This window comes from Kitasatospora sp. NPDC041917 (assembly GCF_055589745.1).
The window spans coordinates 158,568-208,841 of record NZ_JBVJBI010000014.1 but is presented as its reverse complement, the minus strand read 5'-3'; the positions used below and the strand labels follow the sequence as shown (position 1 = coordinate 208,841).

Annotated in this window: 45 protein-coding genes and 1 tRNA gene; 25 read left to right on the top strand and 21 right to left on the bottom strand. The window is 74.2% G+C overall.

All coding sequences use genetic code 11. The annotated features are described in order from the left end of the window. Nucleotides 1-114: 114 nt before the first annotated feature. Entirely contained in the window at nt 115-1,611 is a 1,497-nt protein-coding gene (locus ACZ6EM_RS19845; protein ID WP_401051675.1) for a PP2C family protein-serine/threonine phosphatase, read from the bottom strand. Nucleotides 1,612-1,845: 234 nt separating this feature from the next. On the opposite strand from ACZ6EM_RS19845, the gene ACZ6EM_RS19840 reads away from it, so the two are divergent. Further along, on the top strand, nt 1,846-2,409 hold the full coding sequence (locus tag ACZ6EM_RS19840; RefSeq protein ID WP_452180760.1) for an O-acetyl-ADP-ribose deacetylase: 564 nt from the start codon (nt 1,846-1,848) through the stop codon (nt 2,407-2,409). A gap of 223 nt (nt 2,410-2,632) precedes the next feature. Here ACZ6EM_RS19840 and ACZ6EM_RS19835 read toward each other — a convergent pair whose 3' ends face one another. Continuing rightward, nucleotides 2,633-3,466: a methyltransferase domain-containing protein gene (locus ACZ6EM_RS19835; protein WP_465772858.1), complete on the bottom strand. Its 834-nt coding sequence runs from the start codon at nt 3,464-3,466 to the stop codon at nt 2,633-2,635. Nucleotides 3,467-3,683: 217 nt separating this feature from the next. Between ACZ6EM_RS19835 and mshA the strand changes: the two genes are divergently transcribed. Both mshA and ACZ6EM_RS19825 read left to right on the top strand, forming a co-directional pair. Continuing rightward, the gene (mshA, locus tag ACZ6EM_RS19830; RefSeq protein WP_401047331.1) at nt 3,684-5,054 is read left to right on the top strand and encodes a D-inositol-3-phosphate glycosyltransferase; all 1,371 of its coding nucleotides are present in this window, start codon (nt 3,684-3,686) and stop codon (nt 5,052-5,054) included. Between the two features lie 131 nt (nt 5,055-5,185). Further along, nucleotides 5,186-5,722 carry a type III secretion system chaperone family protein gene (locus ACZ6EM_RS19825; protein WP_401047316.1) on the top strand — a complete coding sequence of 179 codons (537 nt, stop codon included), beginning with the start codon at nt 5,186-5,188 and terminating at the stop codon, nt 5,720-5,722. 23 nt (nt 5,723-5,745) lie between these two features. Here the strand turns inward: ACZ6EM_RS19825 and ACZ6EM_RS19820 are convergent, their stop codons facing one another. Continuing rightward, nucleotides 5,746-7,035, bottom strand: coding sequence for an MDR family MFS transporter (locus ACZ6EM_RS19820; protein ID WP_401047319.1), 1,290 nt, complete (start codon nt 7,033-7,035; stop codon nt 5,746-5,748). A 149-nt stretch (nt 7,036-7,184) separates the two neighbouring features. Here ACZ6EM_RS19820 and ACZ6EM_RS19815 point away from each other — a divergent pair, with 149 nt between their 5' ends. Both ACZ6EM_RS19815 and ACZ6EM_RS19810 read left to right on the top strand, forming a co-directional pair. After that, nucleotides 7,185-7,943 carry a phosphoglyceromutase gene (locus ACZ6EM_RS19815; protein ID WP_359913728.1) on the top strand — a complete coding sequence of 253 codons (759 nt, stop codon included), beginning with the start codon at nt 7,185-7,187 and terminating at the stop codon, nt 7,941-7,943. A gap of 290 nt (nt 7,944-8,233) precedes the next feature. Beyond that, on the top strand, nt 8,234-8,830 hold the full coding sequence (locus tag ACZ6EM_RS19810) for a lytic polysaccharide monooxygenase auxiliary activity family 9 protein (RefSeq protein WP_359913730.1): 597 nt from the start codon (nt 8,234-8,236) through the stop codon (nt 8,828-8,830). A 123-nt stretch (nt 8,831-8,953) separates the two neighbouring features. On the opposite strand, the gene ACZ6EM_RS19805 is transcribed toward ACZ6EM_RS19810, so the two are convergent. Then, a complete protein-coding gene (locus ACZ6EM_RS19805) occupies nt 8,954-9,133 on the bottom strand; it encodes a hypothetical protein (RefSeq protein ID WP_452180762.1) in 180 nt (59 codons plus the stop codon). A 170-nt stretch (nt 9,134-9,303) separates the two neighbouring features. After that, entirely contained in the window at nt 9,304-9,993 is a 690-nt protein-coding gene (gene phoU / locus ACZ6EM_RS19800) for a phosphate signaling complex protein PhoU (protein WP_359830323.1), read from the bottom strand. Between the two features lie 306 nt (nt 9,994-10,299). Between phoU and ACZ6EM_RS19795 the strand changes: the two genes are divergently transcribed. Then, entirely contained in the window at nt 10,300-11,727 is a 1,428-nt protein-coding gene (locus tag ACZ6EM_RS19795; RefSeq protein ID WP_465772857.1) for a sensor histidine kinase, read from the top strand. A 2-nt stretch (nt 11,728-11,729) separates the two neighbouring features. Beyond that, entirely contained in the window at nt 11,730-12,425 is a 696-nt protein-coding gene (gene phoP / locus ACZ6EM_RS19790; protein WP_031069385.1) for a two-component system response regulator PhoP, read from the top strand. Nucleotides 12,426-12,527: 102 nt separating this feature from the next. Here phoP and ACZ6EM_RS19785 read toward each other — a convergent pair whose 3' ends face one another. Then, nucleotides 12,528-13,181 carry a DUF461 domain-containing protein gene (locus ACZ6EM_RS19785; RefSeq protein ID WP_465772856.1) on the bottom strand — a complete coding sequence of 218 codons (654 nt, stop codon included), beginning with the start codon at nt 13,179-13,181 and terminating at the stop codon, nt 12,528-12,530. Nucleotides 13,182-13,609: 428 nt separating this feature from the next. Between ACZ6EM_RS19785 and ACZ6EM_RS19780 the strand changes: the two genes are divergently transcribed. The 7 genes from ACZ6EM_RS19780 (at nt 13,610) to ACZ6EM_RS19750 (ending at nt 20,699) form a co-directional block, all read left to right on the top strand. After that, entirely contained in the window at nt 13,610-14,092 is a 483-nt protein-coding gene (locus ACZ6EM_RS19780) for a CarD family transcriptional regulator (protein WP_014136563.1), read from the top strand. 297 nt (nt 14,093-14,389) lie between these two features. After that, the gene (gene ispD / locus ACZ6EM_RS19775) at nt 14,390-15,145 is read left to right on the top strand and encodes a 2-C-methyl-D-erythritol 4-phosphate cytidylyltransferase (protein WP_465772860.1); all 756 of its coding nucleotides are present in this window, start codon (nt 14,390-14,392) and stop codon (nt 15,143-15,145) included. After that, complete coding sequence (ispF, locus tag ACZ6EM_RS19770; RefSeq protein ID WP_380551255.1) at nt 15,135-15,638, top strand: 2-C-methyl-D-erythritol 2,4-cyclodiphosphate synthase; 504 nt, start codon at nt 15,135-15,137, stop codon at nt 15,636-15,638. Before ispD ends, ispF begins: the two co-directional genes overlap by 11 nt. Nucleotides 15,639-15,779: 141 nt before the next feature. Further along, the gene (locus ACZ6EM_RS19765) at nt 15,780-16,175 is read left to right on the top strand and encodes a PPOX class F420-dependent oxidoreductase (protein WP_359913744.1); all 396 of its coding nucleotides are present in this window, start codon (nt 15,780-15,782) and stop codon (nt 16,173-16,175) included. A 94-nt stretch (nt 16,176-16,269) separates the two neighbouring features. Further along, nucleotides 16,270-17,664, top strand: a complete 1,395-nt coding sequence (cysS, locus tag ACZ6EM_RS19760; RefSeq protein ID WP_401053711.1) for a cysteine--tRNA ligase — start codon at nt 16,270-16,272, stop codon at nt 17,662-17,664. Nucleotides 17,665-17,800: 136 nt separating this feature from the next. Continuing rightward, nucleotides 17,801-18,793, top strand: coding sequence for a 23S rRNA (guanosine(2251)-2'-O)-methyltransferase RlmB (gene rlmB, locus ACZ6EM_RS19755; RefSeq protein ID WP_380551249.1), 993 nt, complete (start codon nt 17,801-17,803; stop codon nt 18,791-18,793). Nucleotides 18,794-19,031: 238 nt separating this feature from the next. Further along, nucleotides 19,032-20,699: a DoxX family membrane protein gene (locus tag ACZ6EM_RS19750; protein ID WP_452180903.1), complete on the top strand. Its 1,668-nt coding sequence runs from the start codon at nt 19,032-19,034 to the stop codon at nt 20,697-20,699. Nucleotides 20,700-20,858: 159 nt separating this feature from the next. On the opposite strand, the gene ACZ6EM_RS19745 is transcribed toward ACZ6EM_RS19750, so the two are convergent. The 3 genes from ACZ6EM_RS19745 to ACZ6EM_RS19735 all read right to left on the bottom strand — a co-directional run bounded on the left by ACZ6EM_RS19745 (nt 20,859) and on the right by ACZ6EM_RS19735 (nt 23,507). After that, nucleotides 20,859-21,659 carry a nucleotidyltransferase family protein gene (locus ACZ6EM_RS19745; RefSeq protein ID WP_380551243.1) on the bottom strand — a complete coding sequence of 267 codons (801 nt, stop codon included), beginning with the start codon at nt 21,657-21,659 and terminating at the stop codon, nt 20,859-20,861. Between the two features lie 137 nt (nt 21,660-21,796). Beyond that, on the bottom strand, nt 21,797-22,252 hold the full coding sequence (locus ACZ6EM_RS19740) for a hypothetical protein (RefSeq protein WP_401055421.1): 456 nt from the start codon (nt 22,250-22,252) through the stop codon (nt 21,797-21,799). Between the two features lie 163 nt (nt 22,253-22,415). Next, on the bottom strand, nt 22,416-23,507 hold the full coding sequence (locus tag ACZ6EM_RS19735) for an ABC transporter ATP-binding protein (RefSeq protein WP_359915308.1): 1,092 nt from the start codon (nt 23,505-23,507) through the stop codon (nt 22,416-22,418). A 284-nt stretch (nt 23,508-23,791) separates the two neighbouring features. On the opposite strand from ACZ6EM_RS19735, the gene ACZ6EM_RS19730 reads away from it, so the two are divergent. After that, nucleotides 23,792-23,865, top strand: a tRNA-Thr gene (locus ACZ6EM_RS19730). Between the two features lie 63 nt (nt 23,866-23,928). Here ACZ6EM_RS19730 and ACZ6EM_RS19725 read toward each other — a convergent pair. From ACZ6EM_RS19725 to ACZ6EM_RS19700, 6 genes are all read right to left on the bottom strand, one after another. Continuing rightward, nucleotides 23,929-25,134 carry a sensor histidine kinase gene (locus tag ACZ6EM_RS19725; RefSeq protein WP_452180926.1) on the bottom strand — a complete coding sequence of 402 codons (1,206 nt, stop codon included), beginning with the start codon at nt 25,132-25,134 and terminating at the stop codon, nt 23,929-23,931. After that, the gene (locus ACZ6EM_RS19720; protein WP_465772855.1) at nt 25,131-25,934 is read right to left on the bottom strand and encodes a response regulator; all 804 of its coding nucleotides are present in this window, start codon (nt 25,932-25,934) and stop codon (nt 25,131-25,133) included. Before ACZ6EM_RS19720 ends, ACZ6EM_RS19725 begins: the two co-directional genes overlap by 4 nt. Next, nucleotides 25,931-26,788 (bottom strand): hypothetical protein, encoded by an 858-nt coding sequence (locus ACZ6EM_RS19715; protein ID WP_452180928.1) that lies wholly within the window; start codon nt 26,786-26,788, stop codon nt 25,931-25,933. Before ACZ6EM_RS19715 ends, ACZ6EM_RS19720 begins: the two co-directional genes overlap by 4 nt. Nucleotides 26,789-27,016: 228 nt before the next feature. Then, nucleotides 27,017-27,754 (bottom strand): class F sortase, encoded by a 738-nt coding sequence (locus ACZ6EM_RS19710; RefSeq protein WP_401051954.1) that lies wholly within the window; start codon nt 27,752-27,754, stop codon nt 27,017-27,019. A gap of 82 nt (nt 27,755-27,836) precedes the next feature. Beyond that, nucleotides 27,837-28,280, bottom strand: a complete 444-nt coding sequence (locus tag ACZ6EM_RS19705) for a sortase-dependent protein (protein WP_359915299.1) — start codon at nt 28,278-28,280, stop codon at nt 27,837-27,839. A 403-nt stretch (nt 28,281-28,683) separates the two neighbouring features. Next, nucleotides 28,684-29,493 carry a hypothetical protein gene (locus ACZ6EM_RS19700; RefSeq protein ID WP_465772854.1) on the bottom strand — a complete coding sequence of 270 codons (810 nt, stop codon included), beginning with the start codon at nt 29,491-29,493 and terminating at the stop codon, nt 28,684-28,686. Nucleotides 29,494-29,695: 202 nt separating this feature from the next. On the opposite strand from ACZ6EM_RS19700, the gene ACZ6EM_RS19695 reads away from it, so the two are divergent. The 3 genes from ACZ6EM_RS19695 to ACZ6EM_RS19685 all read left to right on the top strand — a co-directional run bounded on the left by ACZ6EM_RS19695 (nt 29,696) and on the right by ACZ6EM_RS19685 (nt 32,139). Continuing rightward, nucleotides 29,696-30,985 (top strand): MFS transporter, encoded by a 1,290-nt coding sequence (locus ACZ6EM_RS19695; protein WP_401051948.1) that lies wholly within the window; start codon nt 29,696-29,698, stop codon nt 30,983-30,985. Nucleotides 30,986-31,153: 168 nt separating this feature from the next. Then, on the top strand, nt 31,154-31,387 hold the full coding sequence (locus ACZ6EM_RS19690) for a hypothetical protein (protein ID WP_401051945.1): 234 nt from the start codon (nt 31,154-31,156) through the stop codon (nt 31,385-31,387). Nucleotides 31,388-31,590: 203 nt separating this feature from the next. Further along, on the top strand, nt 31,591-32,139 hold the full coding sequence (locus tag ACZ6EM_RS19685) for a methylated-DNA--[protein]-cysteine S-methyltransferase (RefSeq protein WP_380353551.1): 549 nt from the start codon (nt 31,591-31,593) through the stop codon (nt 32,137-32,139). Between the two features lie 126 nt (nt 32,140-32,265). On the opposite strand, the gene ACZ6EM_RS19680 is transcribed toward ACZ6EM_RS19685, so the two are convergent. Continuing rightward, entirely contained in the window at nt 32,266-33,348 is a 1,083-nt protein-coding gene (locus tag ACZ6EM_RS19680) for an ATP-grasp domain-containing protein (protein WP_465772853.1), read from the bottom strand. 330 nt (nt 33,349-33,678) lie between these two features. Between ACZ6EM_RS19680 and ACZ6EM_RS19675 the strand changes: the two genes are divergently transcribed. Together ACZ6EM_RS19675 and ACZ6EM_RS19670 are read left to right on the top strand one after the other, a co-directional pair. Beyond that, a complete protein-coding gene (locus ACZ6EM_RS19675) occupies nt 33,679-35,097 on the top strand; it encodes a family 2B encapsulin nanocompartment shell protein (protein ID WP_401050454.1) in 1,419 nt (472 codons plus the stop codon). Nucleotides 35,098-35,328: 231 nt separating this feature from the next. Continuing rightward, a complete protein-coding gene (locus ACZ6EM_RS19670; RefSeq protein ID WP_401050457.1) occupies nt 35,329-36,378 on the top strand; it encodes a family 2 encapsulin nanocompartment cargo protein polyprenyl transferase in 1,050 nt (349 codons plus the stop codon). Between the two features lie 222 nt (nt 36,379-36,600). Here ACZ6EM_RS19670 and ACZ6EM_RS19665 read toward each other — a convergent pair whose 3' ends face one another. Further along, nucleotides 36,601-37,641 carry an NAD-dependent epimerase/dehydratase family protein gene (locus ACZ6EM_RS19665; protein WP_401050459.1) on the bottom strand — a complete coding sequence of 347 codons (1,041 nt, stop codon included), beginning with the start codon at nt 37,639-37,641 and terminating at the stop codon, nt 36,601-36,603. Nucleotides 37,642-38,001: 360 nt separating this feature from the next. On the opposite strand from ACZ6EM_RS19665, the gene ACZ6EM_RS19660 reads away from it, so the two are divergent. Further along, nucleotides 38,002-39,336 (top strand): DUF1254 domain-containing protein, encoded by a 1,335-nt coding sequence (locus ACZ6EM_RS19660; RefSeq protein WP_452178825.1) that lies wholly within the window; start codon nt 38,002-38,004, stop codon nt 39,334-39,336. 438 nt (nt 39,337-39,774) lie between these two features. Here the strand turns inward: ACZ6EM_RS19660 and ACZ6EM_RS19655 are convergent, their stop codons facing one another. Next, a complete protein-coding gene (locus ACZ6EM_RS19655; RefSeq protein WP_465772852.1) occupies nt 39,775-41,583 on the bottom strand; it encodes a BACON domain-containing protein in 1,809 nt (602 codons plus the stop codon). A 343-nt stretch (nt 41,584-41,926) separates the two neighbouring features. On the opposite strand from ACZ6EM_RS19655, the gene radA reads away from it, so the two are divergent. Beyond that, the gene (radA, locus tag ACZ6EM_RS19650) at nt 41,927-43,450 is read left to right on the top strand and encodes a DNA repair protein RadA (protein ID WP_401045247.1); all 1,524 of its coding nucleotides are present in this window, start codon (nt 41,927-41,929) and stop codon (nt 43,448-43,450) included. Between the two features lie 200 nt (nt 43,451-43,650). Further along, nucleotides 43,651-44,709 carry a DNA integrity scanning diadenylate cyclase DisA gene (gene disA, locus ACZ6EM_RS19645; RefSeq protein WP_188306273.1) on the top strand — a complete coding sequence of 353 codons (1,059 nt, stop codon included), beginning with the start codon at nt 43,651-43,653 and terminating at the stop codon, nt 44,707-44,709. A 222-nt stretch (nt 44,710-44,931) separates the two neighbouring features. On the opposite strand, the gene ACZ6EM_RS19640 is transcribed toward disA, so the two are convergent. Next, nucleotides 44,932-45,786, bottom strand: coding sequence for a hypothetical protein (locus ACZ6EM_RS19640; RefSeq protein WP_401045244.1), 855 nt, complete (start codon nt 45,784-45,786; stop codon nt 44,932-44,934). 193 nt (nt 45,787-45,979) lie between these two features. Between ACZ6EM_RS19640 and ACZ6EM_RS19635 the strand changes: the two genes are divergently transcribed. Beyond that, nucleotides 45,980-46,915: an HhH-GPD family protein gene (locus ACZ6EM_RS19635; protein ID WP_401045241.1), complete on the top strand. Its 936-nt coding sequence runs from the start codon at nt 45,980-45,982 to the stop codon at nt 46,913-46,915. A gap of 65 nt (nt 46,916-46,980) precedes the next feature. Here the strand turns inward: ACZ6EM_RS19635 and ACZ6EM_RS19630 are convergent, their stop codons facing one another. Then, a complete protein-coding gene (locus ACZ6EM_RS19630; protein ID WP_465772851.1) occupies nt 46,981-48,576 on the bottom strand; it encodes an MDR family MFS transporter in 1,596 nt (531 codons plus the stop codon). Nucleotides 48,577-48,796: 220 nt separating this feature from the next. On the opposite strand from ACZ6EM_RS19630, the gene ACZ6EM_RS19625 reads away from it, so the two are divergent. Continuing rightward, a complete protein-coding gene (locus ACZ6EM_RS19625) occupies nt 48,797-49,429 on the top strand; it encodes a TetR/AcrR family transcriptional regulator (protein ID WP_380542235.1) in 633 nt (210 codons plus the stop codon). A gap of 15 nt (nt 49,430-49,444) precedes the next feature. Here the strand turns inward: ACZ6EM_RS19625 and ACZ6EM_RS19620 are convergent. Continuing rightward, on the bottom strand, nt 49,445-50,274 hold an 830-nt coding region (locus ACZ6EM_RS19620; protein WP_465772850.1), incomplete at its 5' end, for a M23 family metallopeptidase.

Sequence of the window (50,274 nt, the reverse complement as noted above, 5' to 3'; positions counted from 1 at the left end):
GGAAAAACGCTTGTCCGGGCTGGTTGGGGGGGGGGGGGGGGGGGAAAGGGGGGGGGGGGGGGGGGGCCCCCCCCCCCCCCCCCCCCCCCCCGCGCCCGTCACATGCCCGGCCCGTCAGCCGAGGATCAGCTGCACCGGGTTGCGCTCCAGCAGCAGTACCGCGACGTCGTCGGTCAGCGCCCCGCCGTTCAGCTCCTCGACCTCGGCGATGGCGCTGTCGACCAGCCGCCCCCGGGTCAGCCCGGCGGCCTGGTGGTCGCCGACCAGGTCGGCGAGCCCGTCCTGGCCCAGGCGGCGGGACCCGGCCCCGACCCGGCCCTCGATCAGCCCGTCGGTGTAGAGCAACAGCCGCCAGCCGGCCCGCAGTTCGACCTCGTGGGCGGGCCAGGCGGCCTGCCCGTCGTGGCACGGCAGCAGGCCGAGCGCGGGCCCGGCGAGGTCGGAGGGCAGCGAGATCGGCTCGTGGTCCCGGCCGAGCAGCAGCGGCGCCGGGTGCCCGGCGAGGTAGAGCCGGGCCCGCTCGCCGGCGCCGAGCGAGCCGAGGTCGCTGCCGCTGCCGCCGGGCTCGATGACCAGCATGCAGAGCGTCGCGAAGATCTCGTCGCTGCGCCGCTCGTGCTCCAGCACGTGCTGGAGGGTGGTGAGCAGGGTCTCGCCGGTGAGGCCGGCGAAGACCAGGGTGCGCCACGCTATCCGGAGCGCGACGCCGAGCGCGGCCTCGTCCGGGCCGTGGCCGCAGACGTCGCCGATCACGACGTGGACGGTGCCGTCGTCGGTGCGCACGGCGTCGTAGAAGTCGCCGCCGAGCAGCGCGCGGCGGCGGCCGGGGCGGTAGCGCCGGGTGAAGGAGAGCCCGGCGCCGTCGAGCAGCGGGGTGGGCAGCAGGTGGCGCTGGAGGCGGGCGTTCTCCTGGCCGCGCAACTCGGCCTCGACCAGGCGGCGCTGGGACTCGTCGGCGCGCTTGCGCTCGACGGCGTAGCGCAGGGCACGGGCGAGCAGCGGGCCGTCGGTCTCGTGCTTGAGCAGGAAGTCCTGGGCGCCGGCCGCGACGGCGGCCGCGCCGAGTTCGGCCCCCGCGGCGTCGGTGAGCACCACGACCGGGGTGTGCGGGGCCCGGCGGAGCAGTTCGTGCAGGCCCTCCAGCCCGTCCGAGGGGTCGGACGGGTGCGGCAGGTCGGCGGGCGAGGCGAGGTCGAGCAGCACGCAGCCGAACTCGGGGGTGCGGGAGCGCCCGCGCCGGGCCCAGGGTGCGGGCGGGGCGAGCAGTTCGGTGGCCTGGTCCAGGCCGCGGGCCCAGTGGATCTCGATCGAGGTGCCGCTGTCGGCCACCGCGGCCTTGATCAGCTGGGCGTCCGAGGCGTCGTCCTCGATGACCAGCAGTCGCAGCGGTGTGCCGTCGGCGGGCCCGTCCGCCGCGGCGGGGCCGGCCGGGTCGGGGATGTGGGACGGGTGGGAGGCGTGCGCGGCCCGTGAGCGGGGGTGAGGTATCGGGGAAGTCGCCGTGGCCGGTCCGGTCGTGGCACGGCCGCGGGCATGGCCGACGCGGGCGCCGTCGTGGGCGCCCGGCAGGTCCGCGGCACCAGGTGCCCGCCCGTCTCCCGTTGCGGGCATCGGTGGTTCCTCCCTTTCCCCGACTGCGTAACGGCCGGCGTCCGTCCGCAGTGCCCGCCTGGCACCGCGCGTCGGGGAACTTCTCGCGACCATAACGTGATCTCCGGGGATTTCTCCGGCCGACCGGCGCCGTTGTGGTTATTGCCACGCCGGTGGCGGTGCGGTGACTGGACTCGGACGTCGAATCGGTTCCGTCCCGGCGGATGCCGGGCGGTCCGGAAGAGGGAGCGGGCGATGGTGGAGCGGATCACCCTGGTGGAGGGTGACATCACGGAACAGCCGGTGGACGCGGTGGTGAACGCCGCCAACTCGTCCTTGCTGGGCGGTGGCGGGGTGGACGGCGCGATCCACCGCAAGGGCGGGCCGCAGATCCTGGAGGAGTGCCGCCGGCTGCGCGCCTCGCACTGGGGCAGGGGGCTGCCCACCGGACGGGCGGTGGCGACGGCGGCCGGACGGCTGCCGGCCCGGTGGGTGGTGCACACCGTCGGGCCGGTCTACCGGGCGGAGGAGTACGAGGAGCGGGCGGAGCTGCTGGCCTCCTGCTATCGCGAGTCGCTGCGCACCGCGGTGGCGCTCGGCGCGCGCACGGTGGCCTTCCCGGCCGTGTCGGCCGGGATCTACGGCTGGCCGCCGGCGGACGCGGCCCGGATCGCGCTCGGCACCGTCGCGGAGGTGCTGGGCGGCGGTGACGTGGAGGCGGGTGCGGAGCTGGCGGAGGTGCGGTTCGTGCTGTTCGGGTCGGAGATGTACGGGGTGTTCGAACGGGCTCGGCGGGAGCTGCCCGAGCGGGGCGCCTGACGGCCGGGTGGGGCGTGGTGTCGCCGCTCGGCCGGGTCCATGGTGGCGTGTCGAGGCGTCAACACGCCAGAGATATTCGATAACTCGTTCGAGTGAATGCATCGGGTCGGTCACCAGCTCCGGCGCTCGCTGGCATGTGCGCGCCCCCGAACCCGGCAGCACCGCGCCGGCCCGCCGGCCCGCCGCTACGGCGCCGCCCGCCGCCGCGGCGCCGACCCCGCCGCTACGGCGCGAGTGCCGACCAGGGCAGCGTGACCTCGCCCTGCCGCCACCGTCCGCGCGCGTCCACCAGCGGCCAGCCGCCCGCCAGCGCCGTGCAGGCCGCCACCCAGCGCTGCCGCGCCCCGAACGCCCCGTACGGCGCGGACGCCGCCCAGGCCCGGTCGAAGTCGGTCAGGAAGGCGTGCACCGGCCGCCCGGGCACGTTGTGGTGGATCAGCGCCTTCGGCAGCCGCTCGGCCAGGTCGGAGGGCTGGCCGAGGCCGCCCAGCCGGGCCGCGAAGGTCACTGTCCGGGGCCCCTCCGGACCGAGCGCGACCCAGACGTGCCGCCGCCCGATCTCGTCGCAGGTGCCCTCGACCAGCAGCCCGTCCGGGGCGAGCCGCGCGCACAGCCGCTCCCACACCCCGGCGACCGCCGACTCGTCGTACTGCCGCAGCACGTTGGCGGCCCGGATCAGCTGGGCCGGCGCGCCGCCGTCCAGCGGCACCTCGAAGCCCCCGCGCCGGAAGGTGAGCAGCGGCGGCTCGGCGTACGGCAGCGCGGCGGCGACCCGCTCCGGCTCGATCTCGATCCCGACCACCCGGACGTCCGCCCGCACCGTGCGCAGCCGCCCGGCCAGCTCGACGGCGGTCCACGGCGCCGCGCCGTAGCCGAGGTCCACCGCGACCGGCGGGCGCTCGGCGGCGCGCAGCGCGCGGCCGAGGGTGTGGGCGATCCAGCGGTCCATCCGGCGCAGCCGGTTGGTGTTGGTGGTGCCCCGGGTGACCGTCCCCACCGGTCGCCCGGTCCGTCCGCGGGCGGGCGCGGCGGGAACGGGTTCGAAGGAGGCAGCCATGCCCAGAAGGGTAGTCGGGCCGTCGGTGGCACCGCGCTGACCTGGGGCGATGGCGACCGCCCCGGCCGGTGGGCCGGGGCGGGAATGCCGAGCGCGGTCCGTGTGGTTGGCAGACTGGTGGTGATGTGTGCCCGGGACGGGGCAGCGCACACCGGACAACGGGCGGCCCGGTACGGACCGCCTCGACGGGCAGCACAGAGGAGGCTTCAGCCAGGTGATCCAGCACCCCGTCCGTTCGGTCCGCCGTGCCCAGTCGGCCGCCCCCGCGCGCGCCCGGCTCCAGTCGCTCGTCCCCGGCCGCCGCCGTCCGCGCCGGATCGCCATGCTGAGCGTCCACACCTCGCCGCTGCACCAGCCCGGCACCGGGGACGCCGGCGGGATGAACGTCTACATCGTCGAGCTGGCCAAGCGCCTGGCCGACCTCAACATCGAGGTCGAGGTGTTCACCCGGTCGATCTGCTCGGACGACGCGCCGACGGTCGAGCTGGCCCCGGGCGTGCTGGTCCGCCACGTCACCGCCGGGCCGTACGAGGGCCTGATCAAGGAGGACCTGCCGGCCCAGCTGTGCGCCTTCACCCACGGGGTGCTGCGGACGGAGGCGGGCCACCGCCCCGGCCACTACGACCTGGTGCACTCGCACTACTGGCTCTCCGGGCAGGTCGGCTGGCTGGCCGCGCAGCGCTGGGGGGTGCCGCTGGTGCACACCATGCACACCATGGCGAAGGTCAAGAACGCCGCGCTGGCCGCGGGCGACACGCCCGAGCCCGCGGCCCGGGTGATCGGGGAGACCCAGGTGGTGGAGGCGGCCGACCGGCTGATCGCCAACACCACCGAGGAGGCCGCCGAGCTGGCGCTGCACTACGCCGCCCGGCCGGACCAGCTGGCCGTCGTCCACCCCGGGGTCAACCTGGACGTCTTCCGTCCCGGCGGGCCGCGGACGCCCGCCGCCGCACGGGCCCGGCTGGGCCTGCCGCAGGACGCCGCGGTGCTGCTGTTCGCGGGCCGGATCCAGCCGCTGAAGGCCCCGGACGTGCTGCTGCGGGCGGTCGCCGCGCTGCTGGCCCGGCGCCCGGAGCTGCGCGAGCGCCTGGTGGTGCCGGTGGTCGGCGGGCCGTCCGGCACCGGGCTGGCCCGGCCGGAGAGCCTGCACAAGCTCGCCGCCCAGCTGGGCATCTCCGACGTGGTGCGGTTCCACCCGCCGGTCGGCCAGGAGCTGCTCGCCGACTGGTACCGGGCGGCGACGGCCCTGGTGATGCCCTCGTACAGCGAGTCCTTCGGGCTGGTCGCGCTGGAGGCGCAGGCCTGCGGGACCCCGGTGGTGGCGGCCGCGGTCGGCGGGCTGCCGGTCGCGGTGCGGGACGGCGAGACCGGCACCCTGGTGCAGGGCCACGACCCGCTGGACTGGTCGTACGCGCTGGAGCCGTACATCACCGACCGGGGTCTGGTGGCGCGGCGCGGTGCGGCGGCGGCCCGGCACGCGGCCGGCTTCGGCTGGGACACCGCGGCGGCGACCACCGCCGAGGTGTACGCGGGCAGCATGGCCCGGCCGGCCGGCCGGCTGGCCGCGGCCCGTCGCCGACTGGCCTGAGTACGGGACGGCCCGGCCCTCGGCCGGCCCGTCGCCGACCGGCCCGGGGCGGCCCGGCGGAACGTCGCGCGGCCCGCGCGCCGACCGGCCGGGGCTGCGCCCGCCCGGTACCGGCGAGTAACGTCACCCCCATGGCAATCCGCACCAAGGACGAGGCCCTGACCCTCCTGCGCACCGCCCTGGACGACGCCGGGGTGGCCTGGGAACCGGCCGCCACCGACCCGTACACGCTGGTGGCGGCCCTCCCGGGCACCCGGAAGCTGAGCACCACCTGCGCCCTGCGGGTCGGCGACCACACCCTGTCGGTGAACGCCTTCGTGATCCGCCGTCCGGACGAGAACCACGAGGCCGTCTACCGCTGGCTGCTGGAGCGCAACACCCGGTTGTACGGCGTCGGTTACGCGGTCGACGCGCTCGGCGACGTCTACCTGGCCGGCCGGCTGCCGCTGGAGGCGCTCACCCCGCAGGTCGTGGACCGGCTGCTCGGGACGGTGCTGGAGAACGCGGACGAGCCGTTCAACACCCTCCTGGAGCTGGGCTTCGCCACGGCGATCCGCCGGGAGTGGGAGTGGCGGACCAAGCGCGGGGAGTCCACCCGCAACCTGGCCGCCTTCGCCCACCTGGCCGCCCCGGAGGAGCCGCCGGCGGACGCCCCGGACGCGGACTGACCCGTGCGGACCGACCCGTTCGGTCAGGCGCCCGCCGGGGTCTTCCCGGCGGGTTCCGCCGCGGGCGCCGGGACCATGACGACGGTCCCGCCGGGCCGAATGCCCTGCGCGGCGCCGGTCCGCTTGCCCAGCAGCAGGTAGCCGGCCGCGGCGACCGTGCCGCAGACTCCGCACGCACCCCACAGCGCCCCGCCGCCGGCCCGCTCCAGCAGCACCCCGCCGACGGCCGGGCCGAGGAACGAGGCGAGCGACCAGGCGAGCGAGTAGACGCCCTGGTAGCGCCCGCGGGCATGGGTCGGCGACAGTTCGGCGATCAGGCCCATGAGGGTCGGCGTGTAGAGGATCTCCCCGACCGTCCAGACCGCCACCGTGCCGGCGTAGAACCACGCGGACGACCCGGCCAGGGCCGTCAGCCCGAATCCCCAGCCGATGAACAGCGAGGCCGCCGCCAGCATGGCCGACCGGCTGCGGCTCTCGACCCACCGGGTGAGCGGGATCTGCAGCAGGACGATCAGCAGCCCGTTCAGGCCGATGACCAGGCCGTACTCGGTGGACGTGATCCCCCGGCGGCCCATGTCCACCGCGAGGGTGGTGGCGCCCTGCTGCAGCACCAGGGCGAGCAGCAGGGTGAGGCCGACCACGGCCATGAAGCGGCGGTCGCGGAACACGGTGCCGAGGCCGACCGCCGGTTCGTCGGCCTTCGCCGTCCGGACGTCGGGCTTCGTCTCCGGGATCCTGACGAAGATCACCACCGCGCAGAGCGCCGTGGAGAGCGCGTCCAGCAGGAAGAGCGTGAGGTAGCCGTGGCTGGCGATCAGGCCGGCGACGGCCGAGGAGAGGCCGAAGCCCAGGTTGATCGCCCAGAAGTTCAGTGAGTAGGCGCGGACCCGGTCGGCGACCGGGACGATGTCCGCGATGATCGCCGAGATGGCCGGCCGGGTGGCGTTGTTGCAGAAGCCCACCAGGAAGGCCACCACCGCGATCGCCACCTGACCGTCCGTGAAGCCGAGCACGGCGGTGAACAGTGCGGTGCCGAGCTGGGCGGCGAGCAGGGTCGGACGGCGTCCGATCCGGTCGGTCAGCACGCCGGCGATGATCGCGGAGGCCGCCGAGCCGAGGCCGAACAGGGCGGCGACCAGGCCCGCGTAGGTGGCCGAGTACCCGCGGCTGCTGGTGAGGTAGAGCGCGAGGAAGGTGACCACGAAGGCGCCGAGCCGGTTGACCAGGGTCGAGACCCAGAGCCACCAGAACTGGCGCGGCAGCCCGCCCGCCGTCTCCTGGATCATTCTTCGGAAACCGGCGGTGACGAGCATGTGGGGGCTCCCGGGGGCAGGCGTCCGCCGATCGGTGCGGCAGGCCCGGTCAGCCGACGCATGTAAGTGTCAGATGCGCGAGGCACACATTACACATTGGTCGAAGGTCCCCACCAGGGGTTTTCCGGGCCCCCACTAAGCTGGGGGCCATGGCTGACACGACGTACCGACTCATCCTGCTCCGCCACGGCGAGAGCCAGTGGAACCAGAAGAACCTGTTCACCGGTTGGGTCGATGTCGACCTCAACGAGAAGGGCGAGAAGGAGGCCGCTCGCGGTGGCGAGCTCCTGGCCGCCGAGGGTCTGCTCCCCGACGTGCTGCACACGTCGCTGCTGCGCCGCGCCATCCGCACCTCGCAGATCGCCCTGGACAAGGCCGACCGCCACTGGATCCCGGTCAGCCGCAGCTGGCGGCTGAACGAGCGCCACTACGGTGCGCTCCAGGGCAAGGACAAGGCCCAGACCCTGGCCGAGTTCGGCGAGGAGCAGTTCCAGCTGTGGCGCCGCTCGTACGACACCCCGCCGCCGGTGCTGGCCGACGATTCCGAGTACTCGCAGGCCGGCGACGCCCGTTACGCCGAGATCCCGAGCGAGCTGCGTCCGCGCACCGAGTGCCTGAAGGACGTCGTGGAGCGGATGCTCCCGTACTGGTACGACGCCATCGTCCCGGACCTCGCCGCCGGCCGGACCGTGCTGGTCACCGCCCACGGCAACAGCCTGCGCGCGCTGGTCAAGCACCTCGACGGCGTCTCCGACGAGGCCATCGCCGGCCTGAACATCCCGACCGGCATCCCGCTGGTGTACGAGCTGGACGCCGACTTCAAGCCCGTCACCCCGGGCGGCCGCTACCTCGACCCGGACGCCGCCGCGGCCGCCATCGAGGCCGTCAAGAACCAGGGCAAGAAGTAAGCCGCTTGCCGCTACGGCCCCGCCCCCGGTCCGACCGGGGGCGGGGCTTCGTTCGTTCTCGGGCGGTTCGTTTTGGATCGGTTCGGGTTCAACCGGGTTGTCCGGTAGGGGAGTTGGGCGGTGAATGGGAAACTGGTTCAGACCATTGACGGGCTCGGTCGGCGACTCCTACCGTGAGGGCACCGGACTGGCGCAGGCATGCCAGGATCTCCCCGTCCGGGCCGCCGCACCCCCACGCGCGCGCGTCCGCGCCCCGGCGCACACTCCATCCACCCCCACGGAGGAGCACCATGCGCACACGTCACATCGTCGGGGCCGCCGTCGCCGCGCTGGCGATCCCGCTGACCCTCGCCTTCCCGGCCTCGTCCCACGGCTGGATCTCGACCCCGCCCAGCCGGGCCGCGCTCTGCGACACCCACGTGGACGGCGTCCCGTGGGACTGCGGTGACATCCAATGGGAGCCGCAGAGCGTCGAGGGCCCCAAGGGCTTCCCGGCCCTCGGCCCCTCGGACGGCACCATCTGCGCCGGCGGCAACGCGCGCTTCGCCGAGCTGGACGACCCCCATGGCGGCGCCTGGCCGACCACGCCGGTGACGGCGGGCCAGCAGCTCACCTTCACCTGGACGTTCACCGCCCGGCACGCGACCGCCGACTTCCGGTACTACATGACCAAGCCGGGCTACGACGCGAGCCAGCCGGTCACCCGCGCCAACCTGGACCTGACGCCCTTCCTGACCGTCCCGTACGGCGGGAAGCAGGTGCCGAGCACCCTCAGCCACACCGCGACCGTCCCGGGCGGGCGCACCGGGCACCAGGTGGTCGTCGCGGTCTGGACGATCTCCGACACCGGGAACGCCTTCTACTCCTGCTCCGACGTCCGGTTCTGACCTGCGGAAGGCCCGCGGGAGGGTGAGCGGGCCGGAAGGCGCCGGTCGGGCGGGCCGGAACGCGCGAGGTGCACGGTCGCCGGTGGGCCGTGCACCTCGGGAGCTCCTCGGGCGGTGCCGCGTTCAGTGGCCGCCGCAGCAGCCGCCGTCGGCGCCTCCGCACTGGCAGGGCGCGCCGGACTGGCAGCCGCAGCCGCAGCCCGGGCCGCAGCCGCAGCCGGCCGCGAGGACGGGAAGCAGCTTCGGGGCGGGTGGCTCGACGGAGTTGTGGGCGGTTGCCGGTCGGGACGGGTTGGCCTTCATCGAGCTTCCCTCCTTGTGACGGGCACAGTCCTGTGCCCCCAATGTCGAGTGAAGCCGTCGAACGGATGAGCGTCAACGGGCGCGCAGTGGTGGGGCGCACGGAAGTCCGTGCGCCCGCACCACCCTTGCCACAGGTTTACTCACCCCTCGGGGTGAGCCCGGACCGGCGGTCAGTCGACCGGCGCGGCCTCGGCGGCCTCGGTGGCGGCCACGAACTCGGCCACGTGCTCGCCCGTCACCAGGTACACCACGCGCTTGGCGACCGACACCGCGTGGTCCGCGAAGCGCTCGTAGTAGCGGCCGACCAGGGTGATGTCGACGGCGGTCTCTATGCCGTGGTGCCAGCGCTCGTCGATCAGGTGCGACAGCAGCTCGCGGTGCAGGGTGTCGATCGCGTCGTCGTCCTGCTCCATCTCCAGGGCCTTGTCGACGTCCTTGGTGGCGATGACCAGGCCGGCCTTGGCCACCAGGCGCTGGGCGAGCTGGCCCATCTCCAGGACGGTGGAGTGCAGGTCGCTCGGCACGGCGGTGTCGGGGTAGCGCATCCGCGCGACCTTGGCGACGTGCCGGGCGAGGTCGCCGCAGCGCTCCAGGTCGGCGCTCATCCGCAGCGAGGTGACGACGATGCGCAGGTCGGTGGCGACCGGCTGCTGGCGGGCGAGGAGGTCGATGGCCCGGTTCTCCAGCTCGTGGTGGAGCTCGTTGACCTTCTCGTCGGCGGCGATCACGCTCTCCGCCAGCGCCAGGTCCGCGTCGAGGAGGGCGGTGGTGGCCCGGCCCATCGCCGATCCGACCAGCCGGGCCATCTCGACCAGGCTGTCGCCGATCGCATCGAGTTCCTCGTGGTACGCGTCGCGCATGTTCTCTCCTCAGTAGCTGTGTCGGTGGCGGTGCCGACCGGTCAGCCCGTACGACCGTCGTTCCGGCGTCCGGGTGACCGCTGCTGGTGGCGCGCATCGTACGCGCACACCCGAGCCGATGGCCGCTGTTCGGCACACCGATCTCTCCCACACGGGCTGCCCGGCCAACTTTCCGCCGCCAGGGCGACGGTGCACGGCCGCTACGGTGAATCGACAGCTACCTGAAGGTGAATTCTCGGCAACGCGCGGTGGATGCCTTGACCCAGTGCATGGGGACGGCCCTGGTCGTGCGCTTACGCTGGCCACATGGACGTGAACGTGGCCGCCGCCGCTGCCTGTGCCATAGCCGGGCTCGGCGTCGGCCTCACCGCCTCCATCGCTTTCCGCTGGAGCGAGCGCGAGCAGGCCAGGGGCAGGTACAGCGCAACCGGCGGCAGGAACCCCGGCCGGTACCAGTCACTGGGCACCGGCAACCCCGAGCCGCCGCTGCCGCCCGGGGTCGACACCGTGCTCTCCGTGCTCCGCTCCTGCGCGATCGTGCTGGGGGAGGGCGACGAGGTGGTCAAGGCCAGCTCGGCGGCGTACGCGATGGGCCTGGTGCGCGGTGGCGCCGTCGCCGTGGACCAGATGCTCGGGCTGGCGCGCGCCACCCGCAGGGACGGCGAGATCCGCCAGGTCGAGCTGGAGGTGCCCCGGCCGGGCGCGGCCCGCGCGGCGGAGCCGCTCGCGGTCTCCGTCCGGGTGGCCCCGCTGGGCTCCCGACTGGTGCTGGTGCTGGTCGAGGACCAGACCGAGCGGCGCCGCGTGGAAGCCGTCCGCCGGGACTTCGTGGCCAACGTCAGCCATGAGCTCAAGACCCCGGTCGGCGCCCTGTCGCTGCTCTCCGAGGCGGTCGTCGACGCGTCCGACGACCCGGAGGCGGTGCAGCGCTTCGCCGGCCGGATGCAGGTCGAGGCGGCCCGGCTGGCCAGCCTGGTGCAGGAGATCATCGACCTCTCCCGGGTCCAGGACGACCGGCTGATGGTCGACCCGGAGCCGGTCGCGGTGGACGAGCTGATCGCCGAGGCGATCGACCGCTGCCGCCAGCAGGCCGCCGCCAAGCAGATCCTGATCGCGGCGGGCGGCATCGCCGGCCCCTACCTGCACGGCAACCGCGGCCAGCTCGCCGCCGCGCTCGGCAACCTGGTCGAGAACGCCGTCAACTACAGCCCGCCCCGCACCCGGGTGGCCATCGCCACCCGCCGGATCTCCAGCGCCGCGGCGCTCGGGGAGGCGGACGGCGAGCTCATCGAGATCTCGGTCACCGACCAGGGCATCGGCATCTCCGAGAAGGACCGCGAGCGGGTCTTCGAGCGGTTCTACCGCGTCGACCCCGCCCGCTCCCGGGCGACCGGCGGCACCGGCCTGGGCCTGTCCATCGTCAAGCACGTCGCGGCCTCGCACGGCGGCACCGTCTCGGTGTGGAGCGTCGAGGGCCAGGGTTCGACCTTCACCGTCCGCCTGCCCGCCGGGCAGGCACCGACGGAGGACGAGCCCGACGACGTGTTCGACGACGAGTCCGACGCGTTCGACGGTCCCGACGACGCGCCGGACCGCGCGCCGGGCGGCGACCCCGCCGGGCCCGCCGCCGCACCCCGAACCCTCACCACGGCCCGTACGGACCGTCCGCTCCCCGCCGGGGAACGGAAACAACACCTGTCAGACACAACCCCTCAGCTTGCCCCGGAGGCCTGATCGTGACCCGAGTACTGGTGGTCGAGGACGAGGAGTCGTTCAGCGACGCCCTCTCGTACATGCTCCGCAAGGAGGGCTTCGAGGTGGCCGTCGCCGCCACCGGCCCCGACGCCCTGGAGCAGTTCGAACGCAACGGTGCCGACCTCGTCCTGCTCGACCTGATGCTGCCGGGCCTGCCGGGCACCGAGGTCTGCCGCCAGCTCCGGGTGCGCTCCAACGTCCCGGTGATCATGGTGACCGCCAAGGACAGCGAGATCGACAAGGTCGTCGGCCTGGAGATAGGCGCTGACGACTACGTCACCAAGCCGTACTCCACCCGCGAGCTGGTCGCGCGGATCCGCGCGGTGCTGCGCCGCCGCGGCGAGGACGGCGGCGCGGGCGACAACGGCGGCGGCCCGGGCGCCCTGGAGGCGGGCCCGGTCCGGATGGACGTGGACCGCCACGTGGTGACCGTGGACGGCGCCAAGGTCGACCTGCCGCTGAAGGAGTTCGACCTGCTGGAGATGCTGCTGCGCAACGCGGGCCGGGTGCTCACCCGGATGCAGCTGATCGACCGGGTGTGGGGCGCGGACTACGTCGGCGACACCAAGACCCTGGACGTCCACGTGAAGCGCCTGCGGGCCAAGATCGAGCCGGACCCGGGCGCGCCGCGCTACCTGGTCACCGTCCGCGGCCTGGGCTACAAGTTCGAGCCGTAAACCGTCCCGACCACGCGGAAGGCCCCCGCCGGCAGCAGCCGGAGGGGGCCTTCGCGTCGCTCCGGCGGGCCCTGGAGGGCCCGCCGGGGGCGGGGTACGGCGTCAGTGCGCGGCCGGGACGGCCGGAGCGGTGGTGCCGGTCGGGACGGCGGCACCGGTGGTCGGCGCCCCCGGGGTGGTGGCGCCGGTGGCCGGGGCGGTGGCGCCCGGGGTGGTGGTCTTGGCGGGGGTGGCGGTCGGCGAGGGGGTCGGCCCGTAGCCGTTGTAGAGGCCGAGGTTCGGGTTCACGCCGGCCTGGGCCTCGACCTTCTGGCCGTCCTTGAAGGTGAAGACGGTCGGGGCGAAGCCGCCGATGTGGACGGTCGCGGAGGCGACGGTGGCGGACGGGTTGCCCTGACCGCCGATCGCCACCGCGCCACCGGCCGGGACGACGATGCTGGACAGCGGAGCGCCGGCGGCGTCCGCGAAGGTGGCAGCGGCACCGCCGACGGTGACGGACTGGAGCTCGGCCGGGATGTTCGCGGTGTTCGCGATGTTCACGACCACGTTGGCGGCACCGGTGTAGTCGCCCGCGGTGTTCTCCCCGGTGACGACCACGATGTTGTTCAGCCGGAGGTTGGTCCCGAGGGTCGCCGCAGCGTTGTCGGGCTTGATCTGCAAGGTATCCGGCGTGTTGCCGGCGGCGCAGGAGGACAGCGAGGCGATGGCGATGGCGGCGATGGCGGCGATGCTGCCGCGTCGAAGGCTGCGGCTCACGGCGGCGGCTTCTCCTAAGTCACGTGTCGGTAGGTCAGGTCTCAGATTATCGACCTCACTTATGCGCTCCTCACGGGGTGGCCCCCGTGTCGCACTCCCGGGGGCCGCCGGGGGGCCGTCCGGCGGCACGCTCGACGTGTCCAGGTCACTCGACGGACAAGGTTCGACCAAGATCGAATAACGATTCGGCCGCGACCCGAAAAGGGGTGAAAGCTCAAGATCCAATCATGGTTGCGGGGGTGTTGCGCAAGGGTTTCGTCCAACCCCGGAACCGCCTCCGACCTGCGGGAAGCCGTTCTCGAACACCGGTCGCAGCACGTCATGGGGGTCGTTGTCAAGCCCCGAGACCGGCCCTGACCTGCGAAAACGCCCTTCGAGTGTGCCGAGAAGCGTGTTATTCTGGAAAGCCACGGAAGGGGTCCTGTCACATGACGTTCAAGGTTGGCGACACGGTGGTCTACCCCCATCACGGGGCCGCGCTGATCGAGGCCATCGAAACTCGCCAGATCAAAGGTGTGGACAAGACCTACCTGGTGCTCAAGGTGCAGCAGGGAGACCTGACGCTCCGCGTGCCCGCCGAGAACGCGGAGTTCGTCGGTGTGCGCGATGTAGTCGGCCAGGAGGGTCTGGACCGGGTCTTCGAGGTGCTGCGGGCACCGTACACGGAAGAGCCGACCAACTGGTCCCGTCGCTACAAGGCGAACCTGGAGAAGCTCGCCTCGGGTGATGTCATCAAGGTCGCCGAGGTCGTTCGCGACCTCTGGCGCCGCGAGCGCGAGCGCGGCCTCTCGGCCGGCGAGAAGCGAATGCTCGCGAAGGCGCGCCAGATCCTCGTCAGCGAGCTCGCGCTGGCGGAGAACACCAACGAGGACAAGGCGGAGACGCTGCTCGACGAGGTCCTCGCCTCGTAGCGCGCGCCACCGCAGTGCGGTCGGGCTGCCGCCCAACGCTCACAGCGCCCGGTGCCGGCGCGCCGCTCCTCGGACGAACCGTCCGGGAGTGGTGCATTGGCACTTCGGGCGCTGAGGCATGTCCGGACCACGCCACCCGCCCTGGCCGGCCGAGGCCGGCAAGACCGTTTCGGCTCCCGCTGTTGCGGGGAGCATGCGGAGCTGTGCGGCGGGCGGTGGACCGTGGTTCTTCGGAAGGGGCCCGGTGCGCCCGCCGGGCACGCCATGGCCATACCCACTTCGCCGAAGGAGTGAAACCTGAACGCGTCAGGAGCAGTCGCAGCAGCAGTGGTGCCCGCCGCCGGACGCGGTGAGCGGCTGGGGCCGGGGGCCCCGAAGGCCCTGCGGGAACTGGGGGGTGTGCCGCTCCTGGTGCACGCCGTCCGGGCCCTGGCCCGCAGCCGGGCGGTCGGCCTGGTCGTGGTCGCCGCGCCCGCCGACGGGGTGGCCGAGGTGGTCGCCCTGCTGGACAGCCACGGGCTGGACGACAGGGACATCCGGGTGGTGGCCGGCGGGGCGACCCGCCAGGAGTCGGTCCGGCTGGGCCTGGCCGCGATCCCGGACGAGGTCGGGATCGTGCTGGTGCACGACGCGGCCCGCCCGCTGGTCCCGGTCGAGGTGGTGGACGCCGTCGCGGCCGCCGTCCGGGCCGGGGCGCGGGCCGTGGTGCCCGCGGTGCCGCTGGCCGACACGGTGAAGCGGGTCGAGCCGAACCCGGGCGGTCCCGAGCCGGTGCTCGACACGCCCGAGCGCGCCACCCTGCGCGCGGTGCAGACCCCGCAGGGCTTCGACCGCGCCACCCTGGTCGAGGTGCACGCCAAGGCGCTGGCCGAGGAGAGCGACGGCACCGCCGACGCGCCGCCGGTCACCGACGACGCCGGCCTGGTCGAGCGCTACGGCGGCCGGGTCGTCGTGGTGCCCGGCCACGAGGAGGCGTTCAAGGTCACCCGTCCGCTGGACCTCGTGCTCGCCGAGGCCGTACTCGCCCGCAGGAGGGCCGCCGATGCCTACTGACCCGCAGACCACCCCCGTGATCCCCCGGGTGGGGATCGGCACCGACGTGCACGCCTTCGAGGCCGGCCGCCCGCTCCGGGTGGCCGGGCTGGACTGGCCGGACGCCGGGGCCGGGCTCTCCGGGCACTCGGACGCCGACGTCGCCGCCCACGCCGCCTGCGACGCGCTGTTCTCGGCCGCCGGCATCGGCGACCTGGGCGCCCACTTCGGCACCGACCGCCCGGAGTGGGCCGGCGCTTCCGGGGTGAAGCTGCTCGGCGAGGCGGCCCGGCTGGTCCGCGAGGCGGGCTTCGAGATCGGCAACGTCGCCGTCCAGGTGATCGGCGTGCGGCCGAAGATCGGCAAGCGGCGGGACGAGGCGCAGGCGGCGCTGTCCGGGGCGGTCGGCGCCCCGGTGTCCGTCTCCGGCACCACCACCGACGGACTGGGCCTGACCGGCCGGGCCGAGGGGCTGGCCGCGATCGCCACCGCCCTGGTGTACGAACGGCGTTGAGCCGGTCGCGGTGAGCGGGCGGGAAGAAACCGCCCCTGACGGGTGTTCACCCGGTGTCCTCGGGGCCCGAGTCGCTACTGTTCGGCTCGGGCCCGTACGGGCTTCCGCTCGGGCCGAACCGCCGACGAGAAGAGGTAATCCGTGACCGCCCAGCTCTCCGACCGTGCCAAGGCGCTGCTCGACGACAAGAGCTTCGCCGTGGTCTCCACGATCCAGCCCGACGGCAGCCCCCAGGCCTCGGTGGTCTGGGTCAAGCGGGACGGCGACGACATCCTGTTCTCCACCGTCCAGGGCCGCCGCAAGCACCTCAACCTGGAGCGGGACCCGCGGGTCTCGATCCTCGTCAACCCGTCGGAGGACCCGTACGAGTACCTGGAGGCCCGCGGCGAGGTCTCGCTGACCACCGAGGGCGGCCGGGAGCTGATCGACGAGCTGGCCGCCAAGTACCGCGGCGTGGACAAGTACACCTGGGACGGTCCGGACGACGTCCGGGTGGTCGTCCGGCTCACCCCGCGCAAGGTGCTCGGCAGCATCTGACCCTGCCCGCGGGCCACTGTTTCCCCGGGATCACGCCCCCGTTGTCCCGGGGAATGTGGCGGGGCACCCCCTGCTGCCCACTACGCTTGACGCTGTGAGCATTCGTCTGTACGACACCAGCACCCGCCAGGTACGCGACTTCGTCCCGCTTGTACCGGGTTGTGTCTCGATCTACCTGTGCGGCGCTACCGTCCAGTCGGCGCCACACATCGGGCACATCCGGTCGTACCTCAACTTCGACATCATGCAGCGGTGGTTCGCCTACCGCGGCTACCAGGTGACCTTCGCCCGGAACGTCACCGACATCGACGACAAGATCATCGCCAAGGAGCGCGAGCTCGGCACGCCGTGGTGGCAGATCGGCTACGAGAACGAGCGCGCCTTCAACGACGGCTACGACGCGCTCGGCTGCCTGCGGCCGACCGTCGAGCCGCGGGCCACCGGGCACATCCCCGAGATGATCGCGATGATGCAGGGGCTCATCGCCAGGGGCCACGCCTACGCGGCCGACGGGAACGTCTACTTCGACGTGCGGTCGTACCCCGGCTACCTGGCGCTCTCCAACCAGAAGCTGGACGACCTGCGCCAGCCCGAGGGCGAGGGCGAGACCGGCAAGCGGGACCAGCGCGACTTCGCGATGTGGAAGGCCGCCAAGCCGGGCGAGCCGAGCTGGGAGACCCCGTGGGGCCCCGGCCGTCCGGGCTGGCACCTGGAGTGCTCGGCGATGGCCCACAAGTACCTGGGCGCGGCCTTCGACATCCACGGCGGCGGGCTGGACCTGATCTTCCCGCACCACGAGAACGAGATCGCCCAGTCCAAGGCCTACGGCGACGACTTCGCCAACTTCTGGGTGCACAACGCCTGGGTCACCATGGCCGGCGAGAAGATGAGCAAGTCGCTGGGCAACTCGGTGCTGGTCTCCGAGATGGTCCGGGCGTGGCGGCCGATCGTGCTCCGCTACTACCTGGCCGCCCCGCACTACCGCTCGATGATCGAGTACAGCGAGGAGTCGCTGCGCGAGGCCGAGGCCGGGTTCGGCCGGATCGAGGGCTTCATCCAGCGCGCCGTCGAGCGCTGCGGCACGGTCGACGCGGCGCCCGAGGTGCCGCCGGCCTTCGCCGAGGCGATGGACGACGACTTCGGCGTCCCGCAGGCGCTGGCCGTCGTGCACACCGCCGTCCGCCAGGGCAACAGCGCCCTGAACGCGGACGACAAGGAGAGCGTGGTGGCGCGACTGGCCGAGGTCCGTGCGATGCTCGGTGTACTGGGCCTCGACCCGCTCGACCCGCACTGGGCCGGGACGGAGCGCGGCGAGGACCTTCACGGTGTGGTCGACTCGCTGGTCCGCCTGGTCCTGGACCAGCGGCAGGCGGCGCGCGAGCGCAAGGACTTCGCCACCGCGGATGCCATCCGCGACCAGCTCGGCCTGGCCGGGCTGGCGATCGAGGACACCCCGTCCGGCCCGCGCTGGACGATCAACAGCCAGTAACCCCATCCGACGATCGGGGTGATGGGTGGGCCGTACCGGACCGGTGCGGCCCTCCCGCATGACGTACGCATGTCGTCGGCGGCCACCGGGCAGACCGGGGCGGTCGGGGCATGCCGGACAGACAGGAAGTACAGCCATGGCCGGCAACAGCCAGCGCAGGAACCGCCGCAACCCCGGATCGAAGAAGGGCGCGTCTGTCGGTACCGGCGGGCACAGCCGGAAGGCGCTCCAGGGCAAGGGTCCGACCCCGCCCGGTGCGGAGCGCAAGGGTCACCCCAAGCAGCGCGCCGCCAACGCCGCGATCAAGCGCGAGCGGGACGCCAAGGCCCGGGCCGGCATGCGCCGGGCCGGCGGCGGCGGTCGCGGCGGCCGCGGCGGCGCGGGCAGCGCCGAACTGGTCTTCGGCCGCAACTCGGTGGTCGAGGCCCTGCAGGGCGACGTGCCGGCCAACGCGCTGTACGTCCAGCAGTTCATCGACACCGACGACCGGGTCCGTGACGCCTTCCAGGCCGCCAACGACCGCGGCATCCCGCTGATGGAGGCCCCGCGGCCCCAGCTGGACCAGATGACCGGCGGGATGAACCACCAGGGCCTGGTGCTCCAGGTGCCGCCGTACGAGTACGCGCACCCCGAGGACCTCCTGGCGGACGCCGCCGACGCCGGCCAGGACGCGCTGATCATCGCGCTGGACGGCGTGACCGACTCGCGCAACCTGGGCGCCGTGGTCCGCTCCGCCGCCGCCTTCGGCGCGCACGGCGTGGTCATCCCCGAGCGCCGCGCGGCCGGCATGACCGCCGGTGCCTGGAAGACCTCCTCCGGCGCCGCGGCCCGGCTGCCCGTCGCCCGGGCCACCAACATGACCCGCGCCCTGGAGGCCTACCAGAAGGCCGGCCTGATGGTGGTCGGCCTGGCCGCCGACGGCGAGGCCGAGATCGGCGACCTGGAGCTGCTGACCGGTCCGGTGGTGATCGTCGCGGGCAGCGAGGGCAAGGGCCTGTCCCGGCTGGTCTCGGAGACCTGCGACATGCGGGTCCGGATCCCGATGTCCGGCCTGACCGAGTCGCTGAACGCCGGTGTCGCGGCGGGCATCGTGCTGTACGAGGCCGCGCGGCTGCGCGCCAAGCGCTGAGAGCTGAGTGCTGAGCGCTGAGCGCTTGGTGCTTGGTGCTTGGAGCTCGGTGCCGAGCGCTTGGTGCTGAGCACGGCCGGGGCGCGGAGCGCAGGCGATCTTCCGAATTCCCCGCAATCCGAGTGGAAGGCGATCGGGCCCGACCGGGCCCGATCGCTTTTTTCATGATCACTTCAAGTGTGCGCCGGACATCCACCCGGCAGAGTGTCCTAAGCGGCCGTCACCCGGTTAGACGGGCGTGGACACCAGAACACCTCGGCGCCCCCTGTTCGGCAACGGCAGTTCCGGGATAGACGCGGGCCCCGCCCTCAACACCGTCAAGGTGGAGTCGGACCCTTCGCGGCTCAGCAGCACCCAGGCGAGCTTCCGGCTGCGGCTCGGCGCCCCGACGGCGCCGCTGATCGAGGCCCCGGCCGGACTGCTGTCCACCGGCGCCGCGTTCGGCGACCCGTACGCCAACCAGGGCCTGATCCGCCGTCCGCTGGTCACCCCGCAGGTCGTCGTGCCCGCCTCCGCCGTCCCGGCGCTGGCCGGGGCCGGGGCCGGCGGCGCGCCGCGCCGCAAGGGCCGGGTCACCGCCGTCACCTGGACCGGCCAGGCACCCCCCGGGGACCTCGCGGCCACCCAGCTGCTGGAAGCGGTACGCCTCGGCGGCACCCCGGCCGGCGGCGTCCGCCTGGTCGAGCCGGACACCCGGGCGCTCCCCTCCCTCGCGGGCGCCCGGGCCGTCCCGCGCCAGCCCCGCGAGGGCGCCGGCACCGCCACCGACGCGGGCGTCGGCCCGGTCGGCGAGCCGCACGGCTGGACCCCGAGCGGCGAGCTGCCCGAGGTCTCCGCCGCCGACGCCGCGGGCAAGCAGCCCTGGTACCCCGGCCGCCGGGTCGACCTCGGCCTGGTGCTGCTGCCGCTGCGCGCCGTCCTCGGCTCGCTCTCGGTCTACGCCGGGTTCAGCAAGCTCTGCGACCCGGTGTACTTCGACGGCGGCGAGCGCGGTTCGATGATGCGCTGGCTCTCCTCGCTGCACCCCTGGAAGGTCGCCGAGCCGCTGCTGGCCTTCGCCATGGCGCACCCGGTGGGCGCCGGCCTGGCGGTGTCGTTCACCCAGATCGTGGTCGGCGTGCTGACCGTCCTCGGCCTCTGGCAGCGGCTCGCCGCCGGCGCCGCGATGGCGCTCTCCGCCGCGCTGCTGTTCACCGTCAGCTGGCGGGCCGTCCCGGTCTACGACACCCCGGACCTGATCTTCCTCGCGGCGTGGAGCCCGCTGCTGATCGCCGGGGCGCCGTTCGCCTCGCTGGACGGGCGGCTCGGCCTGGAGGCCTGGCGCCGGTTCGGCGCGGACACCTCCGGGGCACTGCGCCGCCGGGTGCTGCGCCGCGGCGCCGTGGTCACCACGGTCGTGGTCGGCCTGACCCTGCTGCTCGGCTCGATGCTCGGCGCCGCCGTCCGCACCGGCGCCCGGGCGCACCAGGCGCCGGACCGTCCGGCCACCGACTACGGCACCCCGGTCTGGCCGTCCGGCAGTCCGTCCGGCGCCGCCGGCGGCGGCAAGGGCACGTCCACCACACCCCCGCCCGCCGCCCCGCGCCCGGCCACCCCGACCCCGAGCGCGACCACCCCGGCCACCACGCCGCCCGCCAAGCCCGCCACCCCGACGCCGAGCGGCAAGGGGCACTCGGGCAGGGCGGAGGCCGGGTCGGGCGCCTCCCCGGCCGCGCCCGCGCCGCCCACCGGCCCGGGCGGCACGGCACCCGCGTCGCGCAGCACCCCGGGTGCCGGCGGCGCGGGGCCGGGGTCCAAGTCCAGCCCGAGCTCCGGCGGGCTGCTCGGCGGAGTGCTGGGCAGCGCGCCGCTGGCCGACCTGTCCGGCGGCCGGGCCTCCCACCCGGGGGCGCCGACCGCGACCTGAGGCCCCGGTAACGGCGATCGGCCGGGTGCTCCGTGGGGGAGCACCCGGCCGATCGCCGTGCGCGTGCGGTGGGGCGAGGGCGTCCGTGTGCGGGTGGGCAGCCGGGCGGGGCCTGCGGCCGTCCGGTCCCGGCGCGGACGGGCCTGCGGTGCCCGTCGGCTACCGGGGTGCCCGGCCGGCGCCGGAGGCGAGCTCCTTGGCCGCCTCGGTGAGGTCCTTGGCGGTGTCGATGGCCCGCCAGTACACGCCCTGCGGCAGCTGGTAGCCCGCCAGCCGCTTGCCGCGGGCCAGCTGGGGGAAGGTGGTGCGCTCGTGGTCGCCCACGTCCGGCAGCAGCCCGGCGAACTCCGGGCTGAACACGTACAGGCCGGCGTTGATCAGGAAGGGCGAGGGCGGGGCCTCGATGAAGTCCAGCACGTTGCCGAACTGGTCGGTCTCCACCGCGCCCCAGGGGATCCGCGGCCGGGCCAGCGCGAGCGTCGCGACGGCGTCCCGCTCGTGGTGGAAGGCGGCCATCTCGCGCAGGCTGAAGCGGGTCCAGATGTCGCCGTTGGTGGCGTACCAGGGCTCGTCCGGGCGGGGCAGCGCCTTGGCCGCGTACTTGAGCCCGCCACCGCGCCCGAGCGGCTCCGCCTCGACCACCGTGCGCACCCGCAGCGGCAGGTCCGCCTTGTCCAGCCACTCCTCCAGCACGTCGGCGAGGTGCCCGCAGGAGATCACGACGTCGGTGACGCCCTCCTCGGCCAGCCAGGCCAGCTGGTGGCCGAGGATCGGCGTGCCCGTCCCGGGGATCTCGACCAGCGGCTTCGGGCGGTCGTCCGTGTAGGGGCGCAGCCGGGAGCCCTGGCCGCCGGCCAGGATGACGGCCTGGGTGACGGGCGTCGTGGTCGGCCGGGGCGCGTGGGGCTGCGGGGGCCGGGCGGACGGGAGGTCGGCGGTGGGGCCGGAGTCAGCGGTCATGCCTGAACAATAAGGCGGCGGACGGGGGTGTCCGCCGCCTCGGGGACCGGGGTCCGCCCGGCCTTCCGCAGCCTTCTCGGACCTTCTCCGACCTTCTCCGACCTTCTCCGACGGTCTCCGACCTTCTCCGGCCTTCCTCAGCCGACGACGCCGGCCGCGAACGAGCCGTCGCAGACCGGGCGGGCGAAGGAGCGGGCCCGCTGGACGTCGCCCTGGTACTTGCGCACCGCCGCCTTGCCCAGCTCGCCGGCCAGCGAGGTGCAGTAGGGCGTCAGCGAGGGCTGCTCGCGCATCGAGCGCTCCAGCAGGTCCAGCGCGGCGGAGGGGTTCTTCGCGCGCAGCTCGTCGAGCAGCGCCACCCGCAGCGAGTCCTGCGGGGCGAGCCCGTCCGAGGTCCTGGCCGTGGCGCCGGCCGCGTTGTTGGAACGCCCGATCCCGGCGCCGTCGCCGCTCGACGCCGCCACGACCTGCTGATCGAGCCCGGTCGGCGGGGCCCACGGGACCCGGGTCACGGCGAGGGTGCCGGTGGTCACCAGGACGACCGGCAGGGTCAGGGCGACGGTCTGGCCGATACGGCGCACTAGCTGCTTCACCCTCAGGAGAGTAGCGGTGGGTACGGGCGGGATCGCCCTCCGTTACACCATCGAGTGACACACTGTCCGGTTTCGTCCCTCCGCCGTGTTGACGCGGGGGTGTACGGACGGAGCCCGCCGGACCACGGGGGTCCGACGGGCTCCGGGGAGGCGCGAGGTCGCGTCAGTTGCTCAGGCGCAGGCCGGAGCTGGTGGAGAAGACGTGGGTCTCGTTGGCGATCGGCACGACGTGGATGGTCTCGCCGCGGGCCGGGATCTGGCGGCCGGGCACGCGGACGACCAGCTCGTGGTCCTTGCCGCCGATCTGGGTGGTGCCGTAGACGAAGCCGTCCGAGCCGAGCTCCTCGACCACGTTGACGGTCACCGCGACGCCCTCGATGCCGCCCGACGGGACGACCTCGAAGTGCTCGGGGCGGATGCCGACGGTCACCGTCTTGTCGGTGCCGGCGCCGGACAGGTCCTCGCGGGAGATGTTGACGACCGAGCCGCCGAACTTCACGCCGCCGTCCACCAGCGGCACCTCGACCAGGTTCATGGCCGGCGAGCCGATGAAGCCGGCCACGAAGAGGTTGGCGGGCTTGTCGTACATGTTGCGCGGGGTGTCGACCTGCTGGAGCAGACCGTCCTTGAGCACCGCGACCCGGTCGCCCATGGTGAGGGCCTCGGTCTGGTCGTGGGTGACGTAGACCGTGGTGATGCCCAGGCGGCGCTGGAGGCCGGCGATCTGGGTGCGGGTGGAGACGCGGAGCTTGGCGTCCAGGTTCGACAGCGGCTCGTCCATCAGGAAGACCTGCGGCTGGCGGACGATCGCGCGGCCCATCGCGACGCGCTGGCGCTGACCGCCGGACAGCGCCTTCGGCTTGCGGTCCAGGTAGTCGGTCAGGTCGAGGATCTTCGCCGCCTCCTCGACCTTGGTGCGGATGTCCGCCTTGTTCACGCCGGCGATCTTGAGCGCGAAGCCCATGTTGTCGGCGACGGTCATGTGCGGGTAGAGCGCGTAGTTCTGGAACACCATGGCGATGTCCCGGTCCTTCGGCGGCAGGTGGGTGACGTCGCGGTCGCCGATCCGGATCGCACCGGCGTTGACGTCCTCCAGACCGGCCAGCATGCGCAGGCTGGTCGACTTGCCGCAGCCCGAGGGGCCGACCAGCACGAGGAACTCGCCGTCCGCGATCTCCAGCTCCAGCGCGTCCACCGAGGGCTTGTCCGCCCCGGGGTAGACGCGGGTCGCCTTGTCGTACGTGACAGAAGCCATGGTTGTCGCTCTCCTTCACCGGCAGGAACGTGCCGGACGATCCGAGTAAAGGGGGGTTTGTCAGGGTTCCGCCGGGCCGCCAGTGGTCTGAACCACTGCTCGAACCGACTCCCGGCGACGCTACCTGCGGTTCCGTGACTTGTCAGCCCCCACCCGACCCGATTTCGGCATCGGTTCCATCACGCCCACCCATCCCACCAAGCCCCGGATATCCCCCCATCCCGTCACCCGGGCCCGGTAGACTGCCCCCGGTGCCGCCGTGATCCATCGCGGACGGCCACCGTGCCTCCTTAGCTCAGCTGGCCAGAGCACCGCTCTTGTAAAGCGGGGGTCGTCGGTTCGAACCCGACAGGGGGCTCAGGTGTACGAGGGAAGGGCCGGTCCGACGGGGTGTCGGGCCGGCCCTTTCGCGTGGGCGGGGTCAGTCCGGGGGGAGGGCGAGGGTGGCGACGGCGCCGCCGTCGGGGTGGTTGGTGAAGGTCAGGGCGGCGCCGATGACGCGGGCGTGGCCGGTGGCGATGGTGAGGCCGAGGCCGTGCCCGCGGCCGCGTTCGGGGGCGTTGGTGCGGAAGCGCTGCGGGCCGTGCCGGAGGAGGTCCTCGGGGTAGCCGGGGCCGTGGTCGCGGACGGTGATCCGCAGGCCGTCGACGTGCAGGTGGACCGGGCCGGCGCCGTGGCGGTGGGCGTTGAGGATCAGGTTCCCGAGGATGCGGTCCAGCCGGCGCAGGTCGGTGCGGACCTGCCGGTCGGCGGTGATGTCGACGGTGACGTCCAGGCCGGTGAGGGAGACGGTGCGGCGCGCCGCGCGCTCCAGGGGGACGGCGGAGAGGTCGGGGGACTCCGCGTCGGCGTCCAGGCGGGAGACCTCCAGCAGGTCCTCGACCAGGCCGCGCAGTGCCTGGACCCGGTTCTGCACGAGCTGGGTGGGGCGTCCGGGCGGCAGCAGCTCGGCGGCGGTGACCAGCCCGGTGAGCGGGGTGCGCAGCTCGTGGGCGACGTCCGCGGTGAAGCGCTGCTCGTCCTCCAGGCGCCGGTGCAGGGTGCGGGACATCAGGTCGACGGCGGCGGCGAGGTCGGCGACCTCGTCCTTGCCGTCGACGAGTTCGCCGATCCGGGTGTCCGTCCCGCCGGCCGCGATGCCGCGGGCGGCGGTGGCCGCGGTGCGCAGCCTGCGGCTGATCCGGTCGGCGACGAGCACGCCGGCCAGCACGGTGGTGAAGACGGCGGCGACGACGGTGAGCAGGATGATCCGGTCCAGGTCGGCGATGGCCTGCCGGTCCTGGGTGAAGTCCACCCGGACGGACAGCACCCCGTTCTGCACCGGGCCGGCCGCCCACATGGACTCGCCGGTGCCGTCGGCGGCGAGCAGCGAGCCGTGCCGGCCGCCCTCGGCGAGGGCGCGCAGCCGGTCCGGCAGGGCCGGGTCGTTCACGGCGGCGCCGTGGCCGGCCACCTCGCCGTCGCGCCCGTAGCCGGCCAGGGCCGAGTCGAGGGCGGCGAGTGCGGAGGAGCGGGCCTGGTCCACGTGCTGACGGATCATCGCCTGGTGGACCAGCAGGCCGACGGCCACCGCGACCAGGACGGCGATGGCGGCGACGGCGGTGGCGATCTGGCGGCGCAGGGTCATGCCGGGCGCCGCAGCTTGTAGCCGAACCCGCGGACGGTTTCGATCCGGCCGGAGCCGATCTTGGCGCGCAGCCGCTGCACGTGGACGTCCACGACCCGGGTGTCGGCGCCCCACTCGTAGTCCCAGACGCGTTCGAGCAGGGTGGAGCGCTCCAGCACGATCCCGGGCGCGGCGGTGAACTCCAGCAGCAGCCGCAGTTCGGTGGGCGTGAGCGGGACGAGGCGGCCGTCCACCCGGACCTCCATGCTGTCGGTGTCCACCTGGAGGCCGTCGAAGCTGCGGACGGACGGGGTGGGGGCGGGGGCGGTCGGCGGGGCCGGCTGCGGGACCCCGGGAACTCCGGGGGTGCCGGGGCGCGGCGGGGCGTCGGCCGTCGGGGCGTCCGGGGGCGGTGGGGCGTCGGTCGCCGGGACGACCCGGACGCGGCGCAGCACCGTACGGATCCGGGCGACCAGGACGGCGCTCTCGAAGGGCTTGACCACGTAGTCGTCCGCCCCTGCCTCCAGCCCGGAGACCACGTCCACCGGGTCGGTCCGGGCGGACATCATCAGGATCGGCAGCTGGCTCTCCTCCCGGATCCGGCGGCAGAGGCCGACCCCGTCGAGCAGCGGCAGCATGACGTCCAGCAGGAGCAGGTCGGGCCGGACGGCGTGGAACGCCTCCAGCCCCTCCAGGCCGTCGGCCGCCGTGGTGACCGGGAAGCCGTAGCGTTCCAGGGCCATCCGGGTGGCCTCGCGGATCACCTCGTCGTCCTCGACCAGGAGGATGTGCGGGTGGGCGGGGGTGGTGGCGGTGGTCATCGCTTGGCTTCCGGGAGCACGGCGGGGGCGGAGGGCCCCGAGGGGGTGGAGGGCGCGGCGGGCCCGGAGGACGGCCGGACGGGGCGCGGGGACGGGACGGAGGCCTCGGGGGCCGCCTGCCTCGGCGCGAACGGGGTGGGGCGTGCCGCCGCCGGGCCGGACTCGGGGGCGGCGGTGTCCGCGCCGGTGCGCGGGAGCAGGCCGACGCCCTCGTCCTTGCGTTCCTTCAGGACGAGCCTGTTGTCGTTCCACTGGTAGAGGCTGGTGGTCCGGGCGTAGGCGCTGGTGGGCTCGAACAGCCACAGGTCGGTGCCGACGGTAGCGGCGCTGAACGCCGGCTGGACCTGCACCTGGAGGACGGGCAGCAGGTGGTCCTCGGCGAGGGCGTAGACGTGCAGCACGACCCGCCCGGGGGTGGTGACGACGGTGATCAGCTCGGGCTGCCCGTCCCCGGAGAGGTCGCGGAACTCGGGGGCGCGGACCTCGCACCCGGCGCAGGAGCCGAGCGCCTGGCGCTCCTCCGGGCCCACGTTCGGGTCCTTGGCGAGGACGGTGCGCACGTCGACCGCGGTGATGTCGTGCCCGGGGACGGTCAGGTCCGGTACGGGCTGCGGCGGCTCCTGGGTGACGCCGGCCGCGGCCGCGGACGGCGGCGGGGAGGTGGGCAGCTTCGGCCAGAGCGGCTGGAGCACCGGCGGCGGCGTGACGGCCCGGAGCGGGCCCTGGTCGCGCAGGTCGCCGGGGGTGGCGCGGCCGAAGGCCAGGCCGGCGAGGGCGAGGACGACGACCAGGCCGGCCAGGGTGGCGAGCTGGACGGCGCCGGGCCGGCGGCGGGGTGGTGGTGTTGCTGCCACGGTCGGTGTTCGTCCTCCTGCTCTGCGGCGTCGTTCCGGTCGTCGCTCCCGTCACCGCCCCGGTGGTAGGTCGCGCGGTCGGTGGTCGGCGGTTCCGCGACGGTAGCTTCGTGCGGGTAGTCCGGGTAGTCCGGGTAGTCCGGGTAGTCCGGGTAGTCCGGACCACGTGGGTCGTACGGCTCGTACGGTCCATGTGGTTCATGTGGTCCGTACGACCCGTCCCGGCCGTCAGGCCGGGTCCGCCAGCACGATGATGTTGTCCGTCCAGTGGCCGTCCGAGCCGATCCGCCCGCCGCAGGTGATCAGCCGGAGTGCGGGCGCGGGCGTGTCGCCGTACACCTGCTCGGTCGGGAAGTGGTCCTTGGCGGCCTGGAGCAGCGTGCGGACCTTGAAGTCCACGGTGCTGCCGTCGGCGCGCCGGATCCGGATCAGCTCGCCGGGCCGCAGTTTCGGCAGCTGCTTGAAGACCGCCGGGCCGTGCACGGTGTCGTAGTGCCCGATGAGTACGGCGGGGCCGTTCTCGCCGGGTGTGGGGCCGTTGCGGTACCAGCCGACCTCCTCGCCCCGGTCGGCCGGCGGCACCTCGACCGTGCCGTCGGGGTTCAGGCCGAGGTCGGTCACCGGTGCGTCCACCCCGACGGAGGGGACCAGCAGGCGGGTCGGCGGCGAGGACGCGTACGGCTTCGGGGCGGTGGACGTGGATGTGGACGCGGCGCCGGTCGTGGCCGGGGTGCCCGGGGCCATCGCCGGGGCGTCCGTGCCGGTGCCGGTGCCGTGCCCGGAGGTCTCGACCCGCACCACCGGGGTCTCCCGGCCGGACAGCGCGAGCGAGGTGCCGAGCACCAGGCAGAGCAGGCCCGCGGTGCCGAAGGCGGTGCGGCGCAGCGGGCCCGGAGCGGGCCGGGCGGCGCGTCGGCGGCCCCGCCGGTGGTCCTTGGCGCGACGGCGGGTGTCGGTCCCCGCCACCGGGACGGCCCCGGCGCCGCTTCCCCGCCCGGCCGGGTTCGGGGAAGCGGCGCCGGGGCGCCCGGCGGACTCGGGACCGGTGTCAGCCGCGCGCACCGGAGCGGCGGCGCAGAACGGCGAAGCCCAGGGCCGCGGCGCCGACGGCCGCGACGGTGCCGCCACCGGCGAGCATCAGGCCGGAACCCTCGGACGCGGCGGAGCCGTCACCGGCCTGCGCGGCGCCCTTGGGCACCTCGCGGACCTGCGGCTGGGCGCCACCGGGCGCGACCGGGGCGGGCGAGGCGACGCCCTTGGGGGCGGCCACGGCCGGCGAGGCGTCGGTCTTCGGGGCGGCGGACGGCGTGGGCACGGCGGTCCTCGGCGCCGCGTCGCCGTTCGGGGCGGCGACACTGGGGGCGGCCGGCTTCGGCACGCCGTCGGCCCAGGCCTGCCCGCCGCTGATGGTGGCCAGCAGCGCGGCGCCGGTCAGGGCGCAGACCGCCAGGACGCGGCGGGCGGGCGAGTGGTGGGTACGGCTCCTGCTCATGCGGGGTGTCTCCATCTGCATCGGTCGGTACCTGGGCGGCCGGCGGTCCGCGGTGCGGTGCGGTTGGCACCGCGTTCGCACCGCGCTTCGCGGGCCCCGGTGTGCTGGTGTCGCGGGACGTCCGTCGTCGGCGCCGGACGCGTACGTCCTCGTCGCGGACGCCCTCCGGCCGGCTCGATCGGTTCGGCCGGTGGCGTCGAGGACGACGGTAGGAGGGCCGTGTCGCGGTCCTCGGCCGGTCGTGTCACGGCCGCCCATCGGCTGCGTAACGGCGCGGCGCTGCCGACGTTGCGGTCGCCCGCTGCCCGCTGCCCGCTGCCCGCTGCCCGCTGCCCGCTGCCCGCTGCCCGCTGCCCGCTGCCCGTCGCCGCCCCGCTGCCCGCTGCCCGTCGCCGCCCCGCGGCTACCGCCCCGCCCGCAGCCGGCGGAGGGTCCAGCCCGGGCCGAGCGGCCGGGTGTGGGCCGTGAAGAGCTCGGCGGCCCGGCGGTAGGAGAGGCGGGCGTGGCCGGTGTACGGGCAGCGGTCGCGGGCGGGGGCGCCGGCGGGGGCGCGGCGGTCGGTGAGGAAGAGCGGGCCGGTGGCGCGGCCGGCCACCAGGAGGGGGAGCAGCCGGGCGGTGCCGGACTGCCAGTGGACGGTGGCCTGCCCGGGGCGGGTGCGGCGGCGGGGCGGGTCGAGGTGGTCGGTGTCCAGGGCGAGGACCGTCTCGATCGCGGCGCCGGACTCGTGCAGCAGGTGCCAGAGCGCCTGTTCGCGCAGCGGCGCGCGGAGGGTGAACAGGGCGTGCAGTTCCTCGGGGGTCAACGGGCCTGCGGCCGCTGTGGGTCCGGGCAGCGGGCGGGCGAGCAGGCCGGTGGTCGGGTCGCCGTCGAGCCAGCCCCTGGCCCGCCACCAGGCCACGGCCGCGCGCAGGGTGGAGAGTTCCCGGTTGAGGGTGCGCGGGTCGGTGTCGGCCGCGCGCCGGGCGGCCGCGTCGCGCAGTCGTTCGGCGGCGTCCGGGTGGTCGAGCAGTGCGAGCGGCAGGACGGGCGGCCGGGCCCGCCGCCGTTCGGGGCCGGTGGGGGAGGGCCGGTCGGCGAGCGCCCAGGCCCAGGTGTCCAGCGCGATCCGGTAGATCCGCCGGGAGCCGTCGGCGAGCCCGGAGGCGGCCAGGTAGCGCTCGACGGCGACGGCGTACTCGACCGGTGGGAGTCCTGCCGCAGTTTCTGTCACGATCGCCTTCTTCCGCAGTAAATCAATTCCGCCAAGCCGCTCGAACCCTAGTCGAGAATCGCAGTAAAGGGCAGGTCGGGGGCCACTGGAAGGCAAATTTACTGCGGCAGTTCGCTCCGCCCGGAAAATTGACTCCAAAAGGCTCAACTTTTTCGCCGGAATCCCTTGAAGCGCTCCCCGCCGGACCGCAGACTTGCTGCACATGGCAATGCAGACCGAACGGATCCCGGCCCGTAGAAGGCGACTGGGAGACCGTCTCGCCGTGCTCGGCGAGCGCGAATTCACGTGGTTCTTCATCGGGTACACGACCTCCCTGATCGGCTCCTCGATGGCGCCGGTCGCGGTCGCCTTCGCGGTGCTCGACGGCGAGGGCGGCGCCGGGGGAGCCGGTGGTGGTGGCGGCACCGCCCTGGGGTGGGTGATGGCGGCCCGGATCCTCCCGGTGGTGCTGGTGCTGCTGGCCGGCGGGGTGATCGCGGACCGGCTCGGCAGCCGCCGGGTGATGCTGGGCTCGGACCTGCTGCGCGGCCTGGTCCAGGCGCTGTTCGCCGGACTGCTGGCGGCCGGGCACGCGCCGGTCTGGGCGATGGTCGTGCTGGTGGCGCTCTGGGGGGTCGGCGAGGGGCTGTTCATGCCGGCCTTCGGCGCGATCGTGCCCGATCTGGTGCGCCGCAAGGACCTGATGGCGGACGCCAACACCCTGCTGGGGCTGGCCCGTTCGGTGTCCACCGTGGTCGGCCCCGCCACCGCCGGGCTGGTCACCGCCGCCTGGGGACCGGCGACGGTGCTGCTGGCCGACGCGGTGACGTACGGCGTCGGCGCCTTCGCGCTGGCCAGGTTGCGGCTGCCGGTACGGGCGGCGGGCGGCGAGGAGTCGATGATCCGGGACGTGCGGGCCGGCTGGTCGGAGTTCGTCTCCCGCCCGTGGCTGTGGATCACCACCGCGCAGATGGGCCTGTTCAACCTGCTGGTCTGGGCCCCCTTCCTGGTGCTGGGCCCGCTGCTCTCGCAGCGGGACCTCGGCGGCGCCCGGGCCTGGGGCCTGGTGATGGGCGTGTACGGCGCCGGGGCGGTGCTGAGCGGCCTGCTGATGCTCGGCCGGGCGCCCGCCCGTCCGCTCGCGGTGGCGTCCGCGGCGGCGCTGGCCTGGGCGCTGCCCTCCGGGGCGCTCGCGGCCGGGGCGGGGCTGCCCTGGGTGGCCGCCGGCGCGCTGGTGGCCGGGGCCGGCTCGGCGGTCTGCGGGACGCTCTACAACACCACCCTGCAGAAGTGGGTGCCGGTGGAGCTGCTCGGCCGGATGACGGCCTTCGGCGTCCTGGGCGCCTTCGCCCTCGGCCCGCTCGGACTGGCGGCGGCCGGTCCGCTGGCGGGCCGGTTCGGCGCGGACACCGTGCTGCTCGTCGGGGCGGTCTGGCAACTGGTGGCCGGGGCCGTAGTGTTGGCCGTACCGGCGGTACGGAACCGCCGCTGGGAGGAGGGCCCGGACAGCTGACCAACCCCTCGGACGGCTTCGGGGCGCACCCCCGGCCCATCGCGCACCGCGCCCGGCCGGCCCCGGAGCGCAACCGGCTGCCCCTCCCGCGCACGTAGGCCTCCGCGGCGGGCGGGGCGGCCGACCCGGTCGTACGGTGGAGGACGGGGGAGACGGAGGAGGTCGATCATGCCCGGCTCGCTCACCATCAGCCATCACGGGACCGCGGTCACCCTGGACCACGCGGACGCGGAGCGGCTCGCCACCGTACTGGCGGACCTGGCGTACCTGCTGGAGATCCCGGGGTCGAACCGGCTCAGTGACGACCAGCTGGCCGTGCTCTGCGAGGGACGGTCCCCGGACCGCGCCGATCTGGTGCACTGGTGCGCTTCGCTCGCCCGCGGGCTGAAGGCGCAGCTCTGACCGGAGCCGCCCGTGCCGCAGGCGGGCCGTCGTACGGCGGACCGCCGCGCGACGGTCCGCCACCCCGGCACCCGCCGTGCGACGGCTTGCCGCGCGCCCGCCCGGCGCGCGCCCGCCCGCCGTACGATGGCGCGCGGGGCGGGGACGCCCCCCGGGTACCGGGGTGGCCGGCGGCCGGTCCGGCGGAGGGTGGGGGCCCGAGCGTGTCGCAGTCCTGGTCGATGTCCTGGCTGACCGTGCCCACGCCGCTGCCCAGCGGGCCGATGCGCATCGCGGTGACCCCGCTCGGCGTGGCGTCGGCCGGTTACACCGGGCCGCGCGAGGGCGAGCTGCCGGCGTGCACCGACGAGTCGAAGATCACCGCCGTCACCGAGCGGATCGGTGCCTACTTGGCGGGCCGCACCCGCGAGTTGGGCCTGCCGGTCGACTGGAGCCTGAGCTCCGGCCCGCACCGCGCGGTGCTGCAGACGCTCTGGCGCGAGGTGCCGTACGGCCGGACCATCACCTACGGCGAACTGGCTGCCCGCAGCGGGGTGTTCGAGGACATCACGGAGCCTGGCCTGGCCGCCCGCACGGTCGGGCAGATGATGGCCGCGAACCCCGTCCCCCTGCTGGTGCCCTGCCACCGGGTGGTGGCGGCGGACGGGATCGGCGGCTTCGGTGGCGGCCGGGTCGGGATCGAGGTGAAGCGCTGGCTGCTCACCCTGGAGGGCGTGCTGGAGCCGACCCTCGACTGGAACGGCCCGCTGTAGCGGCGGGGGTGCGGGCGGCGGCGAGCGGCCCGCGGCCGGCAGGGGGCCCGCCGTTCCCGCCGGTCGTCACGCCCGGCCCGCTGCTCCCGCCGGTCGTCACGCCCGGCCCGCTGCTCCCGCCGGTCGTCACGCCGGGGCCGCCGCCGGCTGCGCCCCCGGAGACACCCGCCCGGGCCCCTGCTGCGGGTGCACCGGCCGGATGCCGGGCACCAGGGTGTACTCGATGCCGCGCACGTCCGGCTCCGCCCCCGCGCACTCCGGACGCTCGCCGAGCGCCAGCCGCACCGCGTCCCACGGCAGGTTGAGTCCGCACAGCCGCAGCTGGTGGAGCCCGGCGGCGGGGCGGGTGTTGACGTCGATGACCACCGGCAGGCCGTCGAGGCGGCGGAACTGGACGTTGGACAGGTACGCCATCCCGGTCGCCCGGACCAGCCGCCGGACGGGCTCCAGGTAGCACTCCTCGGTGGTGAAGCCCCTGCGGCGGCCCTCTTTGGTGCGCCCGACCGCGGCGAGCGGGCTGCCGTCCCGGTCGGCGAGGCAGTCCACCGAGACCTCCGGCCCGTCCAGGTGGGGCATCACCAGCAGGTCCACCGGCTCGCCGTCCGGGCCGCCCCCGGCCAGTGCCGCGGCGACCTGTTCGACCTGCACCCGGTGGTCCCAGCCGGCCAGCCGCCGTGCGTTGTAGGGCTCCCGGGTGAGCACCCGGAAGCCGGCGCCGCCGGCGCCGGTGGTGGGCTTGAGACAGGCGGTGCGGCCGGCGCCCTCGATCCGTTCGACGGCGTCCCACAGCTCGGCGGGGGTGCGCACCCGCCACCAGGGCGGGGTGGGCAGCCCGGCCCCGGCGATCGTGGCGTAGCCGTCCGCCTTGCTGGTGAAGGCGGCTATCGCGGTGGCCGGCGGGCAGAGCAGCGTGGTGCCGATCGCCTCGAACTCCGGCCGGGCGAGGGCGATGGCGAGCTGGTGCAGCTGCGGGACGAAGACGTCGATCGCGTGCCGGGCGCAGTAGTCCAGGGCGTAGCTGACGTAGCCGTCCGCGGCCAGGCCGGCGGGCTCCGGAGTGCCGTGGTCGGCGGCGGCGAGCACGGGGGAGTCCGGGTCGCCGTGGGTCGCGTGGACCACGACGGGGCGCGGGGCGGCGCGCAGTTGCTCGATGAAGAAGACGTTCTCGGCGTAGGTGCGGTTCAGCCAGACACGTACGGGTGCACTCATGTGACCCTCCCGGGAGGGAAGTTGACGAAGGGTCAGGGCACCCTAGCGGCCTGTTCGAACGGCCCGGACGGCAGGGGCGCCGTGGGCGGATGGCGGCAGGGGGTGGCGCGGGTCGGGGCTTCGATGGGGGAGGATGAGGCGCGGCACTCCGATATGTTCGAATAAATAGTCGAACAAATATCGATTGGGTGATCCATTCGTACTATTTGTTCGGCCATTCGGAACCACTCGAACGAGTGATTGCGGGGCGCCCCTGAATGGGCCCACCATGAAGCTGCAACACGCATGTGCAAGGCGACGCTTCATTGGGATATGCGAAGGGCTCCCCTCATGTCGACCGAAACGAATGCCGGTATTCCCGCGCCCGGTGCGCAACCGGAGATCCGGCAGCAGCAGAGTCTGAGCACGGCGGGCGCGCGGAACCTCGCGACGACCACCAAGTCCGCGCCGCAGATGCAGGGCATCAGCCCGCGCTGGCTGCTCAGGAGGCTGCCCTGGGTGCAGGTGTCCGGCGGCACCTACCGGGTGAACCGCCGCCTGCGCCACTCGGTCGGCCGCGGCCGGGTGGGTTTCGTCAAGACCGGCGCCGAGGTGCGGATCGTCCCGCCCACGCTGGCCGAGGTGCCGGTGCTGCGCGGCTTCCAGGACGAGGCCGTGCTGGAGGAGCTGGCCTCGCGCTTCGTGCAGCGGGACTTCAATGCGGGCGACGTCCTGGTCCAGGCCGGGGCGCCGATCACCGAGGTGTTCCTGATCGCCCACGGCAAGCTCGACCGGCTGGGCACCGGCAAGTACGGCGAGGAGACGGTGGTCGGCACCCTCGCCGACGGCGACCACCTCGGCGACGAGGCGATCCGGCAGGACGGCGGCGACTGGCCGTACACCGTCCGCGCCGCGACCTCCGGCACCGTGCTGACGCTGTCCTGGCCCTCCTTCCAGGAGCTGCACGACCGCTCCGAGGCGCTGCAGCTCCAGGTCATCGAGTACCTGAACGGCTTCCAGCAGGCGCAGAACAAGCACGGCGAGGCCGCGATCGACCTCGCCGCCGGCCACCAGGGCGAGTACGAGCTGCCCGGCGCCTTCGTCGACTACGAGCTCAAGCCGCGCGAGTACGAGCTGAGCGTCGCGCAGACGATCCTCAAGGTGCACACCCGGGTCGCCGACCTCTACAACCAGCCGATGAACCAGACCGAGCACCAGCTGCGGCTGACCATCGAGGCCCTGCGCGAGCGCCAGGAGCACGAGCTCGTCAACAACCCCGAGTTCGGCCTGCTCGGCAACGCCGCGTACGAGCAGCGGTTCCAGACCCACTCCGGCCCGCCCACCCCGGACGACATGGACGAGCTGCTCAGTCGCCGCCGCGGCACCAGGATGTTCCTGGCCCACCCCAGGGCCATCGCCGCCTTCGGCCGGGAGCTCAACAAGCGCGGCCTCTACCCGGGGACGGTCGAGGTCGAGGGCAAGCAGATCATGTCCTGGCGCGGCGTCCCGGTCTTCCCGTGCAACAAGATCCCGATCGTCGGGAGCACCAGCTCGATCATCGCGATGCGAATCGGGGAGGACAACCAGGGCGTCATCGGCCTGCACCAGACCGGAATTCCGGATGAATACCAGCCCAGCCTCTCGGTGCGGTTCATGGGAATCGACGACAAGGCCATCATTTCCTACCTGGTGAGCGCCTACTACTCCGCCGCGATCCTGGTGCCGGACGCGGTCGGTGTCCTGGAGAACGTGGACATCGCGCAGCACTGACGGATCGCGCAGTACCGACGGTTCGCGGGGCCGCTCGCAGAGCCGCGCCGTCCGTCGGGGCCGTCCACCGGCCCCGGCCGGGCGGCTGCGTACCGACCCGGTGCGTACCTGCTGCGCACTGGCCCGGCGCATACCTGCTGCGCACTGGCCCGGCGCGCACCGGCACAGCGCAACCCCGGCCCGCCGTCGGCGGGCCGTCCCACGACAGGCGCCCGACAGGGGGAAACACCCATGACCAGTCCCACGCTGGAGCGGGACCACAAAGAGGGCCACGAGGCGGCCGACATCCTCGCCCGGACCCGCGCCCTGGTCGACCCGGTCCTGCGGGCCGCCGTCGACTCGCTGCCCGGCACCATGCGCAAGGTGGCCGGCTACCACTTCGGCTGGTGGGAGGCGGACGGCACGCCGGCCCAGGCCTCCGCCGGCAAGGCGATCCGACCGGCCATGGTCCTCGCCGCCACCCAGGCCCTGGGCGGCAAGCCCAACGAGGCCGTCGCCGCGGCCGCCGCGGTGGAGCTGGTGCACAACTTCACCCTGCTCCACGACGACGTCATCGACCGGGACGACACCCGGCGCCACCGGCCCACCGCCTGGCGGGTGTTCGGCACCACCGAGGCCATCCTGGCCGGGGACGCCATGCACTCCCTCGCGCTGCGCCTGCTCGCCGAGGACACCCACCCGGCCGCCCACGGCTCGATCCGCCGGCTCGCCGACTGCGTGGTGGAGCTCTGCGAGGGCCAGCAGATCGACTGCGCCTTCGAGCGGCGCAACGACGTCTCGCTGCCCGAGTGCCTGGCGATGGCGGAGGCCAAGACCGGCGCGCTGCTGGGCGCGGCCTGCGCGATGGGCGCCCTGTACGCGGGCGCCTCCGAGGAGGCGGCGCAGGCGCTGGACTGCTTCGGGCGGGAGATCGGCCTGGCCTTCCAGCTGATCGACGACCTGATCGGCATCTGGGGGGATCCGGCGGTCACCGGCAAGCCGGTCGGCGCGGACCTGGTCGCCCGGAAGAAGTCGCTGCCGGTGGTCGCGGCGCTGGGATCCGGCACCGTCGAGGGCAAGCTGCTGGCCGAGCTGTACGCGATCGAACGCCCGCTGGACGCCGAGGAGTTGGCGCAGTGCGCGGTGGCCGTCGAGGCGGCCGGCGGGCGCGGCTGGGCGCAGGGCGAGTCCTGCGAGCGGATGGCCGCGGCGATGGCGCAGCTGGCCGCCGCCGTCCCGGAGCCGGCCGCGGCGGACGAGCTGCTGGCGCTCGCCGAGCTGGTCACCCGCCGCACGCACTGAACGGGGCGCCCGCGCCGAAGGCGGCGCGCGTCGAACACGTCCCCGGAGCGCCCTGAGGAGCGCCCCAAGGAGTCTTGCCGGGCGTGGCGCTGGGCGTGGCGCTGGGCGTGGCGCCGGGCGTGGCGCCGGGAGTGGCGCTGGGAGTGTCGCCGGTAGTGGGAAGTCGGTCCGGCCGACTTCCCACTACCGGTGCCCGGGCACCGCTGCCGACCGGCGCCGCCGTCAGCCGAGGGCGGCCAACAGCCGCCGTTCCTTGGCGGGTTCGAGGCCCTGCCGCACCGCCGCCCCCGGCCGCCCCTTGCGCCCCTCGGCGTCGGTGTCCTCGACCGGCCCGCGTCGCCGCAGCCACTCCCAGGTGTCCCGCGCCGTCTCGGCGAACGGGCGGCAGCGCAGTCCGGCCGCCTCCGCCCGGCCGGTGTCGGCCAGCCAGGCGCCCGCCATCTCGGGCAGGTCCGGTGCCCAGAGGGGGAGTTCGGTCCACGCGCCCACCTGGTCCGGCCCCTCGGCGAGCAGCGGCTCGTCCGGCACCCAGACCAACTCGGTGTCCGCGGCCCCCGCGACCTCCCGGCAGGTCGCCAGCCACTCGCCGAAGCTCAGCCGCCCAGGCGGCGCCGTGGTGATGTAGCGCCCCGCCGTCCCGGCCGTCAGCAGGTCCAGCCCGAAGCCGGCGAAGTCCCGGACGTCGATCACCTGCATGGTCCGTCGAGGATCCCCCGGGGCCAGCACCCGCCCACCGCGTGCCATCCGCTCCAGCCACCAGGGCAGTCGGCCGCCGAACTCGTACGGTCCGACGAGCAGTCCACTGTTCAGCACCAGCGTGCGCCCGGCGCCGAACCCCGCCAGCACGGCGCGCTCGCAGCCGGCCTTCAGGGCGGTGGCGGGCGGCTGGCCGGGCGGGGTGTCGGCGGGGCAGGGGTGCAGTGCGGAGTCCTCGTCGACCGCCCGGGCGGGCCAGTCGGCGAAGGCGTGCACGGAGGAGACGAAGGTGTAGTGGCCGGCCCGCTCGCGCAGCAGCCGGGCGCTGAGCGCGGCCTGGGCGGGCTGTTGGGCGGAGGTGTCGACGACGGCGTCCCAGCTGCGGCCGTCCACCAGCCGGGCGAGGTCCCCGGCACTGTCGCGGTCGCCCCGGACCGCCTCGACGCCGGGCAGGTCGGCGGCGCTGCGACCGCGGTTGAAGGTGGTCACCCGGTGGCCCCGGGCGAGGGCCTCGGCAGCGTAGGCCCGTCCCAGGAAGGACGAGCCCCCAAGCAAGAGGATCTTCATACCGAGGACCCTCTCCCGGCCGCGCCGCCCGTACGCCCGGATTCGCGGTCAGCAGATGCCGGGCCGGAGAAGTCGGGCCGGAGAAGTCGGGCTGCAGAAGTCGGGTCACGGGCGTCCGGTCACGGGCGTCGGGTCGCCGGATGCCGCGGGGCGTCCGGTCCGACATGCCGCCCCACTCGGCCCCGCTTAGCATCCGAGGTGTACCGCGGTCGGCGACCGAACCCCGGTCCGGCGCCCGCCCGGAGCACGGCCCGGAGCACGGCCCGGACGGCGGACCCGCCGGCCGCCGCCGGTGACGAACGGCCCGCCGACGCCGAGCACTCCGCCGACCGGCTGCCCGCCCCGGACGAAGGACCCGCGATGAACCAGCCCGAGCTGGAGGCCCTGGCCGCCGACGCGTACGTCTACGGCTACCCGCTGGTCGCCGGCCTCACCATGGTCGAGCGCTTCGCCCACGGCGGCCTGGGCACCCTGCCGGCGGCGCCGTTCAACCACATCAGCCACGCCACCCGGCTGGCCGGTCCGGCCGACCGCTTCGTCTCGGTCAACAACGACACGATCTACTCGATCGCCCAGCTCGACCTCTCCGAAGGCCCCCAGGTGCTGCGCGTCCCGGACACCGCGGGCGCCTACTACGTGCTGCAGATCATCGACGCCTGGACGGACAACGTCGCCTACCTCGGCCGCCGGGCCACCGGCACCGGAGCGCAGACCTGGCTGATCGTCCCACCAGGCTGGCACGGCACCCCGCCGGACCCGAACCGGGTGATCGAGCTGCCGACCACCGTCGGCACCCTCGTCGGCCGCTTCGCCTGCACCGGGCCGGACGACCTGCCCCGGGTCCGGGCCCTCCAGTCCGCCCTGGAACTGGAGCCGCTGGAACCCGGCGGCCTGGTCGCCGGACTGCCCGAGCCGGACGGGGACGTCCCCGAGCGGCTGGCCTTCTTCGAGCGGCTGCGGGTCTGGATGCAGGCCTTCCCGCCCGCCACCGCGGACATCGAGTACCAGCGCCGCTTCGCCCCGCTCGGCCTGCTGGACGACGGCGCCTCGCCGTACCGCTCGGCCGCCCCCGAATGGACGCTGACGCTGGCCAAGGGCCTCGCCGCCGGCCGCGAACGGGTCGAGGACGCCACCCGCCCGCCCGAGGACCACCCGCCCGGCGAGTGGCGCAGCACGCTCCACCTGTTCGACTACAACACCGACCACCTGGGCCCCGGCACCCTGGACGACCCCGAATGGCGCATCCCCGACCGCCGCGCCGCCTACCTCAGCCGGGCCGCCGCCGCCCGGGCCGGCCTCTGGGGCAACCACGCCTACGAGGCCTCGTACGCGATGACCTACGACGACTCCGACGGCCGACCCCTCACCGGGGCCCACGACTACACCCTGCGCTTCGACCAGCCGCCCCCGGCCGGGGCCTTCTGGTCCGTCACGATGTACTCCGTCCCGGACTACTACCTGGTGGAGAACCCGATCGACCGCTACTCGATCGGCGACCGCACCCCCGGCCTCGTGCACGCCGAGGACGGCTCCCTCACCCTGGCCCTCCAGCACGACCAGCCCGAGGACCCGGCCGCCGCCGCCAACTGGCTCCCCACCCCGCCCGGCGAGTTCCGCCCCATCCTCCGCATCTACCAGCCCGAGCCCGCCGTCCTGGACGGCAGCTACCAGCCCCCGCCGATCCACCGGGCCTGACGCCCCGCAGCACGCCCACCCCCCCTCGGCCCCAGCCCCTCCTGCTGGCGTGCTGGCTTCCCATCCCGCACGGGAAGTCGGCCTGGTCGACTTCTTGTGCATCCTCGGTCCGGCTTCTGGGGTGGCATCGGCAGGCCGGTCTGCATCGCCGCTGACGTCCGACCCGTTGGGCGTGAGAAGTCGGCCCGCTCGACTTCTCACGCATCCCTCCCTGCCCGGGCTGGCGGCTGGGACGTGCAGGCCGGCCCACGCGCTGCTGGGCTGACTCTGTTGCGCACAAGAAGTCGGCCCGCTCGACTTTTCGTGCGCCCTTGGCCCGGCTTCAGGGGGTGGCAGTGGCCGGCCGGTCTGCACGGCCGCCGATGCCCGACGCGTTGGGCGTGAGAAGTCGGCCGGGCCGACTTCTCACGCGCCCAGGTGCCCCGGCGGGCTGTGGTGTCAGCGAGGTGGCGGTGGGGTGTTCGGGCCGGGGGCGGTGGTGGCCGTGCCCGAGGGGGACGGGGAGCCGGTCGGCGGGCCGGACGGCGAGGGGGACGACGTGGGCGGGCTCGACGTGGTGGGGGCCGCCGTGGGCGAGGTGTCGGCGGAACCGGTCGGCGGCGGCGCCGGCGCCGAGGACGGCGACGGATCGGCCGGGGAGGAGGCGGAGCCACCGCGGTTGTGCGGTCCGCCCTCCAGGGTGACCACCGCCTGCGAGGGCGGCAGCGCGATCCGGGCGGTCCAGTGCGCGGTCGGCGCCTGGTCCTCGTCCACGGTGACGATCACGGTGATCCGTTGGCCGGGCGCCAGGGTGCCGGAGTCGCGGCTGAGCCGGAGCCAGCCGGCCTCCGTCACCGCGTGCCAACGGATCTCGGTGGTGCCGGAGTTGGTGAGGGTGAGGATGGTCCGGCTGCCGTACTCGCCGGCCTCGACGGTGAGCAGCCCGGCCGGGACGGGCTCTCCGGTGCCCGTCGCGGAGGCCCGGTCGACGGATGGGGCCGGTGCGGCGACCAGGGCCGGGCTGTCGAGCGGGGTCGCGCCGTGGGCCGGGACCGGGATCACCGAGCCCTGGAAGGTGAGCCGCGGAAACCCGGGAAGCAACGTTTCTGCACCGTCCACACCGGCACCATCCGCGACCATCCCGACCCCGGCCCCCGCCAGCTCCAGCCCGGGCATGCCGGGCGCACCCGACCCCGTCGGGCCGTCCACCGCGGGCCGTGGCCCCTGCCCGGCGGGCTGCCCGGCCCCGTCCACCCGCACCGCCGACACCGAGGCCGCGGAACCCGATCCGCCGCCGCCCCGGTGCCCGGCCCAGAGCGCGATCACCGGCGCCGCCAGGACGGCCGCGAGCACCCCGGTGGTCACCACCCGCCGGCGCACCGCCAGCCCGCGCCCCGCGTCCGGCGCCCGGTGCCGGGGGAAGCCGCTCTGGTCGAACCGCAGCCCCGGCTCCGCCACCCGAGCCGCCGTCGCCGGAGCAGCCGCCGCCCGAACGGCAGCCGCCCGGGCGGTCGCCGCGCCGGTGACCGCGCCGGTGACCGCGCCGGTCCCGGAGCTGTCCACCGGAGCGCGCAGCAGCGCCAGCCCCGACAGCCCGGCCGCACCCTCGGCGGCCTCGTGCGCGGCCACCCGCTCCGCCGTACCCCGGCAGGTCGGGCAGTCCAGCACGTGCTGCACCAGTTCCCGTCGCAGGGCCGGGCCGAGCACCCAGTCCCGCCAGGACTCCGCCCCGGCGCCGCCGAGCCGGTCCAGCTCCGGGCAACTGCCCACGCCGAGCACCAGCAGTGCCGCCCTGGTCCGGGCGACCTCGGCCTCGGCTCCGGCCAGCAGCGCGCGGGTCCGCTCGAACGGCAGGCCCAGCACCGCCGCCACCTCCAGCGGGGTCAGCCGGTGCCGGACGGACAGCTCCAGTGCCTCGCGCTGTTCCGGGTCGGTGCCGGCCGCCTCGGGCCAGGCGAGCGAGGACAGCTCGCGCCGCCGCCGGGCCGCCTCGGCCCCGGTCTCGTCCGTCTCGGCCTCGTCCGGTGCGGCGCCGGCCGCCGCAGCCCGCCCGGTACCGGTCCCGGCACCCGCCACGGCCGGGCCACCGTCCGCGAGCCGGCGCAGGCAGCAGTACCGGGCGAGCGAGAACAGCCAGGCGCGCAGCAGCCCGGGCTCGGCGAGCCGGGCGCCGTGCCGCCGGGCCAGTTCGCGGACCTCGCGCAGGGCGTCGGCGGCCGCGTCGTGCTCGCAGAGCACCGAGAGGCAGTAGGTGAACAGGCCGTCCACCTGCCGGTCGTACGCCGTGAGCGCGGCGCCGGTCCGCTGTTCGACAGGCCCGGCCGAGCCTGCGGCCCCGGAGCCCGTGGCCCCGGCCGACTCGGCGGGCCCGACCGCCCCGGTCAGCCACCGAGACCTCTCCGGCCGGCCCGACCACCCAGGCCCGACCGCCCCGGTCGGCCCAACAGTTCTCGTCGTCACCCGTCCGACGGTAGAGAACGCGGACGGCTGACTCCGACCATTCGCCGCGTATGTACTTCTTTCGGGTAACAACATCGTCCATCTGTCTGGATGCGCGGCGGGCCCGCCGGCGGGCCCGCCGTTGTCACACCCAGGCGCTACGGTGGGCCGCATGCCTCCGCGTTCCAAGACCACCGCCAAGCCCCGCCCGGCATACCGATGCACCGAGTGCGGCAACCAGCTGCCCAAGTGGGTCGGCCGCTGCCCGGAGTGCAACGCCTGGGGCACGGTCGAGGAGTACGGAGCGGTGCCGATCCGCACGACGGCCGCGGGTCCGGTCAGCGCGCCCGCCCGCCCGATCGCCGAGGTGGACGGCCAGGTCGCGACGGCCCGTTCGACGGGCGTGCCGGAGCTGGACCGGGTGCTCGGCGGCGGCCTGGTGCCCGGCGCGGTGGTGCTGCTGGCGGGCGAGCCCGGCGTCGGCAAGTCCACCCTGCTGCTGGACGTCGCCGCCAAGGCGGCCACCGCGCAGCACCGCACGCTCTACGTCACGGGCGAGGAGTCGGCCGGCCAGGTCCGGCTGCGCGCGGACCGGATCAACGCCCTCTCCGAGCACCTCTACCTCGCCGCCGAACAGGATCTCGGCGCGGTGCTCGGGCACATCGAGGCGGTCAACCCCGGCCTGCTGATCCTGGACTCGGTGCAGACCATCGCCTCCGCGGAGCTGGACGGCGCCCCCGGCGGCCCGGCCCAGGTCCGCGAGGTGGCGGGCGCGCTGATCCGGGCGTCCAAGGAGCGCGGCATGGCCACCCTGCTGGTCGGCCACGTCACCAAGGACGGCCAGATCGCCGGTCCGCGCCTGCTGGAGCACCTGGTGGACGTGGTGCTGAGCTTCGAGGGTGACCGGCACGCCCGGCTGCGGCTCATCCGCGGGGTCAAGAACCGCTACGGCGCCACCGACGAGGTGGGCTGCTTCGAGCTGCACGACGAGGGCATCGTCGGCCTGGCCGACCCGTCCGGCCTCTTCCTGACCAGGCGTGACAAGCCCGTTCCCGGCACCTGCCTCACCGTCACCCTGGAGGGCAAGCGCCCGCTGGTGGCCGAGGTGCAGGCGCTGATGGTGGATTCGCAGATCCCCTCGCCGCGGCGCACCACCTCGGGCCTGGAGTCCCCCCGGATCGCGATGATCCTGGCCGTGGTCGAGCGGCACGGCGGGGTGAAGCTCGGCAAGCAGGACATCTACACCGCGACGGTCGGCGGGGTGAAGCTGACCGAGCCGTCCGCGGACCTCGCGGTGGCGCTCGCGGTGGCCAGCTCGTCCACCGACACCCCGCTGCCCAGCAACCTGGTGGCGATCGGCGAGGTCGGCCTGGCGGGCGAGGTGCGGCGGGTGACGGGTGTGCAGCGGAGGCTCGCCGAGGCGCACCGGCTGGGCTTCACCCACGCCCTCGTCCCGCCGGACCCGGGCAAGGTGCCGCCGGGCATGAAGGTGGTCGAGGTGGCCGACATCGGCGAGGCGCTGCGGGCCATCCCGGGCCGCCGCCGCTCGGCCGCCAAGCCGCGTACCGAGCCGCGCGGTGAGGCACCGTCGGCGCCGCCGGCCCCGCGTTCCGCCCGGGCCGCGGACCGCCCCGCGGCGTACCCCGAGGAGCTGATGGAGGGCTGGGAGCCGCTGGACTCCGACGAACTGCGCTGACCCAAGCCCTGCCGAAGCCGCACACAGTTAGACTTTCCCCAGTCTCATTGGCCAAAAGGCAGTACCGAGCGGTACTGAGCGACAGAGCAACAGACCGCGGACCGGCGCACGGCGTGAGGCGCGCGGCACGGGTCGACCGGAGGAGTCACGTGGCAGCCAGCGACCGGGGGGCGGACAAGGCCTCCCGCGAGGAGGCCCTGCTGCGGGCCTCCCTCACCGCCATCGCGCCCGGTACCGCGCTTCGTGACGGCCTGGAGCGGGTCCTGCGGGCCAACACCGGCGGTCTGATCGTGCTGGGCTTCGACAAGACCGTCGAGTCCCTGTGCACCGGCGGCTTCGTCCTGGACGTCGAGTTCAGCGCCACCCGGTTGCGCGAGCTGTGCAAGCTCGACGGCGCGGTGGTGCTCGACAAGGACATCACCAAGATCGTCCGGGCCGGCGTGCACCTGATGCCGGACTCGACCATCCCCACCGACGAGACCGGCACCCGCCACCGCACCGCCGAGCGGGTCAACCGGCAGACCGGCTACCCGGTGGTCGCGGTCTCGCACTCGATGCGGCTGATCGCGATGTACGTCAACGGCACCCGCCGGGTGCTGGAGGACTCCACCACCGTCCTGTCCCGCGCCAACCAGGCGCTGGCCACCCTGGAGCGCTACAAGCTGCGCCTGGACGAGGTGGCCGGCACGCTCTCCGCGCTGGAGATCGAGGACCTGGTGACGGTCCGGGACGTCACCGCCGTGGCCCAGCGCCTGGAGATGGTCCGGCTGATCGCCACCGAGATCGCCGGCTACGTGCTGGAGCTCGGCATCGACGGCCGGCTGCTCTCGCTCCAGCTGGACGAGCTGATCGCGGGCGTGGAGCCGGAGCGCGAGCTGGTCGCCCGGGACTACTTCCCGGAGCGGGCCGCCAAGAAGGGCCGGACGGTCACCGAGGTGCTGGCCGACCTGGAGGCGCTCACCCACGCCGAGCTGCTGGACCTCCAGACCGTCGCCAAGGCGCTCGGCTACTCGGGCTCGCCGGAGTCGCTGGACTCCGCCGTCTCGCCGCGCGGTTACCGCCTGCTGGCGAAGATCCCGCGCCTGCCCAACACGGTCATAGAGCGCCTGGTCGAGCACTTCGGCGGCCTCCAGAAGCTGCTCGCCGCGAGCATCGACGACCTGCAGACCGTCGAGGGCGTCGGCGAGACCCGCGCCCGCTCGGTCCGCGAGGGCCTGTCCCGCCTTGCCGAATCGTCCATCCTGGAGCGCTACGTCTGACCTGACGCGCAGCCGTACGGACACCCGAACTCGGCGACGGCCCCCGGGGACAGACCTCCCCGGGGGCCGTCGCACGTCCGCACGAACCGGAGCCGCACCGAACGGGAGCCGTGCCGCGCCGAAGCGCGGAGCACCGCGGAGCACCGCACCGAACCCGCCCCCGGACGCGACGGAGCCCCCGGCCGCGCGGCGGCCGGGGGCTCCAGGAAAGTTGACCGGTTCTCAGCTGTCCAGTCGGATCGAGGCCCGCGCCGAGACCTTGTCCCCGGAGAGCCCGGTGAGCTCCGCGAGCACCACGTAGGTGCCGCTCGGCGGCGGCGTCTGGTCGGCGGTCGCGCACTGCGGCTTGCTGCGGCTGCGGTCCCAGGTGAAGGTCTCGGTCTGGCTGCCGTTCGCGCCGAGCTGCACCCAGATGTTGCCCTTGTCGGCCGGGCAGTCACCGGAGGACCAGACCCGGTCGTTGGTGCTTCCGCTCACCGTGATCACGGAGGCGGTGCGGCCCAGGTCCACCCGGCAGTTGGTGCCGGAGGAGTTCTTGACCGTCAGGGCCAGCCGGGGCTTGTCCTTGGGCTGGTACGAGTTCTGGGTGCCGGCCAGCTCCAGCGCCACCTGCGAGGAGGCGCAGACCGGCAGCGCCATGATCTCGGGGGTGTTCACGGCCGGAGCACCGCCCGTGCCGCCGCCGGCCGTGCCGCCGCCCGTACCGCCGCCGGTCGCCGGCGCTGCGCCGCCTCCGGGGGCCGGGTTGGCGCCGCCGGTGCCGGTGCCGCCGCTGAGGTTGACCTCGGTGCCGCCGCCGCCCGCCACCGGGCCGCCGGTGCCGCCGCCAGGGCGTGCCGCGGGGCCGCTCGGGGAGGCGCCGGGCGTGATGGCCTGGGCCGGGGTCTGGTTCTGGGACTGGGACGGAACGGCCTGTGCGGCGTTGCCCGGTGAGCCGCCGTCACCGCCCCCGCCCGGGTCGATCATCAGCCAGGCGATCAGGGCGACGACCGCCGCGGCGGCGACGAGCACGACGATGCGCCGACGCCAGTAGATCGAGGCCGGCAGTGGTCCGACGGGTTGACGCAGAGAAGGCACGATCAAACTCTACGAGACTGTGTGTGGCGATTGACTCACCAACACCGCACAGTCGCCCCTTCCTTCACATGATCCGCCATTTGATCCGTTCGAGCGAGCTCCAATCGGACGATTTCCGGAGCTTCCCCGGGAGGATCCGGAGTGGCCCGATCCACTTCGGCCCGGTCGGCGGGCATGGGAGGATCGAAGGGCCATGACTGCCATCACCACCCCCTCCGTCCCTGTCTCCGCCGCCGACGCCGCCCGGCTGCCGATGCCCCTGCCGCTGTTCCACTCGACCGTCCTGGACTGGTACGAGGCGAGCAAGCGGGACCTGCCCTGGCGGACCCCCGACGCGACGCCCTGGGCGGTCATGGTGAGCGAGTTCATGCTCCAGCAGACCCCGGTCAAGCGCGTGCTGCCCGCCTGGGAGGCCTGGCTCACCCGCTGGCCGACCCCGGCCGCCCTCGCCGCCGAGCCGTCCGGCGAGGCGGTCCGGATGTGGGGCCGGCTGGGCTACCCGCGCCGGGCGCTGCGCCTGCACGCGGCCGCGGTGGCGATCACCGAGGAGCACGGCGGCGAGGTCCCGGACGACCACGCCACGCTGCTCTCGCTGCCCGGGGTGGGGGAGTACACCGCCGCCGCCGTCGCCTCCTTCGCCTTCCGCCAGCGGCACGTGGTGCTGGACACCAACGTCCGCCGGGTCTTCGCCCGCGCGGTGACCGGGGTCGAGTACCCGCCCCAGGCGACCACCGCGGCCGAGCGCCGCACCGCCACCGCGCTGCTGCCGGACGACGCGGAGACGGCGGCCACCTGGGCGGTCGGCGTGATGGAGCTGGGCGCGCTGGTCTGCACCGCGCGCGGCCCGGAGTGCGGGGACTGCCCGCTGTTCACCGCCTGCGCCTGGCAGCGGGCCGGCCGCCCGCCGTACGAGGGCCCTGCCCGGCGCGGTCAGTCCTACGAGGGGACGGACCGCCAGGTGCGCGGCAAGCTGCTCGCGGTGCTGCGCGAGGCGCACGGGACGGTGCCGCAGGCCCGGCTGGACGCGGTCTGGCCGGACGCGGTGCAGCGGGCCCGGGCGCTGGACGGCCTGGTGGCGGACGGCCTGGTCGAGCCGGTCGAGCAGGGCGTCTACCGGCTGCCCCAGTAAGCGGCGGAACACGACGGCGCCCCCGGGAGGACGAACCTCCCGGGGGCGCCGTACGGGCGGGACCATCAGACGGCCGCCGCCTCCAGCGAGGACTCGGCCGGCTTCTCGCCCTTGCCGGTCCCGCGCAGCGGCACCTCGCGCAGGAACACCGCCGCCGCTATCGCGATCACGGCCACGCCCGCACCCCACAGGAAGACGGTGTGCATGCCGTTGGACACCGCGTGGTGGTAGGCGTCCTGGATGGCCGGGTCCAGCTTGCGCAGCGCGGCCGGGCTCATCTGGCCCGGGTCCTGCACGCCGCCGCCGGCGGCGGCCTGCTCGCCGAGCCGCTCCTTCATGGTGTCGGTCACCCGGTTGTTGAACAGCGCGCCGAACAGCGCGACACCGAAGGAACCGCCGATGGTGCGGAACAGGGTGGCGGTGGAGCTGGCCACGCCCATGTCCTTGAGCTCGACGCTGTTCTGCGCGACCAGCATGGTGATCTGCATCAGGAAGCCCATGCCGGCGCCCAGCACGATCATCCAGCAGGCCGAGGTGAAGCTGCTGGTCCCGGTGCCCATGGTGGAGAGCAGGATCAGGCCGGCGGTCATCACGACGGTGCCGATGATCGGGAAGATCCGGTACTTGCCGGTCTTGGTGACGGCCTGGCCGACCACCAGCGAGATCACCAGCATGCCGAACATCATCGGCATCAGCAGCAGGCCGGAGTTGGTGGCCGAGGCGCCCTGGACGACCTGCTGGTAGAGCGGCAGGAAGACGGTCGAGCCGAACATCACGAAGCCGACGATGAAGCCGATGATCGAGACCAGGGTGAAGTTCAGGTTGCGGAACAGGCTGAGCGGGAGCATCGGCTCCTCGACCCGCTGCTCCACGTAGCAGAAGGCGATCAGCGAGGCGGCGGCGAGCGCGCCCAGGCCGAGGATCTCCTTGGAGCCCCAGGCGTACTGCTGGCCGCCCCAGGTGGTGATCAGCACCAGCGAGGTGATGCCGGTGGTGAGCAGGACGGCGCCCAGGTAGTCGATCTTGGCGGAGCTGCGGACCTTCGGCAGCTTCAGGGTCACGATGACCACGGCGAGCGCGATCACGCCGAGCGGCAGGTTGATGTAGAAGGTCCAGCGCCAGCTCAGGTGGTCGGTGATGAAGCCGCCGACCAGCGGGCCGCCGACAGTGGCGAGGGCCATCACCGCGGCGAACATGCCCTGGTACTTGCCGCGGTCGCGCGGCGGGACGAGCGCGCCCATGATCGACATGACGCCGACCATCAGACCGCCGGCGCCCAGGCCCTGCACGGCGCGGAAGCCGATCAGCTCGTTCATGTTCTGCGCCAGGCCGGACAGCGCCGAGCCCACCAGGAAGATCACGATCGAGGTGAGGAAGCTGCCCTTGCGGCCGTACATGTCGCCGAGCTTGCCCCAGATCGGGGTGGAGGCGGCGGTGGCCAGGGTGTACGCGGTGACCACCCAGGACAGGTGCTCGGCGCCGCCGAGCTCACCGACGATGGTCGGCATCGCGGTGCCGACGATCAGGTTGTCGAGCATGGCCAGCAGCATGGTGACGACCAGGCCGACCATGACGAGGCGGATCTCGCGCGGTGACCGCGGTTGCTCCTCCTCGGCCGTCCTGTCCTCCGGCGCCGGGCCGGTGGTCTTGGGCTGTGACATGAGAGGGGTCTCCCGGAGGTGGTTCGGACGGAGCGTCGCGCCGTGCGGCGGCTCACTTACTTGTCGCCCGGCTAGTTTATCGACCGTCGGCACGGTAGGTTGTTTACTAGCCGGTCGTCAAGCCAGTTTCCCGACCGGCCTTCTGGGCAGGGAGAATGAGTCCGGGGCGGCCGCCGTCCCGGGGTCCGCAGTAGTCACCGACGCAGTCATGAGGCAGGCCATGGGCACTCCGCACAGCCCCCGCAGCGACACCCGGGCTCGCATCATCGAGGTGTCACTGGAGCTCTTCTCCGAGCAGGGCTACGAGCAGACCTCACTGCGCGAGATCGCCGACCGCCTGGGTGTCACCAAGGCCGCGCTCTACTACCACTTCAAGACCAAGGACGACATCGTCCTGGGCATCGTCGAGCGGATGGCCGCGCCGATCGACGAGACCGTCGCGTGGGGCCGCCAGCAGGTCTGGAGCCCGGAGGTGCGCGACGAGCTGATCCGCCGCTTCGCGGACGGGATGGCCGAGCGGGCCCCGTTGCTGCGCTTCTTCCACGAGAACCAGCCCGCGCTGCGCGAGTCCCCGGCCGGGCTGGCCTTCAGGGATCGCATGATCACCATGATGCAGCTGGTGCACGGGCCGGACGCGGACTTCCACGACCGGCTGCGGGCCGCGATGGCGCTGTTCACCGTCCATTCGTCGCTGTTCCTGGTCAAGCAGGACAACGCGGACTGCGGTCACGCCCCGAACGTGTGGGGCGAGCGGCTGCCCCCCGCCGACCTGGACGAGGCGATCGGCGCGGCCCGGGACATCGCGCTGGAGATCGGCGCCCGGATCAGCCACCCCGCGCCCGGCGCCGGCTGAGCGCCGCAGGGCGGCTCAGAAGTTCGTGACGCCGTGCCCCGCGAGGTAGGCGATCGGGTTGACCACCGCGCCGTAGCGGTTGCTGGTGCGGATCTCGAAGTGCAGGTGCGGCCCGGTCGAATTGCCGGTGCTCCCGGACATGCCGATCCGCTCGCCCGCGGACACCCGCCCGCCGGCCGAGACGGCGACCGAGGACATGTGGGCGTACTGCGCGAAGTGCCCGTCCGCCAGCCGCAGCACGACCTCCTTGCCGTACGCGCCGTCCCAGCCGGCCGACACCACGGTCGCGTCGCCGACCGCCAGCAGCGGCGTGCCCGGGGCGACCGCGAAGTCCACCCCGGTGTGGTACCCGGCCGCGTAGCTGCGGTTGGGCTTCCCGTACGGGTTGCTGGTCGGTGCGTTCGGCACCGGCGCCGACCATCCGGGAGCCGGGGCCGGCCCGGGATCGGGCGCGGGTCCGGGCTCGGGAGCCGGCTCGGCGGCGACGTCCGGTTCCGGTGCCGGTTCCGGTGCCGGCGGGTCGAACGGCAGCAGGTTGGCCGCCACGGCCACGGACTGCTGCGCGGAGTCGCCGTCGTCGGGCAGCTTGTACGCGCTGGGTCCGGCCACCTGGACCAGCCCCGCGCTCGGCACGTCCACCTTCGGCACGGTGAAGGCCGAGCTGCCCGGGGTGGTGGGCAGCACGGTCTGCGCCGAGGCCGAGCCCGGGGTGGCGACCAGCAGCACGCCGGCGAGCAGCACGGCGGCCGCTCCGGCCGAGACCAGCGCGTGGTCGTGCTCGGCCCGCTGCCGGCTGCCGGGCAGCGTGGTGTGCCGGGGCGATCCGAGCGTGTGCAGCGGTGCGG

Coding starts and splice junctions, on each gene's coding strand:
- ACZ6EM_RS19845 (WP_401051675.1), bottom strand. CDS start 1,611: ATGCCCGCAACGGGAGACGGGCGGGCACCTGGTGCCGCGGACCTGCCG.
- ACZ6EM_RS19840 (WP_452180760.1), top strand. CDS start 1,846: ATGGTGGAGCGGATCACCCTGGTGGAGGGTGACATCACGGAACAGCCG.
- ACZ6EM_RS19835 (WP_465772858.1), bottom strand. CDS start 3,466: ATGGCTGCCTCCTTCGAACCCGTTCCCGCCGCGCCCGCCCGCGGACGG.
- ACZ6EM_RS19825 (WP_401047316.1), top strand. CDS start 5,186: ATGGCAATCCGCACCAAGGACGAGGCCCTGACCCTCCTGCGCACCGCC.
- ACZ6EM_RS19820 (WP_401047319.1), bottom strand. CDS start 7,035: ATGCTCGTCACCGCCGGTTTCCGAAGAATGATCCAGGAGACGGCGGGC.
- ACZ6EM_RS19815 (WP_359913728.1), top strand. CDS start 7,185: ATGGCTGACACGACGTACCGACTCATCCTGCTCCGCCACGGCGAGAGC.
- ACZ6EM_RS19810 (WP_359913730.1), top strand. CDS start 8,234: ATGCGCACACGTCACATCGTCGGGGCCGCCGTCGCCGCGCTGGCGATC.
- ACZ6EM_RS19805 (WP_452180762.1), bottom strand. CDS start 9,133: ATGAAGGCCAACCCGTCCCGACCGGCAACCGCCCACAACTCCGTCGAG.
- phoU (WP_359830323.1), bottom strand. CDS start 9,993: ATGCGCGACGCGTACCACGAGGAACTCGATGCGATCGGCGACAGCCTG.
- ACZ6EM_RS19795 (WP_465772857.1), top strand. CDS start 10,300: ATGGACGTGAACGTGGCCGCCGCCGCTGCCTGTGCCATAGCCGGGCTC.
- ACZ6EM_RS19780 (WP_014136563.1), top strand. CDS start 13,610: ATGACGTTCAAGGTTGGCGACACGGTGGTCTACCCCCATCACGGGGCC.
- ispF (WP_380551255.1), top strand. CDS start 15,135: ATGCCTACTGACCCGCAGACCACCCCCGTGATCCCCCGGGTGGGGATC.
- rlmB (WP_380551249.1), top strand. CDS start 17,801: ATGGCCGGCAACAGCCAGCGCAGGAACCGCCGCAACCCCGGATCGAAG.
- ACZ6EM_RS19745 (WP_380551243.1), bottom strand. CDS start 21,659: ATGACCGCTGACTCCGGCCCCACCGCCGACCTCCCGTCCGCCCGGCCC.
- ACZ6EM_RS19735 (WP_359915308.1), bottom strand. CDS start 23,507: ATGGCTTCTGTCACGTACGACAAGGCGACCCGCGTCTACCCCGGGGCG.
- ACZ6EM_RS19725 (WP_452180926.1), bottom strand. CDS start 25,134: ATGACCCTGCGCCGCCAGATCGCCACCGCCGTCGCCGCCATCGCCGTC.
- ACZ6EM_RS19720 (WP_465772855.1), bottom strand. CDS start 25,934: ATGACCACCGCCACCACCCCCGCCCACCCGCACATCCTCCTGGTCGAG.
- ACZ6EM_RS19705 (WP_359915299.1), bottom strand. CDS start 28,280: ATGAGCAGGAGCCGTACCCACCACTCGCCCGCCCGCCGCGTCCTGGCG.
- ACZ6EM_RS19695 (WP_401051948.1), top strand. CDS start 29,696: ATGGCAATGCAGACCGAACGGATCCCGGCCCGTAGAAGGCGACTGGGA.
- ACZ6EM_RS19690 (WP_401051945.1), top strand. CDS start 31,154: ATGCCCGGCTCGCTCACCATCAGCCATCACGGGACCGCGGTCACCCTG.
- ACZ6EM_RS19680 (WP_465772853.1), bottom strand. CDS start 33,348: ATGAGTGCACCCGTACGTGTCTGGCTGAACCGCACCTACGCCGAGAAC.
- ACZ6EM_RS19675 (WP_401050454.1), top strand. CDS start 33,679: ATGTCGACCGAAACGAATGCCGGTATTCCCGCGCCCGGTGCGCAACCG.
- ACZ6EM_RS19670 (WP_401050457.1), top strand. CDS start 35,329: ATGACCAGTCCCACGCTGGAGCGGGACCACAAAGAGGGCCACGAGGCG.
- ACZ6EM_RS19665 (WP_401050459.1), bottom strand. CDS start 37,641: ATGAAGATCCTCTTGCTTGGGGGCTCGTCCTTCCTGGGACGGGCCTAC.
- ACZ6EM_RS19660 (WP_452178825.1), top strand. CDS start 38,002: ATGAACCAGCCCGAGCTGGAGGCCCTGGCCGCCGACGCGTACGTCTAC.
- radA (WP_401045247.1), top strand. CDS start 41,927: ATGCCTCCGCGTTCCAAGACCACCGCCAAGCCCCGCCCGGCATACCGA.
- ACZ6EM_RS19635 (WP_401045241.1), top strand. CDS start 45,980: ATGACTGCCATCACCACCCCCTCCGTCCCTGTCTCCGCCGCCGACGCC.
- ACZ6EM_RS19630 (WP_465772851.1), bottom strand. CDS start 48,576: ATGTCACAGCCCAAGACCACCGGCCCGGCGCCGGAGGACAGGACGGCC.
- ACZ6EM_RS19625 (WP_380542235.1), top strand. CDS start 48,797: ATGGGCACTCCGCACAGCCCCCGCAGCGACACCCGGGCTCGCATCATC.